Genomic DNA, 55,566 nt, shown 5'->3' on the forward strand with positions numbered 1-55,566 from the left:
AATCATTACTACGATATTGCAATAAGTAATCATCAAAATGGCTTCCAATTTTTCTTGGTTAGTCCATTTTTCTTTTTCAGATTGTTGCAATAAAGTTGTAATCAGATTGTCTTTTGTCTGATTCAAAGCTCGGTTAATGGCACTTGCGCGTTTGCTAAATTCAGTTTCCGAAAATTGAGATTTTATTTGTACCAAAAACTCGCTTGCTCTATCTCTGAAATAAGCCAAAAGCTCTTGCTTATTATCTTTTATATTCTTGTCTATATTCATTCTACGTCCTTTTAATAGATAAATTTGATAAGTCCTTTCGGTGATTTTTCATCAAACCAAAGCCAAATATCAAAGCGATAAGTTCCCTTTTCCCAATAATAAAAATCTTGTTCAATTTCATCGCTGTTGTTTATTGAAATATTATTAAACTCGCTCCACATTTTATTTAATTCAGTTAATGTCATTTTTTCTTGTTGCCTTTAAAATATTCAACTTTATCTTCTGCTACTTTTAGCGTATCAATATCGGCTTCCTCTTCCATTATTCTATATGCAAATTGGTCGCTAAGTAATTCTTTAATCAATAGTTTTTCGTCTATTTTAAAAAACTCTGCAATGTGCTTTATTTGCTCTTTTGTTGGTTGTCGTTCGTTACGTTCAATTTTTCCAAGTAATGAAGTGTCAATGCCGATATGGCTTGCTACTTCTCGCAAAGAAAGCGATGCTTGCTCTCTTAAAGTTCTTAATCGTTCGCCTATGGTTGTAATACTTTTTTCCATTGTCGTCATTTAGGACGTGTTTTGTCCAAAAATAAGTAAATAAAATTGATAGGACTAATTTTGTCCACGAATTTTACTAACAAGATGTGAGGTGTTGATGGTTTTGATATGGCAATATAATTTCCCATTTTTTGAAGTGCTAAAATAATATATTACAACCTTCTCCCTTTCTTCTTTTTCTTCATCTTTTTAGCGAACTGCTCTTCTTTGTAATCCACGCCCTGTGCATCGGGTAACAGGCTGAACAATCCCAAATCAGAGCCTTGCGAATGTTCCTGCGAGATAAACTCAAAAAGGTCTTTCGTTTGCAAATCGTCTATTAAATTCATTTTTGAAACAGGGCTTTCCTGTATCTTTGGTTCGGGTTTGTTTCCGTTGTTCCACCAATCGTTGAATACATTTGCCGACAGTTTTTTGTCTAATTGTGAGCCATTCCAAACGGTTCGGTTTTCGTGGTCGATGAATGTAATACCGTAAATCCGTCCGCTTTCGTTCCTGCGGACAACCGTATTGATACCCTGCTAGGTAAGTTGATTTTTAAATTCCGTTTCGCTGTTTGTGGTATGTATAGCCAATTCAACGGTGTTCTTTAGAACAGACTTCGCAGGATTGGCTTTCATCTTCTCTTTGGACTGCTCGAAGTGTTTTTGCAGTTGCGCTACGCCTGCATCTTTGCCGAAAAGCGATGCTTTGAAAGGGTTACTTACTTTGTTGCCGTTCTCGTCCAATGCCACATATACTAATCCGTTTACGGTCTGTCCGTTCCGTTCGCCCTTGACTTCCTCCGCTGTAATATTGAAAAGTGACAATAAAGCATTGTAACTACCCATAGTAGAATAGTTATTTTGATGTCAAAACGGCTTGGATAGTTAACCATATTATCGAATTGAAAATGATTATCATTGAATTTTTCCGTGTAGTTAGAGATTTTGAAGTCTTAATAATCCAACAGAATAAAAAAAATGTTACAACCGTCGTAATTCCGAAAGTCAAAGAAATGTATATAGGTAAGTTTTCTAACATAATTTTCAAATAAAACTGCAAGGTATAAATGTTTCCCTTTTTGTGATGCTTCTCATGAGACAAGAAATTATTTGAAAGGTCTAAAAAAATGGCGTTATAATACAGTATTTGGCATCTGTACGCCAAATACCGCCATTGAAAGCAATATTACAATGACCTATGTGAATAGCTACTATTTTCGAGGTTTAAATGATGAAGATATGGAAATAACGGTTTTAGACATTCAGATTTTGACAGCATTGCACAGAGAGGTAAAGGAAGTTTCCGTATTGATTAAGGAAATCACTACACCCTACAAAGCACTGCAAAAGGCAATGAAATGGCTCGACCATCAGGAAGCCTGCCAATTGCTCAATATCAGCAAAAGAACGTTGCAGACGTATAGGACAAAAGGCATTCTTGGAGCAACGCAAATCAATCAGAAAACGTATTTCAGATTATCCGAAGTGGAGTTACTTATGCAGGGAGAGTGACCACTAAAAAAGCAAAATAAATGAGACAGGTTGGAAATTCTAACGAAGATATGCTTGCCCTGCTCGAAGCTGTGGTAGGCATCAAAAATGAACTCCTGTACATCAGAGAATATTTCCACCCATTACTAAAAGGGAAAATCTATCTATCAGGCGAACAGGTTTGTGAAATACTACACATCAGCAAACTGACTTTGCAACAGTACAGGGATGACGGACTGCTACCTTTTATCAAACTCGAACGGAAAATCCTTTTCCGAGAAAGCGATATTATCAAGGTATTGGAAGATAACTACCAGCGTTAGCTAACTGCGAAAACTGTAACCATATCAGTCAATTAAAAAAACAGCCCACTGCTTTAAGCGGTGGGCTATGTTGTTTTTAAGGAATTGTGATATAATGTTACAGGCTTGCCACAAAAGAGCGTTCCATACCCTTAAATTTATGCGATACCTTTTTGTATATCTTTTCCGACTTTCTCGTTGAGTATCTTGGCGTAAATCTGTGTGGTGGCAATGTTTTTATGCCCTAACATTTTACTCAAACTCTCCAACGGGACACCCTCACTTAAAAATAGCGTGGCAAAGGTATGACGTGCTAAATGAAAAGTTACTTTCTTTTTCTTTAAGGCAGTCAATCAGTTGAGATATTACCTTTAGTCTATCATTACAGGAACCGTTAGAGGACATAGGAAATACCTTGCCGTCCTTTGACAATCCTGCATACTTCTCGATAATCATTTTCGGAATATCCAAGAGCATCACGTTTGAAGATATAGCGGTTTTTTTCCTTCGAACGATAATCCACTCGTTACTACCAAAGAAATCCTGAATATTACTGTTTTTCAATCCTTTTATATCTGAATAGGACAATCCTGTAAAGCAACTGAAAACAAATAGGTCTTTTATCATTTCGTCTTTCTTTTTCTCACAGTTGAACATTACAAGCTGTTCCAACTCGTTCCGTAACAGATAACCACGGTCTTTATCCTTTTTGGTATTCTTGTACTCGCTGAACGGATTAAAGGCAAGATGCTTTCTGCTCATTGCCAATCGGCAAAGCGTGGTAAATCCAATCATATATAGCCAAATAGTGTTGTGTGTCAAACTTTGGTCGTCACGCAGGTAATAATTAAAGTCCTGCACAAAATAAGATGTAAGGTCGTTGAATGATAAGTCAGAATATCCGTATTTTGTCAGTACAAAATTTCGCAGGTGCTTTAAAAGTGTTTTGTATTTGGTGCGAGTTCCGTTTACCCGAAGTCCGCTGTTCACTTTTTTCTCATAGTCAGAAAGGAACTGTTCGTAAAATTTAAAAAAAAAGTCAGTTCTCCGCTTTCCATACCTAGGAAAGCATTTTTAAGTTTCGCACCGTTTACCGCTCCCTCGTTCTTTAGGATTTTGGAATAGCATTCCTCAATGCCCAAACGGATTTTATCAAGCTTGCCGTTTACCTCGTGGGCTTCTCGGCTTTTGCCTAAAACCCTGCCGTACTTCAAATCCCAATTTGTTGCGGAAATATCCAACTTGGTACTGAATGCAGACTGTTTGCCGTTTACGGTAATCCTGCACATAAACGTAACCTTTCCGTTTTTCTTCGGGGCATTCTTTTTAAGGTAGAACAATACCTTAAACGTTGATTTTTTTGTCGTTTCCATACTCACAATTTTTAATGATAAAATTAAACTTATGTGAGCTACGGAACAATATGGAAAACTATGCATAATACTGAAATACAGTATTTTAAAGGTGTTGTTTGTGTTTTCAAAAGTAACGTTTTAGTAGCCTTACTTTTGCCAAACCTCGCTTTTTACTGCTTTTTACCTCATTGCCAAAAAATCATAAAACGGCTGTAAAGTCTTTATTTACAACCGCTTTGCCTGTTTTTAATCTTTGATGTATTTTTACTAAAAATTTATTTTAAAACGTGATGTGCTAATATTTTCTGAACCTCATAAACATTAACTGATTTGTTAAATTGTTTCACAATGCTTGGGTTTAGTTCGCTAGAAACCCAGATTTTTAATTCAGCATCAAGGTCAAAAGTCCCTGCTGTTTCAACACTAAAGCGTGTGATGCTTTTGTATGAAATTGATTTGTATTCGGTTTTGCTACCAGTTAAGCCTTGTTTGTCAACCAGAATTAAGCGTTTAGTCGTAAAGATAAAAGTATCACGAATAAGTTTGAAACCCATTTCGATTTCTTCGCTGTCAGTTAAAAGCAATCCGTAATTTTTAACTAAATCCTCTTGACTTACTGATCCTGCATTACCAAGTATTGCTGAAAATATTCCCATAATTTATTATTTGTTTTGATGATTCAAAATGCGATTTTACCCAGTAAAGATACATTTTTTTATAAAAGTCTTGCTCTGGATTATTGAGTAAGAATCAATTTTTTTGAAAACAAAAAAACATAAAAAAAAAGCAGAACCTAAATTCTGCTTTTGATTATTTATTCTGCTTTTATTGTGATTGGCAGATTATATGCGGTACGAACAGGTTTTGAATTAATCATTCCTGGAGTCCACTTAGTTCTTAAAGATTTTAAAACTCTAATAGCTTCTTTCCCTAATCCATATCCTGGATCATTTTTCACTAGAATATCGGTCATGCTTCCATCTCTTTCGATTACAAAAGATACATAAATACGAACTGTTCTTTCGCTGTCTAATTCTGGGCGATTAAAATTATTTCCTACATAGGTGTAGAATTTATTTATTCCTCCCGGAAATTCTGGTAGCTTGTCTAGGGCACCTGTTGTTACAAGTTCGTTGCCATTACCAGGCGTTTTTACAATTTCCGTTCCGCTTCCACTTCCGCCAGTTGTTAAAACATTAGTTGCTGTTCCAGTACTTCCTTCAGTTGGAGTTACTACCACAGCATTCTCTGTGTTTTTAGCAATTTCTGGAGTAGCTTGACTTGCTTCTACAATTGTAGGGTTAACAAGTTGGCTTTTTTCAATAACCGTTTCTGTAGGTTGTTGTGATTTTACTTCAGGCATTGCTACTGATTTTTCTGTCACCACATACGGGATGTCGGTTAATTTGATTTCTACCGCCGGAGTATCGGGTTGACTTGGCGCGACATTAGAGTGATTCAGCTTGCTAATTAACATTGTAATAGATACAATCGCCGTGATTAGTAATAATCCCATGAAAAGAGCTTTGATAGAGTTTCTAGAACTCTCATGTCGTAACTGATACGCGCCATACTCTTTGTTTCTGTTTTCGAATACAAGGTCAATCCATTTGTTTTCGTAGATGCTTGATGTTGACATAATTCATGGTTTTAAAGGTTAAGTAGCAGTTTAAATCATAAGCAAAAATAGTTTACCTAATTAACGTTAATAATAAGAGCTTTGTTGTGTGGAATTTTTATTTATTTAAGGGTAAATGTGTAGATTTTTCATCCTTTGATTAAAGATAGTAAATTATCTTTTGTTTTTAATCACTTCTGCTAATAATTTTTTAGCACGAAGTAATTTTATTTTTACATTGCTTAGAGGCTCGTTGATTTTGAGTGCAATTTCTTGGTAACTCATTTCTTGAAAATAGCGTAGTTGAATTACTTCCTGATAATGTGGTTTTAATTCTTTGATGCAATGTAATAGTCGGGATAAATTTTGTTCAGTAATCAATTCATCCTCTACAGACGGAGTTGTGTCGGCTATATTGTAAGCTTGTTGGTTTTCTTGATCAGTAATTTCTATAAAAAGATTAGCTTTCTTTTTACGCAATAGATCAATGTGGACATTTTTTGCAATTGCAATGAGCCAAGTATTGAATTGAAATTCGGGATTATAAGTTTTTATTTTATCAAAAGCTTTAGAGAAAGTTTCGATAGTGATGTCCTCGGCAATGGTTTCGTTTTCGGTGCGTTTAAGCATGAAGCTATATACTTCGTTCCAATAATGGTCCAACAAAAAAGTGAAGGCGATTTGATCTCCATTTTTTGCTTTCTCTATTTTAGAATTTATTTCCAATGTACCGGTTTTGAAAAAAGATTAGTTATAAAGATATTAATTTGAGTGAATATAAGGACAATTTCTACAATAGGAAACCAAATTTTCAAATCATTCTCTTTTAACTTTCCAGCAGAAAACCCTATAACTATCCATACAGCGATGTATCTCACTAGGAACAAGCTTAAAACAATGATCCATTGAAACTGGAAAGACAATAAAATAATAGCCAATAGGAAGAATAGCAATTGAGAGCAATGAAAAATACCTAATTGTATTTTGTCAAAAACTTTGTAATAAGCAGCAGTTGCTACATGCTTTCTTTTTTTAATAAACCAATCTTTATATTTTTCTTTTGGTTTTGAATAGGTGAAGCTCTCAGGAGAATAAGCAATAGTTGTGTTATTACCATTGGCAGCTTGGTTTATAAATAAATCATCATCTCCTGATCGAACTTGAATGTGACTGATAAAACCATTTACATTAAAGAATTCTTCTTTTTTATAGGCTAAATTTCGACCAACTCCCATATAAGGGAATCCTACTTTTGCCCATGAAAAGTATTGGATTGAAGTAAGTAAATTTTCAAAACGAATGATTTTGTTTAAAAATGATTTCTCTATTTTATCATAAGCGCTATATCCTAAAACTATTGTTTTGTTCATTGTAAATTGAGAGCTCATTGCAGAAATCCAATTTTTAGAAGTAGGATAACAATCGGCATCAGTAAATAATAAATATTCCTTTTTGGCTGCTTTTATTCCTAATGTCAAGGCATATTTTTTATTTCCCCAAAAGGCTTCGTTGTTTTTTACTTTAACTAAGCGGATAAGATCGGGATATTGGCTTTCGAAATTTTCAAAAATATCTAAAGTTTCATCACTTGAGGCATCGTCTATTAAGACAATTTCGAAATCAGGATAATCTTGTTCTATTAATAACGGAATGTATTTAATTGCATTCTCGGCTTCGTTTTTTGCGCAGACAATAACTGAAATAGGAATTCTCTTTGTAGTGATATTCTGTGTTTTAGCAAATGAGAATTTACTAAATACACCCAAATAATAAGAAAGCTGTATTACAACGATAGCAATAAAAAAGTATAAAATAATTGTAAGCATCTGATTTTAATGTCTTTTGATTTTGAATCTTGCGAGTGCAAATGTAATTATCAATTCTCGATTTTCAACCTTTAAATTGTAATTACTTTCGGCATTTTGCCATTTCTTTTGCAACCGCAATAGACTGAGGGTTTTCTGTTTTTTCTAAGGCTGTGATTATGTTTTTGTAGTTAACATCGTCTCGGTTTTGGGACATTTTTTTAGTTGCCTGAATTTCATCTATTTCAATTTCGAAAGCGATTATACCATGTGCTTGTCGCATTGTTTTTTTAGATAAATCTTCTATGCGAATTGGTTTTTCAGAACCAGCTTCGTATTTGTCAACTAATTTTTTCAATGATTCAATTGCAGCCTCATGATCTATAATTTTTACTCGACCATATATGTGTACAGCACTATAATTCCAAGTAGGTACATTTTCATGATCGTACCAAGATGATGAAATGTAACTATGTGCTCCCGAAAAAACGGCTAAGATTTGATCGTTTTGAACAAAACCTTCTCCTTGAGGGTTTAATTTTGAGATATGACCACATAGTACTTCTTTACCATCTTGTCTTGTTTCTATCTCTAACGGAATATGAGTTGCCCATAATTTTCCGTTTGTTTGATTGATCAATATTCCGAAACTATTTTCTTTAAGGAAAGAACGTATTGCTTCGGGGTCTTCATTTTTAAATATACTTGGTGTGTGCATTGTGTTGTGTGTGTTTTAAAACAGTTGGCTTGTGTGTTAATTACATATTTGCCATAGTTTTGTATTATGGTTTAGCTTGTTTTTTATGAAATTGTGATCTTTCCAGATTTTTAATCTGGTTTTTAAATGATAATTTAGGATAGCTAATTTTTTTATCTTCAGTCTTAAAAAAAAGAATAGTATGTTCAATTTTTCCGAGGACATTTATAATTTTTGTTTTCCCCATTGTTGCCAAAACGTTCCTGTGAGTTTAAACATAATTCATTTAGTATCGGAATTACATTTTGGTCATCTGGATTTGCTGTTCTGATAGAATGAGTTTGGCTCATTTTTATTGCTTTAAATCACATTAACTTCTGCTTCTATGTGTATTCCAAATTTTTCAAAAACAGTCTTTTGAATCTCTTTTGAGATTGCTAGTATTTCTTGTCCAGTTGCGTTTCCATAATTAACAAGTACTAAAGCTTGATTCTTATGAATTCCAGCGTCACCAAAACGTTTTCCTTTAAAGCCAGCTTGCTCAATAAGCCAGCCTGCAGGAACTTTTACTTCAGTTTCAGAAACATCGTAATATTTCATTTCTGGAAATTTTTGATGGATTTTTTCAAAATCTGATTTTAATAGAATTGGATTTTTGAAAAAACTACCACTATTTCCTAATTCTTTAGGATCTGGTAATTTACTTTGTCTTATTGCAATTACAGCATTGCTAACGTCTTTTAAAGTTGGGTTAGTGATGTTGTTTTTGGCTAATTCAGCAGTAATATCTCCATAAGATGTATTGATCTTGTGATTGCGCTTCGTTAGTTTGTAAGTTACCGATGTTATTATGTATTGGTCTTTTACTTCATGCTTAAAGATGCTTTCTCGGTATCCAAAATTGCATTCAGCGTGGTTAAAAGTTCTTATTTCTTGAGTTTCAATATTCATAGCATCACAAGAAACAAAGGTGTCTTTTATTTCCGTTCCATATGCGCCAATATTTTGTACAGGAGTAGTTCCTACATTGCCAGGAATGAGCGACATGTTTTCTAGTCCTCCAAAATCTTGTTCGATTGTCCAGAGTACAAAATCATGCCATGTTTCGCCAGCTTGACTTTCGACCCATACGTAATCGTCATTTTCTTTGATTATCTTTTTTCCTTTTAAATCAATATGAATGACTAAGGCGTCAATGTCTTTGGTTAAAAGCATATTACTTCCGCCTCCAAGTATGAATTTTTTTTGATTTTTATTTTCTTCCAATACCTTTTTTAATTCAGTAATTGAATGTACGGCAACGAATTGTTTTGCTTTGGCTTCGATGCCAAATGTATTGTGATTTTTTAAAGAAAATTGAGATAGAATTTCCATAAATGCGAAACTTTTTTGTAGAATTAATCGAGAGTTCAAAAGTAAGGATTTTAATCTATCTTGTATTGACTTTGGAGTAAATATAGGATTGATTTTTTCATGAGTTTAAAAGCAAGGGGAGTAACGTTAATTTGTAATTAGTGAAGTTTTTAAACCAAGGACTAAGAGCTTGTTGATGAAGTCTGATTTTTAGGTGTTTTGAGAATTTATTAGTTCATGGTATTTATCCGCAATAATTTTCATGTTGGTAGCGTAGTTTGCGTTTTCTTCAATAAATTTTCTATTATGAATTATTGCTAGATTTCTGGATTTTATGTTCTCAAATGACCAAATAAGTTCTTCTGCAAGTTTCTGGTGGTTGTCCATCGGGATTAGTAGTCCATTGTTGCGATGTAGTATCCAGCTTTGATTTCCGGGAATGTCAGATACAATAGGGTAGCAGTTGCAGGCCATTGCTTCAAATAATGAGGCAGAAACCCCTTCGGTACTTGGCATGCTGATGTAAAAGTTGGCTTGTTGTAATAATTGAGGCAAGGCTGTATTTGCAATTCGGCCAGTAAAGAACACTTTGTTTTGAATGCCTAAGTTTATAGCAAGTTTTTTTAGGTGTTCTGATTGAGTTCCGTTTCCAACGATAGTTAAGTTAAAATCAATGTTTTTTTTATCTAAAATTGAAAATGCTTTTAGGATGCAATCATGTCTGTATTCTGATTCTAACGAACGAGTGACAATGGCTTCTATTTTAGGAGTATTGTTAATAGAAGCAGTGAAAAGGGATAGATCGATTCCTTTAGGCATGACCATGACTTTATTCATGTCTACATCAATGGCTTTCATGGATATTGTCATTACAGGGCCCCAAGCATGTATTAAATGTGCTTTTTGGAAAGCGTATTTCTGGATTGTCTTTTTTAATGGTAGTAGTGCCGATTTTTCTGGCCACAAATCGGTTCGTCCTTGTTGTGCGATTGCAATTGTGTTTACGCCCGATAGTGCTGCAAGAAACCCATAGCTGGTTGTTCTTTCGGCAATAACCATGTCTGGTTTTTCTAATCGGATGATTTTTTTTATTGAAAAAGATGCGAATATAAATTCGGCTATTCGCTTAAAGCGGTTGAGTTTGGTATTGTTTGGTGTTTTGAGTTCCCAAGTGCAAATTTCAAAATCACCAAACTCCTCTAAGCCTTTCATCCATGTTATAGCATCGGCTCGATAGGATTCTCCAAGAAAAAGTATTTTCCTTTTTGTTTTATTTTTTATTTCAGCCACAGATTGAATTATTTGGATTTAGTTATTAATCAGAATTAATTTTTCAATCTGTGGCGAAATCTAAAAAAGTTTTAGAATTCATCGGTTGTCAAAGCGCGATTGATAAATTCATTTAATGGTTTTAGTGCAATAAGTTTTTGACTCATTTTTGAGGCAAAATCTTTCTGTGTTACTTCTTTTATGTCGAATTTTTGCGTTGCAGTAAAGCTTTTTAGTTTTAAAAACTCAATTGCAGGATGGTCTTTCTCGTATCCTCGTGGTGGATTTTTTAGTGAGTTCGTTTCGGTTACATCTAAGCTTCCGAATTCCTTTTCGAAATTTTTATCAGCTACAATAGCTTCTAGGTCATCATAGAAAAAAGCAATTTCTTTACGGACTTTCTTTAAGTCTTCGGCTTCTGGCGAATATAATCCGCCTGCTATAAAGCTAGCTCCTTTTTCGATGTGAACATAATAACCTGATCGGTTTTGACCTTTTACTCCTGTAGAAAGCCAAACGCCAAGATGTGCCTTGTACGGTGATTTGTCTTTAGAGAAGCGAATGTCTCGGTTAATTCTGAAAGTGCAATTTTTCACTTCCAATAACTCCAATGAGGCATCCATAGGTTTCATTGCATCCAGAAAATCGGCAACTAGTTGGTGATAATCTTTTTTAAAGATTTCATAACGTTTCTTGTTTTCTAAAAACCAATCTCTGTTGTTATTGGTTTTTAAATCATCTAAAAACTGTAAACTTTCTTTGGTAAGCATATTTTTAGTTTTACTATAGTTGTTTCTTTAAGTCAGCTTCGCTAATAAATCCTGTGTTTTTCCATTTTACCTCTTTGTTCTCATATAGTAATAGCGTCGGAAGTTGGTCGATTTTCATGTCTTTTACCAAGGTCTTGTTTTGGTCAACATCAATACGAATGATAGTTACTTTGTCAGCTAGTTCTTTTTGCATCTTGATAAGATACGGAGTCATTTGTTTGCACGGACCACACCATTCTGCATAAAAATCTACTAAAACTTTTTTATCTGTATTTAATAAAGCCATGTATTCTTGGCTTGTCATTCCTTGTGCTTTAGTATTTGGGTTTGTATTTGAGAATCCTTGTGCGTTCCATCTCATGATTCCACCGTCTAGCTCGTAAATGGTTGTGAAGCCTAGTGCTTCTAGTTTTTTAGCTGCTTTTTTGCTTCTTCCACCACTTAAACAATATACAAAAATAGGTTTTGATTTGTCGAAGGCCGCTGCTTTTGTAGCAAAGTCGTCACCGTTCCAATTTATATTTACTGCATTTTCGATATGTTGTGAGGTAAATTCTTCAGGAGTTCTTACGTCTAAAACCTGAGGATTTTGAGTAGTATTTAATTTTTCAGCAAAAGCAGTTGGTTCAATAGTTTTGATATTTTCAGATTGACCGTTGCAAGAGGCAAATATAAAGGCGATTATAATAATTAATGTTTGTGGAAATTTCATAGTATTTAAATTTAATGTATTGCTAATTTAAGTTTTTTTTAATTTAGGAAAAGTCATAAACTCATAAATTAAATATTTTGTAGCTCTGGTGTGTTGATTTTACAATAGTTTCTGTTCGATCCGGGTGGGTGTCTGAGATGAAAAGTTGTCCGAAAGTATCATCGTTAACCATTTCGATAATTTTAGCTACGCGACTTTCGTCTAATTTGTCAAAAATATCATCAAATAGCAAAATTGGTTTTACACCAGATTGCTTTTTTAAGAATTCGAATTGTGCCAATTTTAAGGCTATCAAGAAAGACTTTTGTTGTCCTTGAGATCCGAATTTTTTAATAGGATGGTTGTCAATTTCGAATGATAAATCGTCTTTATGAATTCCGACGCTTGTATAATGTAAAGCGCGGTCCTTATTTATGTTTTCTTGTAATAATGGCAGCAGGTCTTTTTCGAACAAATGGCTCTCATAGACTAATTGAACTGTTTCTTCAGATCCTGTAATTGCATGATGATGCGTGTTGAAAATCGGAATAAAAGCCTCGATGAATTGTTTTCTCTTTTCAAAAATAGACTTTCCATATCCATCTAGTTGCTCATTATATATAGATAAGGTGTCGTTGTCGAAAACGTGATTCAATGCAAAGTATTTAAGTAAAGCATTACGCTGACTAAGTACTTTTTGATATTGGATAAGTTGTTGTAGATAATGAGAGTCTAATTGCGAGATCACAGTATCCATGAACTTACGGCGAGTTTCGCTTCCTTCAATGATTAAATCTCTGTCGGCTGGCGAAATTATTACTAAAGGGATGAATCCTACGTGGTCGGAAAATTTGTCGTAAGCTTTGCCGTTTCTTTTAAGAATTTTTTTCTGCCCTTTTTTTAAACTACAAACAATTTGTTCGTTTCGTTCATTTTTTTCTATCTCGGCATCTATTACAAAAAACTCTTCTCCATGCTTGATGTTCTGCACAGCCAAAGGGTTGAAATAGCTTTTTCCATAAGCTAAGTGGTAAATAGCATCGAGTACATTTGTTTTTCCGATACCGTTTTTTCCGACGAAACAATTTATCTTTTTGTCAAATTCGAAGCTGGCTTCTGAAAAATTTTTATAATTGAATAGAGAAATCTTTTTTAAATACATTTTTAAGCTGCTGAAGTAAAGTTTGTTATTGTTTTATCGTAACAATTTTTAAGCGCGTGCAAATTATTGAAAAATATCGATATAAACCGTTTTTTGGGGCTTGTCTGTAAATTATTTTGATTTTGGCACGCGAAAAAGTGCCGTTTTCTGGGCTTTTTCTTTAAAATTAATTTAAAATTGATTTTTTTCATGTAAGTTTCAATAAAAATTTTATTTTTGCCGTTCACTAAATTAATTTTAAATGGCTACTTACAATAAAAGAGGATATAAAGCACCAAAAGAAAAAGAAGTTAAAGATGAAGTTGTTAATGAAGAACAACAAGTAATTCTTGACGGGAAAAACAGTAAAACTGCTGAGGTATTTTCTAAATTAGATGAAACTGCTTCTAAAACTGAAGACTGGGTTGCTAGAAACCAAAAAATTATTATTGGATTAGTTGCTGCTATTGCTGTAGGAACAATAGGTTATTTGGCTTACCAAAGATTTATTGCTTTGCCAAAGCAAGACGAAGCTGCTAATGAAATGTTTGTTGCTCAACAGAATTTTGAAAAAGCAACTAACGGTGTAGCTAGTGATTCTTTGTATAAATTAGCATTGAATGGTTCAGAAGGTAAATTTGGATTTTTAAAAATCGCAGATGAATATTCTGGAACAGATGCTGGAAATTTAGCAAACTATTATGCTGGTATAGCATATTTAAATACAGGTAAATATGATGAGGCTATCTCTTATTTAGGTAAATTTAAGTCTAAAGATTTGATTTTAGGCGCTTTGGCAAAAGGTGCAATAGGTGATGCTTATTCTCAAAAAAACCAACAAAAAGAAGCTTTAGACTATTATGTAAAAGCTGCTGAGTCTAATAAAAATGATTTTACTACGCCACGTTTCTTGCTTAAGGCTGGAAAAACAGCTTTGGCTTTAGGTCAAAAAGCAGATGCGCTTAAATATTTTACAGAAATTAAAGAAAGCTATGAGGCAACTCCAGAAGCTGCTTCTGTAGATGTTTTGATTGGTTTAGCACAATAAATAATTTGTAGAGTTAGAAATTTACATTTAAGATTTGTATTTTAGCAGTCTTAAATTGAAATTCTAAAAATCTTAAATACTAAAGATGGCTACCGAAAATAAAAATTTATCAGATTACGATAAAAACACTGTCCCAAATGCGAAAAATTTTCGATTTGGGATTGTTGTTTCAGAGTGGAATGAAACCATTACAGAAGGTCTTTATAATGGTGCTTTTGAGGCATTATTAGAGAATCAAGTTCCTGCTCAACAAATTATTCGATGGAATGTTCCTGGGAGTTTTGAGTTGATATACGGAGCAAAAAAAATGTTACAAACTCAAAATGTTGACGCAGTAATTGTTATTGGATGCGTAATTCAAGGACAAACTAAACATTTTGATTTTGTATGCGAAGGTGTAACGCAAGGAATTAAAGATTTGAATGTTCAAACTGATATTCCAGTTATTTTTTGTGTATTAACAGATAATAATATACAACAATCTATTGACAGAAGTGGTGGTATTCACGGTAACAAAGGTACCGAAGCTGCAATTGCGGCAATAAAAATGGCATACATCCGTCAGCAAGCATCTTTAAATCAGTTTCAAGACCAACAATTGTTGTCAGCTGGGGCGCTTCAAATAGAAGACAAGCCTTTGGAGCTAGAAAAATAAAAAATACATTTGTATGAATTTTAGAACCTATACTGTGTAAAAATAGTATAGGTTTTTTGTTTTTTTTATGATTCATTAAGTCATAAAAGACAGTAGAAATTCATTAAATTTGTAAATTTTGGTTATAAACCAAAAGCCTTAATCATAAACCCAAATTTTTTTAATGTCGAGTATTATACAATTACTTCCTGATCATGTTGCCAATCAAATTGCTGCTGGAGAAGTAGTTCAAAGACCTGCTTCGGTGGTGAAAGAACTTTTAGAAAACGCAGTCGATGCCAAAGCAACTGATATTAAATTAATCATCAAAGATGCAGGAAAGTCATTGGTACAAGTAATCGATAATGGTTCTGGGATGAGTGTTACCGATGCGCGTTTGTGTTTTGAGCGTCACGCTACTTCCAAAATACGTCAGGCCGAGGATTTATTTTCATTACACACCAAGGGGTTTCGTGGTGAAGCGTTAGCCTCTATTGCGGCGATTGCTCATATGGAAATGAAAACGAAACAAGACCAAGAAGAACTAGGGACACATATTGTTATTGAAGGTAGTAAGTTTGTTTCACAAGAAGTTGCGGTTTTACCTGTAGGTACTTCATTTGCGGTTAAAAACCTTTTTTTTAATATTCCTGCTCGTAGAAATTTTTTAAAGTCTGATACGGTAGAGTTTCGACATGTTATGGACGAGTTTCAGCGTGTAGCTTTGGCGCATGCTAATATTCATTTTACTTTTTATCATAATGGAAGTGAAATGTTTAATTTACCGCCTTCTAGTTTCAGACAACGGGTAGTTGGAATTTTTGCAGGTAAAACAAATGAAAAATTAGTCCCTGTTAATGAAGAAACTGAAATTGTTGCCATAAAAGGGTTTGTAAGCAAACCTGAATTTGCTAAAAAAAGTAGGGGAGAGCAGTTTTTCTTTGTAAACGATCGATTTATTAGAAGTAATTATCTGCATCATGCGGTTATGGCTGCTTACGATGGAATTTTAAAAGATGGAGCGCAACCAAGTTATTTCTTGTACTTGTCGGTGCCACCTAATACGATTGATATTAATATTCATCCCACAAAAACCGAAATTAAGTTTGATGATGAACAAGCTTTATATGCTATTTTAAGAGCGTCTATAAAACACAGTTTAGGGCAATTTAATGTAGCTCCTGTTTTAGATTTTGATCGTGATGCTAATTTAGATACGCCTTACCACTATAAAGATTTAGAAGGAGAAACGCCAACAATTCAGGTTGATGGTACTTTTAATCCTTTTACAGATGACAAAACAAATAAACATTATTCTAATTTAGGTTCTGGATCTAGTTTTAGCTCAGGTTCGAGTTATATTTCGGGTTCAGGTAGTTCGGGTTCTAATTCGTTTTCTAGTTATAAAAAACCAGAAGCAACATCTAGTTGGGAGAGTTTATACGTTGGCTTAAAACAGGATACGGAAGAAATAGGAATGATGTCTTTTGAGAATGAAGAGGTAACTTCTTCTTTGTTTAATGATGATGAGATTGAACAAACGGTTCATAAAACCTATCAAATTCATAAAAAATATATTGTCTCTCCTATAAAATCGGGGATGGTGATTGTAGATCAACAACGTGCTCATCAACGTATTTTATACGAGCAGTTTTTGCATAATATGACCGTTAATCAGGCTTCGAGCCAGCAATTGTTGTTTCCTCTTAATTTGTTTTATTCGTCTACAGATTTAGAGATTATCAAAGAATTACAATTATCACTGGTTAATACTGGTTTTGTTTTTGAGTCCTCAGCCGAAGATCATATTGTAATTTCTGGTATACCCGTTAACAGTACCGAAAGTGAAGTATCATTGGTTATAGAGCAATTATTGAGTGATTTGCAAGACGGAATTCCAGAAAGTAGTTTTTCGCAAAATGATACAATTGCTAAATCGATGGCAAAAAGTATGGCTGTAAAAACAGGTTCGTACTTAACCGAAAAAGAACAAGATAATTTAGTAAACGGACTCTTTGCTTGTAAAGATCCAAATATTTCTCCATTTCAAAAACCAACTTTCATCACCATGCGTGTGGAAGATATAGATAAAAAGTTTGCCTTATGATGAATATGACTCCATTAGTAAAACAATTATTGATAATTAATATTATCTTTTTTCTTGGCTCACAATTAGTGCCAGTTTCTTATGAGTATTTCTCACTCTATTTTCCGGAGAGTTATCAGTTTAAAATTTGGCAACCAATTACGCATATGTTTATGCACGGAGGATTTATGCATATTGCATTTAATATGTTTGCATTAGTTTCTTTCGGTTCTGCATTAGAGCATTTTTGGGGTGGGAAAAAGTTTCTATTCTTTTATATTTCATGTGGGCTTGGTGCGGCTTTATTGCAATTAGGATTTAATTATTTTCAAATACAGAATGCTTTGGAGGCAGCCTCTAATTTAGGTTTGTCAGATAATGCAATTCATCAAATACTAAACGTGAATTTCTCTGATGGTACTAGTTACCGTGGAGATTTATTCATGGAAGGAATCAAACCAGTTTTAGAGAAAGCGGGGAAAATTAATTTATTAAATGAAGTTAATTTCAAAAGTTTATTCGATGCTTCTATAATTAACCAGACTCCAATGGTTGGGGCTTCTGGAGCAATTTATGGGCTTTTGGTTGCTTTTGCTTTTATGTTTCCTAATGCTGAGTTGGCGCTTATGTTTATCCCAGTGCCTATTAAAGCAAAATATTTTGTTCCAGGAATTATCGCGGTCGATTTATTTTTAGGTTTTCAAGGAAATTCATTATTTGGAAGCGGCGGTACAGGAGTTGCGCATTTCGCGCACGTTGGTGGAGCACTAGTTGGATATTTAATGATGTGGTATTGGAAAAAGACACAGTTTAATAATAATCGTTGGAATTAATTTTTTAGCTTTATTACTTGAATTTTAAACAGAAAGCACATATGAATATTTTAGATGATTTAAAGTTACAATACAAATTAGGAGGAATCGCTCAGCGAGTAATCTATTGGAATATTGCCTGTTTTCTAATTTCATTGGTGTTTTTTTACCAGTTCTCAATAGGGCAATTTGCTTTTCCGAGTTGGTTGGCATTGTCATCTAATCCAGCAGATTTTTTATTCAAGCCTTGGACATTTCTTACTTATGCTTTTTTCCATGATGGATTTTTGCATTTGTTGTTTAATATGTTGGTCTTGAATTTTGCAAGTTCTTTGTTTTTGACTTTTTTTACTGAAAAGCAATATTTAGGATTGTATGTTTTAAGTGCAATCTTTGCAGGTGTAGTTTTTGCGCTTAGCTTTTATTTTCTAGATCTTAGTTCTTCAGTAGTTGGAGCTTCGGGCGCTATTATGGCGATTTTAGTAGCTACAACAACGTATCAGCCATTAATGACTGTGCGTTTGTTACTTATTGGTAATGTCAAATTATGGCACATTACGCTTGTTATTTTGGTATTAGATCTAATGCAGTTTCGATTAGGCAATATGGGAGGGCATATTTCTCATCTTGCGGGAGCATTATTTGGGTTTGCTTTTATTAAATTATTGCAAAGTGGCTATGATCCTAGTAAAATTGTAACTCGTGTTTTGGATTTTTTTACTAATCTTTTTAAAAAATCACCATCGACCCCTTTTAAGAAAGTTCATAAAAATTACAACAATGTCCCTGTCCAAAGAACGACTTCTAAAATTATAACTAAAGACAAGACGCAACAGCAAATAGACGAGATTTTAGATAAAATCAGTCAGTCTGGTTATGATTGTTTAACAAAAGAAGAAAAAGAATTTTTATTTAAAGCAGGTAAATAAAAACACTAACTAAAAGGGGATGAAAAATCTTTCATGGTTTAATAAAATAATGTTCTTTTTGAATATAGTACTTACTGTATTGACATTTAGCGCGTATATTTTACCTTTTTTAGCTCCTAAGATTTTTCCTCTTTTGTCGGTATTGACTTTGTTCATGCCTTTGTTTTTTGTTTTCAATGCATTGTTCTTCTTCTATTGGGCAATTCAGTTTAAGAAACGAATGATTCTATCTGGATTGGTTCTTTTAATGGGAATTACTTTTATAAATAAATTCTATAAATTTTCTGCCAAAGAATATGTCGAGAGTGAAAAGGATTTTACAGTAATGAGTTATAATGTGCGACTGTTTAATGTCTTTAAATGGATTGATAGGGAAGATGTTTCTCTAGATATAAAAGCTTTTATAGATGAGAAAAATCCAGATATTCTATGTATTCAAGAGTTTTCAAACTCGGCACACATAGATCTAAAAGTATATCCGCACCGATATATCTTTATGGAAGGAAATAAGATTAAAACGGGTCAAGCCATTTTTTCTAAGTTTCCTATATTATATCAAGGTAATATTGTTTTTCCTAACTCAAATAACAATGTAATCTATGCAGATATAAAACGAGGTAAAGATATTATAAGAGTTTATAATATGCATTTACAGTCAATAAAAATTTCACCAGATGTTAATGAGATTTCGGATAATATAGATGGAATCAATCAACAAAAATCGCAACTTATTCTTTCTAGAATCAGTAAGGCATTTAAGCAACAACAAGAGCAGGCAGAAATATTTAGAGAGAATAAAAAAGAATGTACCTATCCTGTTATAATATGTGGGGATATGAATAATAGCCCTTTCTCGTACGTATATCGTAATATTAAGGGGAAACTAAAGGATAGTTTTGAAGAGGCTGGTGAAGGATTTGGAGCTACTTATAAGTTCCGTTATTATCCTGCTAGAATCGATTATATCTTTGCTGATAATACGATGAAAGTAAAGAAATTTGAGAGTTTTTCAGATTTTGAAAACTCAGATCATTATCCAGTTATAGCAACTCTTTCTATGGAATAATACAGGAAATTATATTTTCTGATTCTTTAAATATTCCATTGCATATTTACCTTCATTAAAAATTAAATCCAATACACTTAGATTATTAATAAAGCCATGTTTGTCATCGAAAACCTGAACATAAGTTTCGAATGTGTTACTGTCTTTTTTTCCGTTTGCTAAGGCTCTAAAGTCAGAAATAGTACTATCTGCATCATGAAAGTATTCTGAGGTCTTAGTGTACTCTAATTTCATTCGCAAGCATTTAGTAACAATGTCCAAAGCTTCAAAATTTAAGTCCATTAAAAATTGGTGTTTTTTCTCAAAGAAAGGACGAATGTCATCTTCAAAAAATTCAAAAAATGGAGAGTTTCTGTAAGCAGCTTCTAATGATTTGAAATGTTGCTTTTGCCAATCAAATTCATTTTCTATTTGAATCTCTTTGGTTTTTTGATGGGCATCCTTCGAATGTTTTACAGGTATGTTTAATAACTGTATTCCATTTGGGCTATAAATATAAGCACGGTTTCTGTTGGTTTGTTTTTGGAAATTATCTTCTATTTCAAACGTAATGCTTTCAGATTGTGCCATTACTGAAAAATGGCTAATTGAAGGAAAGTAGGTAGGAAGTAGTAATGATTCCATTTGTGTAGGTGTTTGTTTAATTATAGTTTAATCGATTAATGCCTTGTTTTGAAATTAAAACAAAGTAGTAATGAGGTAGCGAATAAGTGTTTTTTAGTTATGCTTTTTTCTCTTTTCTTTTTTTCCAAAAGTATTCGCCAACAAAGTAGGCTACCAAGAGAAGTAAGAAATGTTTAAAGTAAGATTGTGGTTGGCCTTCGCCGTCAACAGTAGTAAATACTCTATCCCAACGAACTTTATTAATCCCTTTGCCGTGAGTATCCCAGCTCATCCATATAAAAACCGGTTTTCCTATTACGTGATCAAATGGAACAAACCCCCAATATCTAGCATCGATAGAGTTGTTTCTGTTGTCACCCATCATCCAATAGTAATTTTGCTTGAATGTATAAGTTGTAGCAGGTTTGCCATTGATTAAAATTTGATTTCCTTTAACGACTAAATCATTCCCTTCATATTCTGTAATAAGACGTTTGTAAAGCGGTAAAACATTTAAATTTATGTTGATTGTCTTTCCTTCTTGAGGAATGTATATTGGACCCAAAAAAGCACTGTTCCAATTGTAGTTCTTATTGTGTGGGAATATCTTAGAATCTCTATCCCCTTTATTTTCTTTTCTTAACTCAAGACTTTCTATATACGGATTGTTCTTTGCTTTGGCAACAGCTTCAGGAGTTGCTTGTAAGTAATAAGTGTCTGTTTTAGAATCGTAACCTAAATCGTCTGTTATGTCGTATTGTCTTAAAAGATTAGCGACCTCTTCGTATGTTGAGAACTTAACTTTGAACTTTACGTTGTATGCAAACTGTAATTTAACTCTTTCTGTAGATTTAGTCTCTTTTCCGTTAATGAAAACAATTCCGTTTCTAATTTCTAAAGAATCTCCAGGAACTCCAACGCATCTTTTTACTAAGTTGGTTTTTTTGTCAATTGGTTTGTAATAATTTCTGTCTGGAGAAAAATTATTCATATCCAAAAGTGTGTCGGCTGGTTGGTTAAAAACCACAATATCATTGCGTTTTATTTCTTGAAAACCAGGTAATCTTAAGTAAGGTAATTGAAACTTGTTTAAAAGTGAAGTCTCCTTTTTTGTAATATTGTCGCTGAATAAATAAGATTTCTTTTTGAAGAAAGGGATTGTATCGTGAACCATTGGCAATGCAACCGTTGTCATTGGTATTCTTGCGCCATAGTTTATTTTGCTTACAAATAGAAAGTCACCAACAAGTAATGATTTTTCTAATGATGAACTTGGGATCGTAAAAGGTTGAATAATGTATGTATGAACCAAAGTTGCAACAATAATGGCAAAAAGTAGCGAGCTAAATGTATCTGCAGTTTTATTTTCGGCTTTTAAATTTCTATTAGCATTGTATTCTAGTTTTTGTGTATAGTTTACATAGTAAATGTAGAAACCAAAAGTAACAAGACCTAGAACAGTGTCTAAAGTAGTTTTCTTTCCAAAAGTTCGGAGCGTTTCAATCCAAACAACTGGAAACATAATTAAATTGATAATCGGGATAAAAAGTAATAGTGTCCACCATGTTGGTCGACCTATGATTTTCATTAATACAATGGCATTGTAAACAGGAATTGCAGCTTCCCAGCTTTTTCTTCCAGCTGCTTCATATAATTTCCATGTTCCTATAAAATGAATTACTTGGATAATTAAGAAGTATACAAACCAGGTATATAATGTCATATTGATTTTTTTAAGTCAAGATTATTTATTTAAAAACGGAATATTATAGATTCTTTTTTTCTTTTCTTTTTTTCCAGAAATACTCTCCGATGAAAAAGGCTGCTAGAGCGAATAGGAAATATTTAAAGTACGATTGTGGTTGACCTTCGCCATTTACAGTAGTGAAAACTCTGTCCCAACGAACTTTGTTTATTCCTTTTCCATTAGTATCCCAGCTCATCCAAATGAATACTGGTTTTCCAACAATATGATTTTCTGGTACATAACCCCAGTAGCGACTGTCTTCTGAGTTGTGGCGGTTGTCTCCCATCATCCAGTAATAATCTTGCTTAAACGTATATGTTGTTGCAATTTTACCATTGATGTATATATCAGAACCTTTTACTTCTAAATTGTTTCCTTCGTATTCTTTTATAATTGCTTTGTAAAAAGGCAATGATTGGGTTGTTAATGCAACCGTTTTTCCTTTTTGAGGAATGTATATTGGGCCAAAATTATCTGCATTCCAATTGTCTAATTGTGGAAAAATCCCAGGATCTACCCCTTTTGCAATTTCTCTTTTTACATTAGTAATTCCAGGAACGTGTCTTAATCTTTCTGCGCTAGCTTCAGTTAAAGCTCTAAAATAAAGGGTGTCTCTTTTTACATCATCTTTGAAACCAGCACCATCAGTAATGTCTAATTCTCTTAATAAAGATTCAAAATCGATAGGTGTTTTTCCGTCTAAAGCGACTGCATAAGAGTATTGTGGTTTTGCTCTTTCTGGTAAAACCAGAACTTTATCGTTAATGTAAACGATTCCGTCTTTAATGGATAAGCTATCTCCAGGGATACCAACACATCTTTTTACGTAATTTGATTTTTTATCAATAGGCTTATCGGCTCTTCTTCCAGAAGTATCAAAAAACTTATAAACGGTATCCATTGGCCAGTTAAAGACAACAATATCTGCTCTTTTTATTTGTTCAAAAGCAGGTAGTCTAAAATAAGGTAATTGCGGCCACTTTAGATATGATTTATGTTTCGTCATTGGTATAGAGTCATGAACCATTGGTAAAGCAACGGTAGTCATAGGAACTCTAGGACCGTAGTTTAATTTACTTACAAATAAAAAGTCACCAATAAGTAATGATTTCTCTAATGACGAAGTCGGAATTGTGTAAGGTTGTACGATATAGGTATGTACCAAAGTAGCTACAATTATAGCGAAAAGTAGTGAGCTAACTGTATCTCCTGCTTTACTTTCTGGTGCTAAACTTCTATTTGGATTATGAACTAATTTTTGAGTGTAGTTTACATAATAGATATAAAAACCAAAAGTAACAAGGCCTAAGATGGTATCTAGAGTAGAATTTTTTCCAAAAGCTCTTAAGGTTTCAATCCATATTACAGGAAACATAATCAAGTTAATGATTGGGATAAAAAGCAATATTGTCCACCAAGTTGGTCGGCCAATAATTTTCATTAGTACGATAGCATTATATACAGGAATTGCAGCTTCCCAACTTTTTCTGCCAGCAGCTTCGTATAATTTCCAAGTTCCTATAAAGTGAATAACTTGAATTGCTAAGAAGAATACAAACCATGAATATAGTGTCATACTATTTTATTTTTAAGTTTAAAATATAGATTTCCGATAACCGAATTATATATTTTTAATATTTTTTATTTAAAATTCCAATACATCTTTCATTGAAAAGATACCTTGCTTTCCAGCTAACCATTCTGCAGCCATTACAGCTCCAAGCGCAAAACCTTCGCGATTGTGTGCTGTGTGTTTTATTTCGATACTATCAATGTCAGAGTTATAAGTTACAGTATGTGTACCTGGAACAGTTCCAATTCTTTTAGCTTCGATATGAATTTCTGTCGATTTAGCTTCGTCTAGAGTCCAGTTGGTGTAGTTGCTGTTTTCAATCACACCTTTGGCTAATGAAATAGCTGTTCCACTTGGAGCATCTAGCTTTTGTGTATGATGAATTTCTTCCATATCTACTTTGTAATTATCGAATTTAGCCATTATTTTAGCCAAGTGTTCGTTAAGTTCAAAGAAGATATTTACGCCTAAGCTAAAATTCGAACTAGAAATGAAACCTCCTTTTTTTTCATTACAAAGAGCAATCATTTCATCATAATGTTCTAACCAGCCAGTTGTTCCAGATACTACAGGAACATTGTTGTTAAAACAAGCAGAGATGTTTGCAACTGCAGCTGAAGGAACGCTAAAATCGATGGCTACATTGGCAGTTTCAAGTCCTTCGTATGTGTTGAATTGATCTTTTTTCAAAACAATTTCATGACCTCTTTCTAAAGCAATTCTTTCGATTACTTGCCCCATTTTCCCGTATCCTAAAAGCGCAATTTTCATTTGTAAATGTGTGTTATGTTTTAAAAATGCAGTTTATATGTGCAGTATTTTAAAAGTGGTAATTAAAAGTTAGTCCAACGTTTGGTCTTAATGTTACATCGTCGGGGTAAATTTGTGGACGTAATGATAGTCTTTCGTTAACATTAAATTGAATCAATGCGGCGTCAACATTGGCATCTATTATGTTTAAAACATAAAAGCCCAAGGTTACTAGGGCAGATAAATCTCGATTACGTTGATAGAATTTTTGACCTGCAATAAGTCTGCTATCGTCTAAATATTGAAACTCGTCATTATTGTAGCCTTCCAGTCTTCGTTTGTAGGCATCTCTATATTGATGGTATTTTTTATTGTTATCAATATAGAAATATAAACTTGTTCCGATAGCTCCATAAACAAGGGGGATTTTCCAATATTTTTTATTGTATGCTTGTCCTAAACCTGGTAAAATAGCCGAGTAAAAAGCGGCCTTCGCAGGAGTAAGTGGGTCTATGTCAACTGATTTAAGAGTGTCTTTTGCAATCAAGGGAGCTTCTTCTTTTTTTGACTGAGCAAAAACAGTTGTGCTTCCTAAAAGAAAAAATAATAGACCTATGGAAATTACTTTATTCACTAGTGTTTATTAATTTGATGATTCTAGCAAAGTCTTCTTCTGAGTGGAATGGAATTGTGATTTTTCCTTTTCCATTTCCAGCAACCTTTATGTCAACTTTAGCTCCAAAATAATTTGTAAAGGTGCTTTTTTGATCTTCTTCAATGTCAAATGAAGAAGTTGGTTTTCCAGCTGGTTTCGGTTTTAAACTTTCGTGGTAACTTTTTACCAAAGCCTCCGTTTCACGTACAGATAAATTACGACTAACGATTTTTTGATAAATATCGGTTTGAACATCTAAATCTTCGATGTTTATAATTGCACGACCATGTCCCATACTGATGAAACCATCACGAATACCAGTTTGGATAATTGGATCTAGTTTTAAAAGACGTAAGTAATTTGCAATTGTAGAACGTTTTTTACCAACACGATCACTCATTTGTTCTTGAGTTAACTGAATTTCATCAATCAAACGTTGGTAAGAAAGAGCAATTTCTATCGGGTCTAAGTCGTGACGTTGAATGTTTTCAACCAATGCCATTACTAATGACTCGTTGTCATTTGCAATTCGAATGTATGCAGGTACAGTATTTAAGCCAACTAAGGTTGAAGCACGCAAACGACGCTCTCCAGAGATTAATTGGTATTTATTGAAATCTAATTTTCGAACAGTTATAGGCTGAATCACACCAAGTTCTTTGATAGAAGTGGCTAGCTCGCGTAACGATTCTTCATTAAAATTGCTTCGTGGTTGAAATGGATTTATTTCGATAGCACCAATTTCAAGCTCTATGATATTTCCAACAACCTTATCAGCATTTTTATCGTCTACGGATTTTATATCGTTTTCCGGATCTTTTAATAATGCAGACAATCCTCTTCCTAAGGCTTGTTTTTTAATTGCTTTTGTCATAAAAACTATTTACTGTTTTTCTTTATAATTTCTTGAGCCAAGTTGATATAATTAACTGCTCCTTTACTTGTTGCGTCATAGTTTATAATGCTTTCGCCAAAACTTGGAGCTTCACTTAATTTTACATTTCGCTGAATAACGGTATCAAAAACCATGTCGTTAAAGTGTTTTTGAACCTCTTCAACAACTTGATTTGATAAACGTAATCTTGAATCATACATGGTTAGTAATAATCCTTCGATATCTAAATCTGGGTTGTGAATCTTTTGGATGCTTTTAATCGTGTTTAGTAATTTTCCTAGACCTTCCAATGCAAAATATTCACATTGAATTGGAATAACTACAGAGTCAGCTGCTGTTAAAGCATTAAGAGTTAAAAGCCCTAATGAAGGTGCGCAATCGATGATGATATAATCGTACTCTTCTTTAACACTTTCTAATGCTTTTTTTAGCATGTATTCTCTGTTTTCTTTATCGACCAATTCGATTTCGATAGCAACAAGGTCAATGTGAGCCGGAATCACATCTACGTTTGGAGCCGTACATTGAACAATAGCTTCTTTTGGCGTGTGACTGTGTTCCAGTATTTGATAGGTTCCAATCTCAACAACTTCTACGTCAATACCAAGTCCTGATGTAGCATTAGCTTGAGGGTCAGCGTCTATTAGTAATACTTTTTTTTCTAAAACACCTAATGAGGCTGCAAGATTTACAGATGTTGTAGTCTTTCCAACGCCTCCTTTTTGATTAGCAATCGCAATGATTTTGCCCATTTATTTTCTGAATTTTGAACCGTAAAAATACGATTATTTATGGTTTTTGAAAATCTATTTTGTTAACATTTGTTAAACCTTGATTAATTGTCGTTTGACAGTAGGCTATTTCTGAAATAGCTATAATTTTTAAAAGATAATTTCAATTTATTTGTTTCTTGTTTTGTTTTTCTATTTTTCTGTTATTCGAAGCAATAGCATGTTAGAGTGGTTTGAATGTCAATTGTTTGTTCTGGAATAACTACTGTGATATAATTGGTATATCGTAATTGGAGCTAATTTCAGATTTGTCAATTGGTGTCTATTGTAATTTGTGTTTCTATGATTTCTTCTGGTGTTTTTTAAACCAGAAGTTTGTATTCTCTTAATAGATTATGTTTCTTAGTAATAGAAAGAGGAGGGGTTTTCTATTGGTTTTTATTATTGGGCAACTTTCTTTCTTAGTTTAAATGTAGCTTTCGTTAATAAGCATGTGGGATTGAACTAGGACGTTAAATATTAATCGCAAAAGGGAATTTCATTCGAAAATAAATAAAAAATTACGAGCGGTAAATATAATAACATTTTAATTCTATTAAAGTATTTTTGATTGTTTTTATCTTTATGAAACGAAATAGTTTTTAGTTTGGAGTGGATTTTGTTATTTGAATTTTAATTTTTTTCAAGTTGTAAAGTGTTTTAATTTTTTTCATGCGATTAGAATGTTCTTTTACAATATAGTTTGATGAAAAAACACCTACCTAATAATGGTTGTACGGAATTATTATATAAACTGATATGACAAAAAAATTAGCTCGATTAGGACATCCCGTTTTTCTAGTTTCATTGATTATTCTTTTTTTTAATGATTTGATATTTAAGGATGTTTTTCATAATTACCTTACGGGTAAATTATCTGATTTTTCGGGTTTGTTTGCTTTCTCTTTTTTTTGGGGTACCCTTTTCATTGAAAGGTCAAGAGCGATTCATCTAGGAGTTACTTTGTTTTTTATTTTTTGGAAAAGTTCTTTTTCAGAAGTATTTATTGATTTTTTCGGACTCTATAGAGTTGTTGATTTTTCTGATAATGTAGCTCTTGTGAGTATTTTGCTTTCCTATAAGTTATTGCAAAAAGTGAGTGTACCTGTAAGATTGCATCCTGTTATTTTGCGATTTGTTTTTCTTCTTTCGTGCTTTTCTTTTATTGCAACTACCCAGCGTCCTTCGTATAGAGAGTATAGGATAGATGATGATTTTTTGAATTTGAATTTGAAAAATGAATCGGGTAGTAAAATAGTGGTTTTAATCGATTTTAAGTATTCTGAAAGAGAATTGGCTATTTATAAGAAACGACAAATTGAGTTAAAAATAAAAAGAATAAAGAAACAATTGGCGATGAATTCGGGAGGTAGTCAGCAATTTAAATTTGAAGCTTCAGATTCTTTGCGGGTTGTTGAAGGTGTAAATGAAAACTGGGTATTTCGTTTAAAGACAAGTGATTTTTTACCACTTGTTCTTGATGTCGACGCAATACAATTTGTTAAGTTGCCATTAGATTATAAAGACACTTTGATTGGTTTTCCGAGTAATTTTAAAATTTCGATTTTAGATAGTAATTGGAAGGTTCTAAAGACTTATGATAAGAAAGCTTTTTTTGAAAAAATAAATAATGATTTCGAGAAACCATATAATGAGTATTCAAGGCCAGAGAGTTTTAATTTTATTTTTGGAAAAACAATCGTGCCAGTACTGCTTGCTAATTGTTATGGAAGATGGGAATCAGAAGAGAATATAGATTTAAGTAAAATTGAAATTAATTCTCGTTATTGTATAAACAATGTAAATGGGGATGTTTATGATTGCAAGTATAGTAATGATTCTATTTTTGTACATACTCCAAATAAGATATATGTAGGAGCTATTAAAAATAGCACCGCTAAGAAACTTGAAATTTGCTGGGATGGTAAAAGAGTTGTTGCATATAAAAAATCTTCAAAGCCACCGATTTTAGGTGGTAATTGATTGTTTGTATGTTTTCTAAGATTTTTATTTTATTTTGGCTAATATTGTTTTTAGTAGGTATTTTTAAATTAATTTGTATTTTTACGCATGAAAAGACTTACTTGTTATTAGACTAACTAGTTGCTTTGTTTTACGCCAAGCGCTTCAGCAAGAGTTGTGTGATAGATTAAAGACAGACCAATCCTGTCGTTTTCAACATGGCTGATATTAGGAAACGTCCAAATCGTTGTCAATATCAAGCTCTGCTTGAGTCCCCCTTGTCTTCGTCAATTTTCTTAAAATTATCTCAAAAATTTTGTAAACATTTTTTGTCTTTGTTTTTGATAGGCAAAATTATGAGTTCTAATGGCAAAAATTGCAGTACGTACGTCCAGCTTAGTGATAAAATGAGTCATAATGATGTTTTTAGAATTTACAAGCAAATAAAGATTTTGTTTATTTTTTTTACACGTTAAGCAATCGCAAGCTTGTCACTCTGAGGAACGAAGTGTCTTCACAAGAAACCAACACAAAGTATTTATAGGTTGTCGAGCCACAAGCAGAGACTCTTCGTTCCTCAGAGTGACAAGATTGGGCAAGTTATTTTTGAATAAGCGCAACTTTTTAACCTGATCCCCGATAAGTATAAAAAAAAGCTAGCATGAAAAATACATATCATATCGTTACAATTTTACTTATTACATCGCTCTTGAGTTGCCAAAGTAAAAGTGAATCAAAAAAAAACCTGGAAAAGGAAAGGATTGCAGATAGACCTGAATGCGAAGTTATTTACAACAAGTATATTGAAAAAGCATCTAAGATGGAAAATGATAGTGCAATATACTTTCTAAATAAAAGTATAAACTGTGACCCAGCTAATGATGGTTATAAATTTAGCAAAGCACAATTTTTCGTTGATAAGCAGGAGTACCAGGAGGCGCTTAATCAGTTAAATGAAATTAAAGCAGATTCAATTGATCCGACACTGAGGCTTTTTAGTAGTGTGTTAAAGTTAAAACTTAATAGTGATGATGCAGATAAAGACTTAAGTGACGTCTATAGTAAAATAGCAAAAATTAAGAAGCCAAATTCAAGTAATGTTTTTTATAAGTTGGCATTGGATAATTATTTTAAAGGTAAAGATTATGCGCTTGAACAGCTTAAATTCTGCAAAAAAATATATACAACAGATTATGACAAACAAAATTTAGATGTACTGGAAAGTTATATTAATACAGATAATAAAAGAAATGTTCTTTTTAAAATTTTTAATATTCGATAGTGTAATTTCGTACTGATCAGATTATCAGGTTATTTTGAGCTATTTTTGTAAGAGATTTTAAAATTTAGGCCAAAAAAAAAGTCTTTTCAAGATGATGAAAAGACTTTTGTCGGGGTGGCAGGATTCGAACCTGCGGCCTCCTGCTCCCAAAGCAGGCGCGATAACCGGGCTACGCTACACCCCGTAATCGGGTGCAAAGATAGACAAATATTTGAGTTGTCAAACTATTTTTGAAAATAAATTTTATTTATTTTGATATAAATATTTAGGATTCATTTAAGACGCTAATTTTTAGAATAAAGTATACATTTGTATTTCAGAAAAAAACAAAATTATGTCAGATACAATCGAAAAAATTAAATGCCTAATTATAGGTTCTGGGCCAGCAGGTTATACCGCTGCTATATATGCCGCCAGAGCTAATATGAATCCAGTTTTATACCAAGGAATGCAACCTGGAGGACAATTAACAACTACAAATGAAGTAGAAAATTTCCCAGGATACGTTGATGGAGTTACAGGACCAGAAATGATGATTCAATTGCAAAAGCAAGCAGAACGTTTTGGTGCAGATATCCGTGATGGTTGGGCAACTAAAGTTGATTTCTCGGGAGATATACATAAAGTATGGATTAATGATACTATCGAATTGCATTGCGAAACAGTAATTATTTCTACTGGAGCATCTGCTAAATACCTAGGATTACCATCAGAACAACATTATTTAAAAATGGGAGGTGGAGTTTCTGCTTGTGCTGTTTGCGACGGATTCTTTTACAGAAACCAAGAAGTTGTGATTGTTGGAGCAGGGGATTCAGCTTGTGAAGAAGCGCATTACTTATCTAAACTTTGTAAAAAAGTAACTATGTTGGTAAGAAGCGAAAAATTTAGAGCTTCTAAAATTATGGAAGATCGTGTTCGTAAAACTGAAAACATCGAGATTTTAATGAACCACGATACTGTAGAAGTTATAGGAGACGAGCAAGTAGTTACTGCTGTAAAAGCAAAAAACAAAACTACAGGCGAAATTTTTGATATTCCAGCAACTGGATTCTTCGTAGCAATTGGACATAAACCAAACACAGATATCTTTAAAGACTATATCACGCTTGATGAAACAGGATATATAATTAATACTCCAGGAACATCTAATACTAATGTTGCAGGCGTGTTTGTAGCAGGAGATGCAGCAGACCACGTATATCGCCAAGCAATTACTGCCGCAGGTACAGGATGTATGGCTGCTTTAGATGCTGAAAGATATTTAGCTTCAAAAGACTAAAACTAAAGTTTCAAATTTTATTTGTCACTTTTGATATAAATAAAATGTCCCAATCGTAAGATTGGGACATTTTTGCTTTTGTAACGTTTTGACTTAACTAAGGAAGTATTTTAACCTATTGGTGTAATTACTTCATCAATTCGCTTCGCTTAGGTTGTAATTATTTCGATCTTTTAATCAATTTAGCCTCTCCAGAAAAACGAGTCAAATCAATTTTAGGATTTCCTAAAAGCTGTACTTCGGCTTTATCTCCAGCGGCGATACTAACAGATGTTTCGGCAAGTATGCTTCCAGTCGAATAACTTTCGGCTGTGACATTAGCATTCTTTACAGTGAATTTATTTCCTATAAATGAAGAATTATTATCTAATCTAAAAATTCCATTTGTAGCAGTGCCTTCAATAGCTGCATTTGCTTTTTGATACAAATCACATTTAAAATCTGTTGCCACCACTAATGCTTTTAAACCTGCATTTTTGCTTAATTGTACACTTCCGTTTTCTGATTTTAAATTCAACTCTGTTTTCGATTTATCATCTGCTATCAAAGCAAATTTCTTAGCGTTTACATTCAAGAATAATTTGGAGTAATCAACAGAATTAAAAGTGATGTCATCCAGTTGAAGTTCTTGAATCCCATTTACTACAGTAGTGTTTTTTGCAATAACCTTAGTTAAATCCTTAGTGTAAGTAACTCTTACAATTAGTTTTTTAAAGATACTAGCTTCTTTAGATGTGTAAATACGCAACGCTTGCCCGTTTAAATCCATTCCAATAATCTCATGAAGATTATCATCAGCTTCAATTTTTATTTCGTTTTTTTCTCCACGTTCCAAGTAAACCTCAAGATTATCATTAACTTCAAGACTATTGAATTCACCTATTTCTTTGGTTGCGATGGTTACCGTTTTCGATCCTTTTATCTTTTCCTTTTTTTGTGCAAAAGTTGTCATTGTGGCAACTAAAAGTAGAAGCACTAGCGTGTATTTTTTCATTAAATTTAGTTTTTTACAAATATAAAAAAATCATCCACTTGCGATGGATGATTAATGTAATTTTAAGGACTATTTAGGATTACTCTTGTTCGATGCTTCCTCCAGAACTCGATTTTTTCTCGATAGATTTTGGAATCGAGTTGTAAATAATATCTCCTCCGCTACTTGCTTTTGCTTTTAAACTCACAATAGGATGAACAGCTATTGAAGCACCGCTTGAAGCTTGTGCATCAATTTCATTTGCCAACATTCTTTTTGCATCGATATCACTTCCGCTAGAAGCAGATACATTTAGAGTTAATGCTTTTCCTTCAATGGCTATATTACTGGCGCTACTAGTTTCGCAGGTAACAGCGTCAGATTCTACATTTACATTAATTTCTGCTGCACTTGATGCGTCTAGGCTGATATCTTCTCCTCTTAAAATGTTGATGCTTTTTACAGTTGAAGCGCTAGAAGCTTTTATGTTATTAATGACTGGCATTTTTACAATTACTTTTTTAGATTTAATATTTCTAAAAGAATTATAGCTGCATTTTATAACCAAAGTATTTCCTTCAATCTTAGTTGTTATTTTGTTTATCAAATTATCATCTGCTTCCACAGTAACTTCAGTTTTATCCGATTGTTCGATTACAAGATCAATGGCATTACTAACAGATACATTTTCAAAAGTTCCTTCAATATTTCGTTTTTCAGTACTAACGTTTCCGCTTCCTTCTATCGATTTTAAACTGTTCGAAAAGTTACAAGAAGCAAACAATAAAGCTGTTATGGCAACAACTATAAACTTGGTAACACAAATAATTATCTTGATCATGACTAGTTCGTTTTAATTATAACTCCGTTTTTATCTATAGTCAATTGTCCTGAAGTTTTTTTTCCGTTCAGAACTTCTTTTCCATTTATTTTAACCGAAACTTCATTTATAGTATCGTTTATGTCGATATTTTGATTTGCATCTACATCATCATATTCATTTTCAGATGCAGGGCAGTTCAAACATATAACTTTTGAAGTACCTACTTTATAAATATAATTGTCAGCACTAAAATGTAAATTAAAGAAATCATTATCAGATTCATCATAGTCTTCTACCGATGCATCTGGTTTTAATAATTGACCTTCAGGTAAGTATAAGTATATTTTCACCTCTTGATCTCTGAATTTGTTTATAATATCAGTTAAAAGATAGTTGTCAAGTAATAATTGATTTCCTTTTATTTCAAATTTATAGTTAATTTTTTCAGCTCTTTGTTTAGCATCCATAAATGACTTTCCCCTAGCATTTTTTTCAATTTGAATGTATGCCGTTTTTTCGTCAGTACGCAAAACATGTAAACTAATATTGGTAGAATATATCAATTGGTTGTTAGCAGAGTCTTGTACAAATTCGAAATCATCACGATGGTTAAGGTCTTTTGTGTAGTAATCATTGTATTTAAACTTCACAAAAAGAGTATCTGTAGTTTTTATGTTTAAAGGATATTTTTGTACCGTTTTGTTTTCATACGAAACCTCAGTAGCTTGTTTAATTCCAATACTTATAGCCAAAGCCATAGCAATAATCCAAACAGCAAGCAAAGTATATTTTGCAACATTACCGATAGATTTCATGTTTGGAGCCAATAATTTAAAACCTAAAAGAGTCATAAAGAAAAACGGAATTCCAACAGCAAAGAACATTAATAAGCCAAACATCCAGATAGGATAATCAGTAAAGTTACCTGCATCTACAAAGTTTTGCCAAGGAAATTCAATAAAAAGATTGGTGCCTAGAGTAAAAACTCCGATTAGTAAAAACATCAATGTAGTTATTCCAGAGATGATTAAAATAATCCCTAAGAACTTAGCAAAAACTTTAAAAATGGTCATGATAAAGTCGCTAAAGCCACTTCCTATTCTTTCAGCACCCGACTTTACTTGGTTTCCCATTTTGTCATAATCGGCATTTTTGAATTTATCAGATAAAGATTCAATTTCTTCACGTACCTTTTTCTCGATATTCGAAATAGTAACAGGCTCACCAGTCATTTCTAGTTTTTCCGAAGTTGTTACAGCCTCGGGAGTTACAATCCATAAAACGATATAAGCTACGATACCAGTTCCAAATCCAGCAAAAACAAATATCAAGAACATAATTTTTAGCCATACTGCATCTATTCCAAAATAATGTCCTAAACCAGTAGCCACACCACCAATCATACCTTTTTCTTTATCACGGTATAATTTTTTGGTTCTTCTAGTTCCAGAATCGCTAAATGATTGATTAGATGAATTAGCTTCTTCCTCTAGAATGTAGTCTTCTGGTTGTCCCATTACTGCAATAACCTCGTCTACATCTTTTATACCTACAACGTGTTTTTCACTTTTTTGTTTTTCGGTTAATAATTCCGAAACACGCATTTCAATGTCTTTAATAATTTCATCTTTACCAGAAGAGTTACCCAAAGAACGTTTTATAGCGTCAAAATAGCGCGTCAGTTTCAAGTATGCATCTTCATCTATATGAAAGAACATGCCTCCTAAGTTAATATTTACTGTTTTGTTCATGACTATTGTTTTTGATTGGTGATTAGTGTTACAGCATCCGAAAGTTCATTCCAAGTGCCATTTAGTTCGTTTAAAAATGTTTGACCTATTTCGGTTAATCCATAATATTTTCGTGGTGGTCCCGAAGTTGATTCTTCCCAACGATAATTAAGTAAACCGTCATTTTTCAATCTGGTTAATAATGGATAAATAGTTCCTTCTACTACCAGTAATTTTGCGTTTTTCAAAGTGTCTAATATCTCCGATGTATAAGCATCTTTTTCTTTCAGTACAGATAAGATACAAAACTCAAGAACACCTTTGCGCATCTGTGCTTTTGTGTTTTCAATGTTCATAATTTCATTTTGTTTTGTTTAGATTGAGCAATTCGTTTTTTGATTGATGATTGATGATTTTTTTTGAAGCTAATTCCTGCTCTCCGTTTTATCTTTTACTGGTTAAAGAAACCAGCAAAAGGATGTCACTTCTATCAGGGCTAGGCTCCTATTGTTGTATATAACTTTTAACTTTTTTCTTGTATTCCTAAGCAGAGTCAAAGAATCTTTGTTAGTATTACTTGATAAAAGGAATCGTAAGAGGATATTTGTATAATTCTCCGTTAGAAGCTTTTATTGAAGCATAAATAACCAAAAAGAACTCAACTACTTTTAGCATTCCAAAAATTAAAACTGCTAAAACGCCAACACTTAATATTCCGATATTGTCGCCAAGATTGAAATTATTCATTGTAAAATCATTGTCATTAATAACTACATCCATCGGAATGTTCTTGAAGATTACAAAAACAAAGATTGGAATAGCAATCAAAGCCAGAATCAAAGTGTATAACAATAAACTCAACTGAAAGTTTAAAGCTTGTTTACCATGATGATTTACAAATTCTGATTTGTCTTTTTTATTCGACCAGATTAAAACCGGGAAAATATAATTCCCAAACGGAATAAAATATTGAGTTAATGTACTCAAATGAGTAAACGTAGCCGTGTTTCTTTCTGAAGGTGTTTCCATGATTAGTGGTGTTGTTGTTTCCATGATTAAAAGTATATAGTAATTTCTTATGCAAATATATATCTAAAAGACAGTATCTTGTTTTGCATAGTACTAATTATTAACAAAATTTTAACAAGTTTAAAATTTTGATTCACTCAAAAAAGCATTGAAAATCAGCGGGAGTAACTGTATTTATTGGCAATCTTTCAAAGTCAAAACAATTTATTGTGCGTGCATAGTTTTTTTGTATTTTTACATAAAAAAATAAAACTAATGGCAATTTCAGTTTCTAAACTCAACAAATTTGTATTATTCAAATTACCATCGGCCTTTATTTGTGGCGTACGTGTAAAAGAAATCGACGACAATAAATGCGTTGTAACGGTAAAGCACCGTTGGATGAATCAGAATCCTTTCAATTCAATGTATTTTGCGGTTCAAGCAATGGCAGCCGAACTTACAACAGGCGCATTGGTAATTGCTGGAATTCAAAAAAGCGGACGCAAAATTTCTATGCTTGTCGCAAATAATAAAGGAAACTTCACCAAAAAAGCAACCGGACGTATTACATTCGTATGTAATGATGGGCATTTAATAGCTGAAGCCATACAAAGAACAATCGAAACTGGCGAGGGGCAAACCTTTTGGATGAAATCCATAGGAACCAATGAAGAGGGAATTCAAGTATCCGAAATGGATTTTGAGTGGAGTATTCGTGTGAAATAGATTCGTCAAATAATAGATATAAAAAAAGCTTCAGTTTCCTGAAGCTTTTTTTATGGATTTTAAAGTGGACTATTTTTTAGAGCAACATTTTTTTGCATCTTTTTTAGCCATGTCTTTATCACATTTTTTTCCATCGGCTTTGCATTTAGCTTTACATTTTTCCTTTTCCGCTTTGGTCATCGTTTTAGATGTAGCTTCTTTTTTAGCAGTTGGATTAGCTTCTTGTGCACTTACCCCAATAGAGAATAAGGCAATAGTTAGAACAGTGATTACTTTTGTCATTTTTTTTTTTTTTTTGAATGTTGATGATTTCATTTCTAGATAGTTCTAAAATGATTAGCCAAATATAATAGGATTTTGTGCTTGTAAGAATAAGCGTAATGTTAATGTTTTTGTAAAAAAAAAAGTCTTTTTTTTAGGCACAGTTTTCAGTATCCAGTCGCAGTATTCAGTTTTCAGTTTTCTCTCAATCTTGTCTTTCTGACGAAGGAAGAATCTCTGCAAGAAACTAACGCAAAGTATTCCTAGATTGTCGAGCTACTAAGTACGATTCTTCGTTTCTCAAAATAAACTACTGAAAGTATGTTGGGCTAAACTTCGCGTTTCCTTTTGTGAAACTTTGCGTAATAATTTTTAGTTATTGGTGTTTTAATTCGCACCAAGTGTTTACATCTTCAGGATTAAATTCTGGACAGTTATCAACATTGCTTTTAGGGAAAACAAGAACATCATTATTGGTGTTACTTAAATTGTAGTAATAATTGGCAAAGTCTTTTCCATATCTCCATGCGTCACTAGAACCATCATTACGCACAGTTTCACTAAAAGTAAAGATCGAAGATTGCTTTGGAATAAAGTATTCTCTCTCAATAAGAAGAGAATATAGATTCCCGAAAACAGGCGTAAAGAATAAAGTAGTAATAAATGCAAGCAGAGTAATGCGAAAAATATTCCTTTTACCTACTACGCTTCTTTTAGTAGTGTCCATATCTAGTTATTCGTTCTTCTTGTAGAATTGATCTCTCTTTTATTTCTGATAAATGCTTTTTGGATAAAAAGCTTTAAATCCATTGTAAACTGCTTGATGCATTATAGTTGAGTGTATTTCGTTTTGGATATAATCATAATAAATTTTAGTGTTCTTTTCGTCATTTTGCTTCAGCGTTTCACTTAAAGATACAGCAACATCATACATAGTTTTATCTTCCTCTTTGTCGCAAGCAGCAACATATACTTGAACAGGTTTGTTGTTCTTTGCTTTCAGTAAGTTAGGTGCTTCGGTAAGCAAGGATTGGTCTCCCCACCACAAACTAGGAGCAATAATTATGTAGCTATCAAATAAATTGCGGTGTTTTAATAAAATTTCAGTTGCTAATAATCCAGCTAAAGATTCACCAATAACGGTTTTGTGATTGTTTGTATTGAACTTTTTATCAATATAAGGTTGTAATTCTTTTTCGAGAAAAGCAATGTATTTATCAGATCCACCGTATTGAGGAAAGTTTTCTTTTTTGAATCCTATTTTTTCAACAAAATCGATGTTAGGAACGCTAAAAGTAAAATCACGTCTTCGGTTCGTGTTTTCAATTCCAACCACAATAGATTTTGGGAATCGGGCAATCCATTCTTCAGTATTAAAACGAACGATTCCAGTAATATGGATAAAGTCTTCTTCAACACCACCATCAAGAATATAGATAACGGGATAATTTAAAGTGTCTTTTTTGTTGTATCCCTGAGGTAAGTATATGTTTATTGTTCTTGTTTCACCCAATTCAGTCGATTTTAGCTTATCGGTAATTCCAAGAACGATTGGTTGATTCTCAGTTGCAGTTTTCTTTTTTTTGGTTTGGGCAAAATTTGAAACAGCAAATGTTAAGAAGATAAAGAGGTAGAATGTATTTTTCATATGATTGGTATTTGAGAATAGCCGAACAGTGTATTATTCTATATTTCGGATTATTATTATATATTTTTCTATTTGGCGGCGATGTCTTAAAACATGTACAATAGCATGTTCCATGATTTGTTCGATATCATAGATTTGCCCCCAAGAAGTGGTTAGTTTTTTAGTATTATCAGATTCTTCAAGTTCATTGTCTTTTATATTTTTAAAAGTATCAATCATAAAAACAAATGAATCGTTTAAATGGCTGTTATAATCCTGAATGGTAGTGTGAAATATTTCATCTTTAAATTCAATTGATTCCCCTTTGGAGCGTCGGATATAAATACAATATGCATAACCAGAGCAAACAATATGCGATAAAATAGTCTGAATTGATCTGCAACTATCATCAGTTGTTTGGTTGTCAACAATCTTTATAAGTTCGGTATCCGAGATATCCGAAATAGTTTGTTGTAAATCTCTGATGGTTCCCTCATACACATCAAGTAATGCACCAACAGCTCCTAGTCTATACGTATTTATCATGCCGTTGAATTTTTACTTAGAAATATGCCAAAGGCTCATTTTGCGTCTGGTTACGAATCCTAGTTTTTCGTATAGTTTAATGGCACCAATATTACTTTCGACTACGTGCAAATAGGGTATTTTGTTTTGATCAAAAATAGTATTTACAGCATGAGCAATTAATTGTTTGGCGTATCCTTTTCCAGTATGGTCAGGATGCGTAACGATTGCACTTACTTCGGTAAAATCATTCATTTTCATGCGTTCGCCAGTAACTGCAATCAGTTTATTGTCCTTAAATATTCCAAAATAATTGCCTAACAGAGCCGTTTTTCTTTTAAAATAACCAGGCTGTACCAAACTAACCAATTCGAATAAAGCATCGATATGTTCACTTGTAGTAAGCGGAACAAAAGTTTCTGTAATTTCAATATCCAGTCGGTTATTAAGAACCATTTGCAGGCATATCAATTCTTTTTTCAATTCTAATTGATTTGAAAGCAACGGTTTTTCGCCAACAATAAAAAAGTTATCTGCGAATTCAGAATAAGCATCAATAGATTTTTGGATATTCTCAGTAGTTATAAATCCTCCAAAAGGACAATAATCAGGATGATAAAATTTGATGTTATTGTAATCTACTGCAAATTCTTGGTGCGTTTCAGAAAGCGAATACCAAGCTGGATTGTCTAGTTTTGTATAATCGGTATTCATATGTTTGATAGTGCCAGAATTACCTTCGAGCATTTATTATTGTGATTGGTATCAGAAATGAAATATGCCTAAAAGAAGTTTTACCTCTTTGTAAAAGCAATCTTGAGACCAAGTAAGATGAAAACAATTCCAGTCATTTTGTTCAATCTACTTTCGGCATTTTTATTTTTATTAAAAAGAGTTGCAACATTACTTCCCATTAATGCCAAAAACGAACACCATATTAAGGCAATCATAAAGATAATGAATCCTAGTATTAAGTAAGGAGTAGGATTGTTTATTTCTGAGGATTTTATAAATTGGGGTAAAAATGCCAAGAAGAAAATGGCTATTTTAGGATTTAGAACATCGCTTAAAAGAGCAGTTAGAAATATTTTCTTGTTTGCTGTATTTTTAACTTCAATAGATTTTATTTCAGCTTGGTTCGTTTTTGCAGTAAGCGATTTGTAACCAAGATAAAATAAATAGACAGCTCCTAGATATTTAACAAGGCTAAAAGCAAAAGCTGATTTTGCTAGTATAAGCGAAAGTCCAAATGCAGCAGCAATAGTATGAATGACAAGTCCCAAGCTAACTCCGACAGCTGCGTATAATCCTGCTTTTTTACCCAAAGAAATACTTCTTGTTAATACCATGATAGTATCAATTCCTGGTGTAATAATAACAATTATTGCGGCGATTATAAATGTTCCTAAACTGTCTATTCCTGTCATGACTATCATTTTTTAGTATTTACTTCAATTTGTTTTGGGTAATTATTCTTAACACATAGAAACATAGATTCTGTAAACTCAGAAAGAGACGTTTCACTTATTCAGAATCCACATAGTAGACCATGTGAAAGAAATACATTTCTTTTTGATTCTTTTTTGCAAAGAAAACTGATGTTTCTATGTGTTAAATGTTTTTAGAATTACGCTTAAGGGTTGATTTAAGTTTTAAGCATTAGCTAAAATATGATTTATTTATCAGGGAATCAATTTTTTTATTAAATCAAGATCAATTGGTTTTTCATTAGAGATAGGTACAAAATAGGCTAATTGCCATTGTTGGGTTTTCTGTGCTTGTTTACTAGTTGTCGTATCCCAAGGAGGATATACACGTATAGCACGTTTGCCTTCTTTCTTATCATCAGATAAAATTCCTTTTTGATGCAATACTGATTTAGGGAAAATGAACTGTCCAAAATTAGAATCGTTTCGAGTACTCACAATAAATAAATCAATGTTGTCTGTAATTTCAAAAGGTGCAATAGGCCCTTTTTCGCTTCTTTTCCATAACGTAACAAACTGACCCACTTTCGTTGGAGTAATTTTAGCTACTCGATATATCGTTGATTGGTTGTTTATTTGAAAAGTATAAGCGCCATAATCGGCACTTTCGGCTTCAGGGATTGGTTGCGTACATTCCAGAGCGCAAGTATCGTACAGTTGTTCTTTTGCTTCAAGCAAATCTTTATGAATAGAATTTGACCAAGTTGAGGTTGTCATTATTATATTTTTATTTTTTATTAATCTTCAAAATCCAATCGATGCATGGAGTTATCCACTGAACTGTGCTGGTGGGATTATCGATTCCGAAACCATGACCTCCATTGGCATAAAAAAAAGATTCGACAGGAACTTTGTTTTGTTGTAAAGCAGCAATAAATACAAGTGAGTTTTGCACTTTTACGTCAGCATCATCTACAGCATGTGTAATAAATGTTGGGGCAGTATTTGGTGTAACATGCAATTCATTCGAGTATTCTTTTATTTTCTCAGGAGATGCATTTTCGCCTAGTAAACTATTTCTAGAGCCAAGATGAGTTAAAGAATCTGTCATACTAATAACAGGATAAGTTAGAATCATAAAATCGGGACGCAAACTAGTTTTGTGCGGATTGTCTATGTACGATTTTGAATAATGAGTACCTGCAGTAGCAGCCAAATGGCCACCTGCGGAACTACCTTGAATTCCAATTTTATTAGGATTGATTCCCCATTGCTTGGCATTTTCTCTCACCAATTCAATAGCACGCTGTGCATCTTGCAAAGGAACAATTGTTTGGTTTTCGACGTATTTTGCATCTGGCAAACGGTATTTTAAAACAAATCCTGCAATACCACTTTCGTTTAGTCTTTTTGCAATAGCATACCCCTCATGATCAATTGCTACTCCCGAATAGCCTCCGCCTGAGCAAATAATTACAGCAATACCAGTAGCTTTACTTTTTTCGGGAAGAAAAACAGTAAGATCTGGAGAAGCCACTCTTGTAATTACAGTGATCTTTTTATTTCCAGCGTTATAAACAATAGCAGTATCTTTTACTCCAGTAATTTCTTTGGAGTTGGGTACTTTGCCATTATATAAAGAAATGATTTTTTGGGCGTATGGAGAACTAGACATTCCAATAAGTAAATAAAGCGTTAGCAATAATCGTTTCATAAAATTGTAAATAGAAGTTGAAATATAAGAAAAATATAAAAAACAGCGTTTACATTATCCGTCTATTCTCAGTAGAAGCTAATTCGTATTCTTCAGACTTATGTAGTTTTCTAAGATTATCGATTAAATAATCTATTTGAGCAAGTCCGATTTCTTTATATTTTTTTACATGTTCTTCACTCAGTTTTATTTCTCTTTGTACATCGGCAAAACCACCCAAAAAGCACCAAAGAAAATAATCATTTCCTTTTTTCTCAAAGATATAATCCCAATCTTTCCAATAAATTAGTTTGCCAGTTAGCTTTTTAATATTCAAATAAACAGGTTCAATTTTAAAATGCTCGTATTTAGAACAAGAATATCTATGAGAGGTTATTGATTCGTTTGTTAGGCATTTCTCAATTTCCTCAATTTGTGTCTGATTAAGATTGAATTCTTGAGTAAGCTCTTCTACAAGTTTCTTGTCATTAATAAAAGCAGTACAACTAATGAATTCATCAAGCTTTTCAGCCCATTCTACAGAGGTAAAATTTTCTCGAGTTATGAGGTTTGTTCTGTGAGCTTCAATTTTAAATAGCATTTTTTGGGAATTTTGTATTAAACAAAAATAGAAATTAAAACTGAACTCACTAAAGTTATTCCCTCATGGAATGGCACTAATTCGCCTAGATTACTGAATATCCAAATTAAATCTCTCTAAAAGACGCAAGTTCAAGTCTTGAGAATTTTGCGTTTTTGACCCTGTTTTCTGAAGGATCAAAAGAATAGTTTTTTGCAGTACGAAAATCAGCTTTTTCAAGAATGCTCTGTACAAAAGTAGCATTAGCTAAATCGCAGTTCTTGAAAACTGCCTGTGTTAAATCGGTCTCTGAGAAATCTACATCTTTTAGTGAGCAATCGAAGAAGTTTGTTTTCTTTAATTTTTTCTGTAAAAAAGTCGAATAATCTAGAATGCAACCTTGAAAATTCATCGAGAATAAGAAACTATTGCAGGCGCTAAAGTCTAATCCCATTAATTTACAATCAGTAAACTTACTATTTTTTAATCCTGTGTTTCGTAATGTCGCCAAAGAGAAATTACAGTTTTTAAAAGTACAATCTATAAAATCATTATTGCTTAAATCACTTTTTGAAAAGTTACAGTTTATAAAGTCGCAATTGAAAAATTCAAAATCAGCTAATCTCTTTTCAGAGTAGTCAATGTTTTCAAAAGTCTTGCCTTGATGAAGTTGTGTATCCATAATAAATTTGGTGATGAAAAATTTAGTGTTGCAAATGCAGTATTTATTCCAATTCGGTACAATCGAAAACGTTGTTGCTTAATAGCATTTCTACTATTTCATTTTGACTATCAATCCTTAAGATGTTATCACAATCTTCAAGGTCAAAATTCCATTTGGCGTCAGATAATATATCGTTAAGATAGACAGTAGCCGATTTTAATTTCAATTCAGAATTTACCGAAGTTTTGAAAACGTAAATCATTATTTGCTTTTTTTAGTTTGCAAATGTCAATAATAAAGCAGTAATCCTATTAGGATTCAATAAGCAAGAGTTAGGATTTTTCAATCATCTTTCGGTACTCGATAGGAGTAATGCCTTCGTGTTTTTTAAAGATACGGCTAAAGTAGGATTGATCATAATGACCTACCTGCATGGCAATTTCATTAATGGTAAGATTGGTTTGGTACAATAAGTATTTGGCTTCTAGAAGAATTGTTTCATCAATCCATTTGGTAGGTGATTTTCCTGTAACCGATTTTATAGATTTATTTAAATGGTTCGGAGTTACACTGAGCATCGAAGCATAATAGCTTACTTGGTGCTGTGTTTTTATATGTAAATAAATAAGTTCTTTAAACTTAGTTGTAAGTGTAGTTGCAGCGGTTAGGGTTTTATTGGTTTTTATAGCATTCTTATTAATTTCGAAAAGTAAAGTAATAAGGTAAGATTGTATGATCTCTAGGTTTGCACTTCCAGTTTCACTGTATTCAATAAGCAGGCGATTTAATAAATTTGATATAAATCCAGCTTCTCGTTTTTGAAAAGTTATTGAAGGATTCCCCCAAATTTTCAAAAAATCAAATTCATTTATCATCTCACGATTGCCATATTTTCCAATTAAAATGTCTTGGTGAAACTGACAAATAATGCCAGTTATATTTTTACTCATAAAATCGATAGCGTAAATCTGTCCAGCAGGAACGACCACCATTTCGTTTGCTTTAGTAGTATATTCTTCTGATCCAACTTTTAACTTATGAATTCCAGAAGTAATAAAAAGAACCGTATGACAAATATGTTTGGATGGAGGTATAGGAAATTTTAGTTGGTTTACGTCTTCAATTCTCAAACAAAAAAAATGTTCAGAATTTGATTTGAAAAGATGTTCTATAGTGTTTTCAGATTCAAGAAATGTATCCCGAAAGTCTTTTCCACTGTAGGTTCTTATAGTTTCATCTTTTCCCATCTTCATCTGCTCTTGTTTGGTATTCGTAGTAAAATTTATGGAATGGAAATTAAAAGATAAAATGAAACTTTATAAAGTTATCGCTTTCTTCTTTGTGTTACTCTTCTATATTCTTCGGTGTTATTGATGTACTTTTTTGCTTTGTTTATTTTAAAATAAAAGAAACAAATTAAGATACTTGCGATGCAAAGAACTAACATTAAAAGATCAAATAGGTCATAAAATGTGTCAATAGTTTCACCATTTATTGATAGTATTTTTGAATTAGTGTTGCCAACATATAATTTTTTAAATGTAATGATATCACCAATCTTTACATTATAATTGATTCTTTCGTACGGAGTCAGAAAAAGCTTCTCATTCTTGCTATCAATTTTAAATTCAAAAGCATTGAGGTTGCCACCACCATTTTTTGGATAGTTGTTTAATAAATTAACTTTCGTGATTTTTCCACTTATAATTTCTTTATTGAATAACTGTTTTAAATTATCGAAGGTTGTTAGGCCAGCAACGGTAATTATTACTAAAGCAAAGAGGGATGCAATAGAAACAGCAATATAATTCTTTAGCATTTTAGCGTTATATATTATTTCTCAATTTCAATTCCAAAGCTATTCGTAGGGAATATTACCCAGCGATTATCTACTTTCATTGCTTTGTTAACTTTTAGGCTATGTATTTTGTTGTCGTTTAATTCAATTATAATCTTTAAATCATAGGTGTCAGAATCGACCATTACTTTATTTCTAATAGTTTTTACTTTTTTTGATCCAATCAAAGTTGCTTCTGTTTTTATAGATTTTATTTGGTTCCAATCAAATAAACGATGTGCTTCTGAGAAGAATTTATTGATTTGCTTAATATCATCGGGTTTTTTCTGAGTTCCTTTTCTTATGATTAGGTTCATTAAATCTTGGCTAGATTTTAGTTTCGAAGATTCCTCAGGAGTTATTTTTGCGCTTGCAAAACCATAGGAAGCATTTTCTTTAGGAGAGATAAATAAAGAATACAATCCTTCTGAATCTTTATTTTTGATATTGTTTGTAATTTCTTCAGCAAATTCATCGATTGTTTCTGGTTCCTTATTGCAAGAAACTAATGAGATAAGACCAAAAAGAAATAGAAGTTTTGTGAATTTTATATTTTTCATTTTATGTTTTTATTTTTTAAAAGCACTTAGGTATTTTACTTGACATCAATTTTGAGAAGAGAATATAAATTCAAGTCAATAAATTGATCATAAAGTAATTCTCCTTGGCGAAGAACTCCTTCGTGGGTAAAGTTAAGTTTTTCTGGGATTGTTTTGCTTTTTAAGTTTTCAGTTCCGCATTTTATTTCAATTCGGTTAAGCTGTAAATCTGAAAATGCAAAGTCGATAATTGCTTTACAAGATTGGGTTATGATTCCTTTTCCTTGTAGATTTTCGGCAAGCCAATAACCAATTTCCCCAATTTTATTCTGACCATCAATTTTATAAATACCAATTCTTCCAACTACTTTTTCGTTGGTAATAATAACAAAAGCAAATTCATTTCCATCTAGGTTTCGTTGCATAGTTCCTTTTACAAAATTGGTTGCAAATTCAACTGTTTGCATTCTATCAACAAAAGGCAACCATTCTCTTAAATGAATTCGGTTGGCATCAACAAGATCAAAGATTGGTTGGGCATGATTCTCGGTTATTAATTCCAGTTTTATGTTTTGGTCAATGTTGATGGTCATATTGAATTAGCTTATGTCGGTTAGTTTAGAAGTTTCATTATTAGAAAATTCAAAGATTGATTTTCCTCTTCTTGATATGATTTAGTTTTTATTATGAAATGCATTAGCGGTACTTAGATTGTTTTACTGCTTTCCTTTAGCTAATGTATAACTATTTATCAATATTTTTTACTTGACTATTTTCATTTCAACCACGGAAAAGCTTTGTTATTTACTCGGTATCTCATTAAAAAAGCACAGCCTTACTATTGCTAACAATAATAAGGCTGTTAAATTTGATAATCTTACAACGTATTTTTATTTTGCTCCTGGAGGGCAATTTTCTCTTATATATTTCATGAAGGTATTTGCAAGATGTTTTTCTGTTCCTTCGCCTTCATTTATACTGTGTGAACGATTAGGATAAATCATTAAGTCGAACATTTTGTCGTATTTGACTAATTCGTTAATTAAAACCTCGGCGTTTTTATAATGTACATTATCATCGCCTGTTCCGTGAATGTATAATAAATTTCCTTGTAGATTCTTGGCATGCGTTACTGGCGATGCTTTAGTATAAGTAGCTTCATTTTCGCTTGGTAGCCCCATATATCTTTCGGTGTAAATATTGTCGTAAAAATGTTGATCGGTAACGGCAGCAACAGCAATTCCAGTTTTGTAAATCTCAGGATGCTGAAACATTAAATTTAAAGTAACAGCACCACCACCGCTCCATCCGTGAATGGCGACTCTGTCATTATCGATAAATTTCCATTTTAATACCTCTTTAGCAGCCATTGCTTGGTCACGAGTATTTATGATTCCGATATTCTTATAAATAGATTTTCTCCATTTGGTACCTTTCATTACAGGAGTCCCTCGGTTATCCATTGCTATTCCGATGTATCCTTCAGGGATTAAATAAGCGATATACGGATAAAAATACGGTTCGTCATTTGCAACAGAAGCCATTGGTTCACCATAGACATAAAAGAATACAGGGTATTTTTTATTAGGATCAAAATTTAATGGTTTGGCTATTATTCCATCTATTTCTACACCTTCAACAGTAGTAACTTTAAATTTCTCTAACGAATAATCGCGTTCTGGAGCTACAAATGTATCGGGTGTTAAAGGCAATATTTTTTTATGACTAGGTAATGCTACCAAACGAGTATTATAGTCACGATTAATATTTGAATTAGTATGTCTAGCATATTTAGCATCTGTCGAAAAACGATATTCATTTGTTCCTTCAAATTCTTTAGGAGTAATGCGCTTTGTTTTCTTAGTTGCTAAATTAGTTTCATACAAATAGCGTTGTGTCGCATCTGTAGGGCTAGCAATATAATAGATAGAATTTGTTTCCTTATTGTATGCTTTATAATAGGCGTCGAATTTTTCGGTAGTAATCAATTCTTTCTTTTTTCCATCAGCACTAATTTTATATACATGCATCCAGCCATCGGCATCCGAACTCCATAAAAAAGCTTTTCCGTTATCTACAAACTGACAAGGGAAAACATCATATTCACCCGAAGAGATATCAAAAACGTCAATCCATGAATCTGATTTTTCTTGGTAGATTAAATTAGCTACTCCAGATTTAGAATCACATTTATAAATAGAAGCTTGATTTTGAAGTCTGTTTAATTGAACTACCATTACGCTTTGATTGTTAACCCATTCCATTCTAACCAAGTAATTATTATCAGGCTCACCAGGAATATTCAACCAATTTGTTTTTAATGATGATACATCGATTACACCAATTTTTACCGAAGATGGTTTTTCGCCAGCTTTAGGATATTCAACAGGAACAGTAAAAGGATAAAGGGCATCGGTATTGTTTATCATTAAATGGAATTTCGTATTTGATGCATCTACACGCCAAAACGAAATGCTCTTTCCATCAGGACTCCATCTAAAACCATCTCGAGCTGCTAATTCTTCTTCGTAAACCCAATCAAAAGTTCCGTTGATGATTTTATCCGTTCCATCAGTTGTTAATGGAGTAATCTTTCCAGAAGCTAAATTTTCTAGGTAAATGTTATGTTGAGAAACGTAGGCTACATTTTCGTTATCATTAGAAAATTTCGCAAACATTAAAGATGATTTTTCCAAACCAGTACCCAGTAGTTTCCCTTTACCAGTAGCGAGATCAAAATACCAATAATCACCCTTGGTATTGGCTCTCCAAACTCTTTTAGAATTGGTGAAAACAAGAACTTTGGTTTTGTTTTCGTTCCAAACTAACTTCTCTATTTTTCCAGTAAAACCAGATTCATTTAATTGTTCTAGGGTTAAAATAGTAGTGCTTTGGTTTAATTTGTCGACATCGTAAATTACCACATTGCCTTTAGTATTTACCCAAAAGGAGTGCGATTTAGGTAGCCAATTTAAGCGGTTAATATCAATATCTTCTTGGGCAAAAATGCTTGAGCAGATTAACAATAAGAGTAAGAAATAGTTTTTCATTCTGTTTTGTAAGTTTAGATTAATTATAGCGCGATAAAATTAATGATTTATTATTTTCAATAAATAAATTTTATCGTTTGCAAAGTATAATAAATGGTCCACACTTTTAATAAATCTCTTAAAGTTGTTTAGGTATAATAATTTTATTGAAATACCTTGAATTATTTAAACGTAAAACAAATATTTCTCATTAATGTTTTGTAAATCAAATGATAGCTATTTTTTTTATTGGCATGAATGTTATAAAATATTAAATTTGATATTCATAAAAGACAATTTTACGGTAAGGTTAATAAAAAATAAAAATAGCATGAAAGTAATTGCCGAAACGGAACGATTAATTTTAAGAGAATTAGAATATACAGATGAGAATGATTTGTTTGAGATGGATTCTGATCCCGAAGTTCATTTATACATTGAGAACAATCCTGTAAAAGCAATATCAGAAATTACGAAAGTGATTGAGATGCTTAAAAAACAATATCAGGAAAACGGAATTGCACGTTGGGCTGTAGTTGATAAACAAACAAACGAATGTGTAGGCTGGTCAGGATTGAAATATTTTAAGGAATCATTAAACAAGCACAACAATTTTTATGAGCTTGGTTATAGGTTTAAGAGAAAACATTGGGGAAAAGGTTTTGCGACAGAAGCTGCCATTGCGATTTTAAACTATGGATTTACAAATTTAAAAGTCGATTCGGTATTTGCAATTACAGATCCTAACAACTCAAACTCAAAAAAAGTCTTGACCAAGCTAGGTTTTGACTTCCAAGAAACATTCGACTATGAGGGAGACATGACAGATTGGTTTGAATTAAAAAAAACAAATTGGGAGAATAGAAAAACGGTTATTAATGAATGACTTTGTGGTGTTAAAGGTATAATTAAGTAAAGATTTCCAAAGTTTTCTTATTCTTAAATTTACCCTGCCAAGCATTATTGCGTATTCCTATTAAGTGGCAAGTGCTGTCCGTTTTATCAAGTTTTAGGTTATGATTATGTTGAATTTATTGATTGTAGAAGATATGAGTTAGTATTCTAGAAATTTATATTGGGTAATAGTTTTAATTTTAATAAAAAAAAACACCTTTAGTTGATTCTAAAGATGTTTTAGGGAATGTTTATAAAACTTAGTTATATAAAAAAAATGACAATTAGTTGATGTTAACAATTGTATTTTTAATTATTTGTCTTAATCACAATTTATTTATGTCTTTTGATTTCTATGCATAAATTTATAAACTAGAGGAATAATGATGTAAAGCCAAACTAGTGTTGAAAGGCCAAGAAATATATCTCCTACTCTTTTATGTCCTGATAACTTGATTAATGTGCCTATGATTAATCCTATGATTGCTATGAATAGTATCTTTTTGTTATTCTTTTTCATTGATATGTTTAATATTATGGATTAAATCTAACTTTTGGTTCTTCAGGATGAAAAGTAATTGGTAATTCATTTATAGGTCTATCTGGTACATCTAGTTTCATTGTGGTTACACCGCAATAAGCAACAGATGTTAAAGCGGGTAATGGGTTTGAATACCAAGAAGCACAGCCGATAAATCCATCACAAATACTATCATAAGCTCTATCGAAACAATCTCTAAATTTATTTCTTCCTGATAAGGTTATTTCTTGCGAAAGAACACCATTCACAAAAGTTTTTTGTACAGTGTATTCTTGCGCAGTTATTATAATGTCACCTGTGCCAGTATTTTGATTTACATTATTTTCAATAATTGTTCCTTTACTAAAATCAATATTGTTATCATTTATATTATGACTTGTTACTATAATTACAATTGATTTAGTTGGGTTATTTGCAAAGGGAATAAAATAGGAAGTGATGTTATCTTTCCAATTTATTTCTGTTACTTTTTTCAAATCAAGTTCTTCTAATTTATTTGATTTGTTTGTAAGCTTTAAATTATCAGAATCTTTAAATATTGATACATTTGATTTATCAACATTTAAATTTATATTCTCAAAGTTATATTTTTTTTGTAAAAGAAGACTTTCTTTCTTTGTATTTGAATCTGTGCTTTGAGCGACGATGCTTTCCTCTTTTGAACAAGAGATTGTTGAAAATAAAATTGCTATCAGGCTTAAAAGTAAAATTTTAATTTTTGTCATTTTAATGTTTTGATTTAATAATAATTATTACTGGGTTTTTCTTTAGCTCACCAAGCAATTACAGTTGCTTGGTGAACTCACTCAAATAGCTTCTTCATTTTTAAAGTATTGATTAAATTTCTATAATTTACTAAATAAAGTTATTCGTAAATCTTATTGTAATGATCTATTTTTTTCTGTAGTAAAACGATTCATTATTACAGAAATTCCTTAAAAAAAAACAAAAGTATGCAATTTTATTCTTACAAGCAAATTTCAAACATTATTATTATCTAATCGTGATTAATATAAAATGATATCAAATCAAAATAAAGTTTCTTAGATAGAAGGATGGCTGAGTACTTATGTAAGAAAAGAAAATAGTTTTAAAGTTGATATATTTATCTCTTGTTTTATTTTAATACTTTGATTCTTGATCTTTTCAATTGAGACTTTTGACTTATTAAGACTTACAATATATGTTGGTTGATGAGAATTTTATCATTCACAATGTCATAGAATAAGATTTATGACTAAATAATAAACCCTTAAACAGTTTTTGCTTAAGGGTTCGGTTTGGTAAGTAGGCAGAGTAGTTTTTCTGCTATATTTTAATCTATGATTTATTTCTCTTCTTCTAAATTGTCAATAGCAGAAATCTGATCAAGAATGTTCGTTTGGTTAGGTGAAACGTAGTTTTTCATCTCGATGGCATTTTCTTTCTTAAAAAGAAGGTCTAATGCATTGTATAGTCTTAATAAAACATCTTTGTCTTCTTTTTCAATCTCCAAAGCAGTGTTGAAATTAAAAACATAATTATTCGAATTTCGTACTTCTACTTTTATCGTTTTCGATGTGATTTTAAATTTAACTATATCCATGTTTTTCTGTATTGCTTTTTGACGTTGCAAAGTTATTGTAATTATAATTAATTATATAAAATAGCTCCCTATAAAATTTAGAATTTGAATTGTATTTTTTTTGAATGAATACGAAACTTGTGGAGTAGCAAGAGTTTTTTTGTTTGAAATTTTTTAAGCACAATCTTGTCCTTCTGAGGAACGAAGAATCTCTGCAAGAAACTAACCCAAAGTTTTTTTAGATTGACGTGTTACTAGTTGCGATTACTTTGTTTATTCGCTATCGCTCGGGCCTTCTTTTCTCAGAAGGACAAGTTTGAGGTAATGTAGGATGCTAAAAACGGTTTTGATATTACCTAAATTAAAAGAATTCTTATTTAATGTAATGATAGAATACTAGCACCGAAAAGTGTGTTTTAACATTTTTAAATTTAGTAATTTTATTTTTTGTCGTATTATTGCTACGTATTTTTATTAATGTAAAAGAATTGTATTATTTTTTTAAAGTTATATTTTAGTCTTCTGAATTTATAATAAGCTTTTCTTAGCGTTTTTAAAGAGAGTTTGTTGTTGTTTTTAATGAAGTTTCTTGAGAAAAACATAAACCCATATATGGTGAAAATATAAACAAGGTTCACATTAAAAAGATGATTCACAATGGTAAAATATTTTCTAGTTTTAATTTTAGTTTTTAATAGTAATGTTTCGCCTTTGTTTGGGCAGGAACAAAAGGAGAGTAAAGTAAAAGATAATTTAAAATACGAACCACTAGACCCATTGCGTCCTGCGAAAGCAGCCTTCTATTCAGCAGTTATACCTGGTCTAGGACAAATTTATAATAATAGTTATTGGAAACTACCTCTAGTTTATGGAGCAATTGGTACGAGTTTGTATTTTTATATAGATAGTCAAAAGAAATATAATACTTATAGAGATGAATATCAGAGCAGGCTTGAAGGTTATAAACGGGATAAAGACTATTTAAGCAGGTTAAGCGATAATCAATTAATTGTAGCTCAAAAGCAATTTCGTAGAAATAGGGATTTGTCAGCCTTATTTGTAGTAGGGTTTTATGTTTTAAATATTATAGATGCAAATGTAGATGCCTCGTTGTCTCAATTTAATGTAAATGACTCCTTGTCTTTTAAGCCAATAATTGAAAAAACGAATGGGATTTTGAGCGCAGATTTAGGTTTTAAATGTGTCTATAGTTTTTAGTTGAAGTATTTAATATTTAAAACATATTATTCACTAAGTATGCTTCTTTAATTTTAATGAGATAAGTTTTGGACGAAAGCTTGAAATGCAGATTTCAAAACCAGCTTTTTTTCTAAGTTTTTGCATTATTCAAGTGTTCACTTTCTGCTTTTTCTTAAACAGCACATCAAATTCCGTCTTGGATAGTTGAATAACAGAGCCATTTTATGCTCAAATTTCTTCAAAGTTCATGCTTCAATTGTTTAATTTTAGAGTTTGAGCAAATGATTTTCGAAATATAATTCCAATAAAAAACCCTTAAACAATTGTTGTTTAAGGGTTTGTTTTGGTAGCGAGACCGAGATTTGAACTCGGGACCTCAGGGTTATGAATCCTGCGCTCTAACCAACTGAGCTATCTCGCCATTTGGCAGTAAGAGTATGTCTCTCGTTGCGGGTGCAAATATATGACTTAATTTAGAATTTGCAAGCATAAAATGAAGAAAAAAAAATATTTTTAAAAAATTGTTTTTTACGGAGATATATTCTTATATTTCAGAAAAATTAAATCTGGCACATGGATCTAAAAGTACGTTACGAAATCGAGTTTCCTATAAATTCATCTCCGCAGTTGTTATATCAATATATATCTACGCCATCAGGACTATCTGAATGGTTTGCTGATAATGTAAACTCGCGTGGAGAGTTTTTTACTTTCATTTGGAATGATTCTCAGGAAAAAGCACGTTTAGCATCCAAGAAAACGGGCGAAAAAGTTAAGTTCAGATGGGTTGACGATAGCAGCAAAGACACAGAGTATTTCTTTGAATTGCATATTCTCGTAGACGAAATAACAAAAGATGTTTCGCTTATGGTAGTCGACTTTGCAGAAAAAGATGAAATTGGCGAAGCCAAGCAGTTATGGGAAAATCAAATTTCCGATCTTAAACATCTTATCGGGTCTGTTTAGTAAAAGTCTATTTTATAACTTATATTTGCCCTGAACAAAATTCAGGGTTTTTTTATATGATTAATTTTAACGGAAATATAGTAGCACAAGACGACAATTTACTAATTCAAAATCGCGCTTTTTTATATGGAGATGGTGTTTTTGAAACCTTTAAAGTAGTAAATAATAAAGTTCTTTTTATTGAAGATCACTATTTTAGACTTATGTCTTCAATGCGAGTAGTTCGAATGGAGATTCCAATGAACTTTACAATGGAATATCTAGAAGAGCAAATACTTTCGTTGCTTAATTATAATTCAATTTCTGACTCTGCAAGAGTAAGAATTACAGTATATCGTAATGATGGCGGGTATTATTTACCACAAAATAATACGGTTTCATTCTTAATTCATGCAATAGCTTTAGAAAACAAATCTTATGAAGTAAATGAAAATCAGTATGAAGTCGATTTATACAAGGATTTTTATGTAACCAAGCAATTGTTGTCATCGATAAAAACGACTAATAAAATCATAAATGTTACTGGAAGTGTTTTTGCAAACGAAAACGGATTGGATAATTGTATTTTATTAAACGATAGTAAGAATGTTGTTGAAGCGTTACAAGGGAATTTGTTTATGTTATTGGGTAACAAGTTGATAACACCACCAGTGTCAGAAGGATGTTTGAATGGAGTAATGCGTAAGCAAATATTGGCCTTGGCAAAAAAACTAAACGACATAGAAGTTATAGAAGAACCAATATCGCCGTTTGATTTACAAAAAGCCGACGAATTGTTTCTTACTAATGTGATAAAAGGTATTCAGCCAATAACTAAATACCGTAAAAAAGAATTTACAACTAAATTATCTGTTATATTGACGCAAAAACTTAATGAAAGTCTAGCATAATATTAGTTGAGGTAGGGGTTTTCGGGTGCATTTGACCAAATAAGATAATCTCCTCCTAGTTCGATAATTTGTTGTTTCCAAAAATGAGTTGGTGATTTTCCGATAATTTTATTTTTATAATTATTATCTGCTATAATCCAGGAATTATTCTGCATTTCTGTTTCTAATTGATGTTCGTCCCAACCGGTATAGCCCAAAAAGAAACGTATGTTGTTCTTGTTGATTGCGCCACTGTTGATGAGGTCTTTTGTGGACTCAAAATCTCCTCCCCAGTATATTCCATTCGAAATTTCGATGCTGTTCGGAATTAAATCGGGTATATTGTGGATAAAATAAAGATTATCCTGTTCTACAGGACCACCATTATAGATCCTGAATGTGGCTTGGATTTCGGGAATTAAGTCATTAATAGTGTATTTTAGTGGCTTATTTATGATGAAACCTATCGAGCCTTCTTCGTTGTGATCTGCTAATAAGATCACTGATCTATTAAATGATAAGTCTCCAATTATAGAAGGCTCAGCAATAAGTAGGTGTCCTTTTTTTAATTTTTCTGAAATCATATCGTTACAATTTTTATTAAATTTAAGAATAAATTTTTTAAAATCGTAAATAAAATCGTCAAAGAGCAAAAAAAAACCCTCCATAAGGAAGGTTTTAATTATATTAAAAGCGTATGTAACTTGTTATTAGTTAACTGCACTTTCTAGTTCAGCTCCTGCTTTGA

Annotated in this window: 63 protein-coding genes, 2 tRNA genes and 1 pseudogene (2 of these 66 only partly in view); 16 read left to right on the forward strand and 50 right to left on the reverse strand. The window is 32.3% G+C overall.

Translation table 11 applies throughout. The features are described 5' to 3' along the window. The 5 genes from QWY99_RS03280 to QWY99_RS03300 all read right to left on the reverse strand — a co-directional run. Positions 1 to 270, reverse strand: the beginning of a protein-coding gene (locus QWY99_RS03280; protein WP_290261331.1) for a hypothetical protein. The gene continues 645 nt to the left of window position 1, outside the view; the window shows 270 of its 915 coding nt (coding positions 1-270); the start codon lies at positions 268 to 270; its stop codon lies off the left edge, out of view. Between the two features lie 11 nt (positions 271 to 281). Continuing rightward, positions 282 to 455 carry a hypothetical protein gene (locus QWY99_RS03285; RefSeq protein ID WP_290261333.1) on the reverse strand — a complete coding sequence of 58 codons (174 nt, stop codon included), beginning with the start codon at positions 453 to 455 and terminating at the stop codon, positions 282 to 284. Continuing rightward, a complete protein-coding gene (locus QWY99_RS03290; protein WP_290261335.1) occupies positions 452 to 769 on the reverse strand; it encodes a helix-turn-helix domain-containing protein in 318 nt (105 codons plus the stop codon). Before QWY99_RS03290 ends, QWY99_RS03285 begins: the two co-directional genes overlap by 4 nt. 152 nt (positions 770 to 921) lie before the next feature. After that, positions 922 to 1,098, reverse strand: a complete 177-nt coding sequence (locus tag QWY99_RS03295) for a hypothetical protein (protein ID WP_290261336.1) — start codon at positions 1,096 to 1,098, stop codon at positions 922 to 924. A 192-nt stretch (positions 1,099 to 1,290) separates the two neighbouring features. Next, entirely contained in the window at positions 1,291 to 1,599 is a 309-nt protein-coding gene (locus QWY99_RS03300) for a hypothetical protein (protein ID WP_290261339.1), read from the reverse strand. A gap of 345 nt (positions 1,600 to 1,944) precedes the next feature. Here QWY99_RS03300 and QWY99_RS03305 point away from each other — a divergent pair, with 345 nt between their 5' ends. Together QWY99_RS03305 and QWY99_RS03310 are read left to right on the forward strand one after the other, a co-directional pair. Continuing rightward, positions 1,945 to 2,265, forward strand: a complete 321-nt coding sequence (locus QWY99_RS03305; protein WP_290265323.1) for a helix-turn-helix domain-containing protein — start codon at positions 1,945 to 1,947, stop codon at positions 2,263 to 2,265. Positions 2,266 to 2,285: 20 nt separating this feature from the next. Continuing rightward, complete coding sequence (locus tag QWY99_RS03310; protein ID WP_290261341.1) at positions 2,286 to 2,567, forward strand: helix-turn-helix domain-containing protein; 282 nt, start codon at positions 2,286 to 2,288, stop codon at positions 2,565 to 2,567. A gap of 97 nt (positions 2,568 to 2,664) precedes the next feature. On the opposite strand, the pseudogene QWY99_RS03315 reads toward QWY99_RS03310, so the two are convergent. From QWY99_RS03315 to recF, 11 genes and pseudogenes are all read right to left on the reverse strand, one after another. After that, positions 2,665 to 3,919: pseudogene (locus tag QWY99_RS03315) on the reverse strand (site-specific integrase). A 257-nt stretch (positions 3,920 to 4,176) separates the two neighbouring features. Further along, a complete protein-coding gene (locus tag QWY99_RS03320; RefSeq protein ID WP_290261344.1) occupies positions 4,177 to 4,557 on the reverse strand; it encodes a PH domain-containing protein in 381 nt (126 codons plus the stop codon). Between the two features lie 158 nt (positions 4,558 to 4,715). Next, entirely contained in the window at positions 4,716 to 5,540 is an 825-nt protein-coding gene (locus QWY99_RS03325) for an energy transducer TonB (RefSeq protein ID WP_290261347.1), read from the reverse strand. A gap of 153 nt (positions 5,541 to 5,693) precedes the next feature. Further along, positions 5,694 to 6,245, reverse strand: coding sequence for an RNA polymerase sigma factor (locus QWY99_RS03330; RefSeq protein ID WP_129539666.1), 552 nt, complete (start codon positions 6,243 to 6,245; stop codon positions 5,694 to 5,696). Next, positions 6,236 to 7,345: a glycosyltransferase gene (locus QWY99_RS03335; RefSeq protein WP_290261351.1), complete on the reverse strand. Its 1,110-nt coding sequence runs from the start codon at positions 7,343 to 7,345 to the stop codon at positions 6,236 to 6,238. The genes QWY99_RS03330 and QWY99_RS03335 overlap by 10 nt, the downstream gene beginning before the upstream one ends. 82 nt (positions 7,346 to 7,427) lie before the next feature. After that, complete coding sequence (locus QWY99_RS03340; RefSeq protein WP_290261353.1) at positions 7,428 to 8,042, reverse strand: FMN-binding negative transcriptional regulator; 615 nt, start codon at positions 8,040 to 8,042, stop codon at positions 7,428 to 7,430. 339 nt (positions 8,043 to 8,381) lie between these two features. Then, the gene (gene murB, locus QWY99_RS03345; RefSeq protein WP_290261356.1) at positions 8,382 to 9,395 is read right to left on the reverse strand and encodes a UDP-N-acetylmuramate dehydrogenase; all 1,014 of its coding nucleotides are present in this window, start codon (positions 9,393 to 9,395) and stop codon (positions 8,382 to 8,384) included. 189 nt (positions 9,396 to 9,584) lie between these two features. After that, on the reverse strand, positions 9,585 to 10,586 hold the full coding sequence (locus QWY99_RS03350) for a glycosyltransferase (RefSeq protein ID WP_290265327.1): 1,002 nt from the start codon (positions 10,584 to 10,586) through the stop codon (positions 9,585 to 9,587). Positions 10,587 to 10,735: 149 nt separating this feature from the next. After that, the gene (locus QWY99_RS03355) at positions 10,736 to 11,413 is read right to left on the reverse strand and encodes a DUF2461 domain-containing protein (RefSeq protein ID WP_290261358.1); all 678 of its coding nucleotides are present in this window, start codon (positions 11,411 to 11,413) and stop codon (positions 10,736 to 10,738) included. Positions 11,414 to 11,426: 13 nt separating this feature from the next. After that, positions 11,427 to 12,125: a thioredoxin domain-containing protein gene (locus tag QWY99_RS03360; protein ID WP_290261360.1), complete on the reverse strand. Its 699-nt coding sequence runs from the start codon at positions 12,123 to 12,125 to the stop codon at positions 11,427 to 11,429. Between the two features lie 61 nt (positions 12,126 to 12,186). Beyond that, positions 12,187 to 13,266, reverse strand: a complete 1,080-nt coding sequence (gene recF, locus QWY99_RS03365) for a DNA replication/repair protein RecF (RefSeq protein ID WP_290261361.1) — start codon at positions 13,264 to 13,266, stop codon at positions 12,187 to 12,189. A 241-nt stretch (positions 13,267 to 13,507) separates the two neighbouring features. Here recF and QWY99_RS03370 point away from each other — a divergent pair, with 241 nt between their 5' ends. The 6 genes from QWY99_RS03370 to QWY99_RS03395 all read left to right on the forward strand — a co-directional run bounded on the left by QWY99_RS03370 (position 13,508) and on the right by QWY99_RS03395 (position 19,820). Further along, positions 13,508 to 14,293 carry a tetratricopeptide repeat protein gene (locus QWY99_RS03370; protein WP_290261364.1) on the forward strand — a complete coding sequence of 262 codons (786 nt, stop codon included), beginning with the start codon at positions 13,508 to 13,510 and terminating at the stop codon, positions 14,291 to 14,293. 85 nt (positions 14,294 to 14,378) lie between these two features. Continuing rightward, entirely contained in the window at positions 14,379 to 14,948 is a 570-nt protein-coding gene (gene ribH / locus QWY99_RS03375) for a 6,7-dimethyl-8-ribityllumazine synthase (protein WP_290261366.1), read from the forward strand. A 163-nt stretch (positions 14,949 to 15,111) separates the two neighbouring features. Continuing rightward, on the forward strand, positions 15,112 to 17,034 hold the full coding sequence (mutL, locus tag QWY99_RS03380; RefSeq protein ID WP_290261368.1) for a DNA mismatch repair endonuclease MutL: 1,923 nt from the start codon (positions 15,112 to 15,114) through the stop codon (positions 17,032 to 17,034). Further along, a complete protein-coding gene (locus QWY99_RS03385; RefSeq protein WP_290261370.1) occupies positions 17,031 to 17,846 on the forward strand; it encodes a rhomboid family intramembrane serine protease in 816 nt (271 codons plus the stop codon). Before mutL ends, QWY99_RS03385 begins: the two co-directional genes overlap by 4 nt. Positions 17,847 to 17,887: 41 nt before the next feature. Beyond that, a complete protein-coding gene (locus tag QWY99_RS03390; RefSeq protein ID WP_290261372.1) occupies positions 17,888 to 18,754 on the forward strand; it encodes a rhomboid family protein in 867 nt (288 codons plus the stop codon). A 19-nt stretch (positions 18,755 to 18,773) separates the two neighbouring features. Further along, positions 18,774 to 19,820 (forward strand): endonuclease/exonuclease/phosphatase family protein, encoded by a 1,047-nt coding sequence (locus QWY99_RS03395; protein ID WP_290261374.1) that lies wholly within the window; start codon positions 18,774 to 18,776, stop codon positions 19,818 to 19,820. A 9-nt stretch (positions 19,821 to 19,829) separates the two neighbouring features. Here the strand turns inward: QWY99_RS03395 and QWY99_RS03400 are convergent, their stop codons facing one another. From QWY99_RS03400 to QWY99_RS03430, 7 genes are all read right to left on the reverse strand, one after another. Then, positions 19,830 to 20,444 (reverse strand): WbqC family protein, encoded by a 615-nt coding sequence (locus tag QWY99_RS03400; protein ID WP_290261376.1) that lies wholly within the window; start codon positions 20,442 to 20,444, stop codon positions 19,830 to 19,832. A 97-nt stretch (positions 20,445 to 20,541) separates the two neighbouring features. Continuing rightward, on the reverse strand, positions 20,542 to 22,146 hold the full coding sequence (lepB, locus tag QWY99_RS03405) for a signal peptidase I (RefSeq protein WP_290261378.1): 1,605 nt from the start codon (positions 22,144 to 22,146) through the stop codon (positions 20,542 to 20,544). A 43-nt stretch (positions 22,147 to 22,189) separates the two neighbouring features. Next, positions 22,190 to 23,746, reverse strand: coding sequence for a signal peptidase I (gene lepB / locus QWY99_RS03410; RefSeq protein ID WP_290261380.1), 1,557 nt, complete (start codon positions 23,744 to 23,746; stop codon positions 22,190 to 22,192). 69 nt (positions 23,747 to 23,815) lie between these two features. Continuing rightward, a complete protein-coding gene (gene dapB, locus QWY99_RS03415) occupies positions 23,816 to 24,514 on the reverse strand; it encodes a 4-hydroxy-tetrahydrodipicolinate reductase (protein ID WP_290261382.1) in 699 nt (232 codons plus the stop codon). Positions 24,515 to 24,563: 49 nt separating this feature from the next. Next, complete coding sequence (locus QWY99_RS03420; RefSeq protein ID WP_290261384.1) at positions 24,564 to 25,127, reverse strand: DUF5683 domain-containing protein; 564 nt, start codon at positions 25,125 to 25,127, stop codon at positions 24,564 to 24,566. Further along, positions 25,120 to 26,022 (reverse strand): ParB/RepB/Spo0J family partition protein, encoded by a 903-nt coding sequence (locus tag QWY99_RS03425; RefSeq protein ID WP_290261386.1) that lies wholly within the window; start codon positions 26,020 to 26,022, stop codon positions 25,120 to 25,122. The genes QWY99_RS03420 and QWY99_RS03425 overlap by 8 nt, the downstream gene beginning before the upstream one ends. A gap of 5 nt (positions 26,023 to 26,027) precedes the next feature. After that, a complete protein-coding gene (locus QWY99_RS03430; RefSeq protein ID WP_290261388.1) occupies positions 26,028 to 26,795 on the reverse strand; it encodes a ParA family protein in 768 nt (255 codons plus the stop codon). 777 nt (positions 26,796 to 27,572) lie between these two features. On the opposite strand from QWY99_RS03430, the gene QWY99_RS03435 reads away from it, so the two are divergent. Together QWY99_RS03435 and QWY99_RS03440 are read left to right on the forward strand one after the other, a co-directional pair. Next, positions 27,573 to 28,796, forward strand: a complete 1,224-nt coding sequence (locus QWY99_RS03435) for a hypothetical protein (RefSeq protein ID WP_290261390.1) — start codon at positions 27,573 to 27,575, stop codon at positions 28,794 to 28,796. Between the two features lie 640 nt (positions 28,797 to 29,436). After that, positions 29,437 to 30,057: a hypothetical protein gene (locus tag QWY99_RS03440; RefSeq protein WP_290261392.1), complete on the forward strand. Its 621-nt coding sequence runs from the start codon at positions 29,437 to 29,439 to the stop codon at positions 30,055 to 30,057. A 109-nt stretch (positions 30,058 to 30,166) separates the two neighbouring features. On the opposite strand, the gene QWY99_RS03445 is transcribed toward QWY99_RS03440, so the two are convergent. Continuing rightward, positions 30,167 to 30,241: transfer RNA gene (locus QWY99_RS03445), tRNA-Pro, on the reverse strand. Positions 30,242 to 30,391: 150 nt separating this feature from the next. On the opposite strand from QWY99_RS03445, the gene trxB reads away from it, so the two are divergent. Continuing rightward, the gene (trxB, locus tag QWY99_RS03450) at positions 30,392 to 31,339 is read left to right on the forward strand and encodes a thioredoxin-disulfide reductase (protein WP_290261394.1); all 948 of its coding nucleotides are present in this window, start codon (positions 30,392 to 30,394) and stop codon (positions 31,337 to 31,339) included. A 160-nt stretch (positions 31,340 to 31,499) separates the two neighbouring features. Here trxB and QWY99_RS03455 read toward each other — a convergent pair whose 3' ends face one another. The 5 genes from QWY99_RS03455 to QWY99_RS03475 all read right to left on the reverse strand — a co-directional run bounded on the left by QWY99_RS03455 (position 31,500) and on the right by QWY99_RS03475 (position 35,918). Next, positions 31,500 to 32,333, reverse strand: coding sequence for a GIN domain-containing protein (locus QWY99_RS03455; protein ID WP_290261396.1), 834 nt, complete (start codon positions 32,331 to 32,333; stop codon positions 31,500 to 31,502). Between the two features lie 79 nt (positions 32,334 to 32,412). Continuing rightward, entirely contained in the window at positions 32,413 to 33,153 is a 741-nt protein-coding gene (locus QWY99_RS03460) for a head GIN domain-containing protein (RefSeq protein ID WP_290261398.1), read from the reverse strand. A gap of 2 nt (positions 33,154 to 33,155) precedes the next feature. Continuing rightward, positions 33,156 to 34,886 carry a PspC domain-containing protein gene (locus QWY99_RS03465; RefSeq protein ID WP_290261400.1) on the reverse strand — a complete coding sequence of 577 codons (1,731 nt, stop codon included), beginning with the start codon at positions 34,884 to 34,886 and terminating at the stop codon, positions 33,156 to 33,158. Positions 34,887 to 34,888: 2 nt separating this feature from the next. Next, a complete protein-coding gene (locus tag QWY99_RS03470) occupies positions 34,889 to 35,221 on the reverse strand; it encodes a PadR family transcriptional regulator (RefSeq protein WP_039112343.1) in 333 nt (110 codons plus the stop codon). 217 nt (positions 35,222 to 35,438) lie between these two features. Continuing rightward, on the reverse strand, positions 35,439 to 35,918 hold the full coding sequence (locus QWY99_RS03475) for a DUF4870 domain-containing protein (protein WP_290261407.1): 480 nt from the start codon (positions 35,916 to 35,918) through the stop codon (positions 35,439 to 35,441). Between the two features lie 231 nt (positions 35,919 to 36,149). Between QWY99_RS03475 and QWY99_RS03480 the strand changes: the two genes are divergently transcribed. After that, complete coding sequence (locus QWY99_RS03480) at positions 36,150 to 36,602, forward strand: DUF4442 domain-containing protein (RefSeq protein WP_290261409.1); 453 nt, start codon at positions 36,150 to 36,152, stop codon at positions 36,600 to 36,602. 69 nt (positions 36,603 to 36,671) lie between these two features. Here the strand turns inward: QWY99_RS03480 and QWY99_RS03485 are convergent, their stop codons facing one another. The 16 genes from QWY99_RS03485 to QWY99_RS03560 form a co-directional block, all read right to left on the reverse strand. Then, complete coding sequence (locus QWY99_RS03485) at positions 36,672 to 36,884, reverse strand: hypothetical protein (protein WP_290261411.1); 213 nt, start codon at positions 36,882 to 36,884, stop codon at positions 36,672 to 36,674. 355 nt (positions 36,885 to 37,239) lie between these two features. Beyond that, the gene (locus QWY99_RS03490; RefSeq protein ID WP_290261414.1) at positions 37,240 to 37,590 is read right to left on the reverse strand and encodes a hypothetical protein; all 351 of its coding nucleotides are present in this window, start codon (positions 37,588 to 37,590) and stop codon (positions 37,240 to 37,242) included. Positions 37,591 to 37,629: 39 nt separating this feature from the next. Next, complete coding sequence (locus QWY99_RS03495; RefSeq protein ID WP_290261416.1) at positions 37,630 to 38,511, reverse strand: alpha/beta hydrolase; 882 nt, start codon at positions 38,509 to 38,511, stop codon at positions 37,630 to 37,632. A 33-nt stretch (positions 38,512 to 38,544) separates the two neighbouring features. Next, the gene (locus tag QWY99_RS03500; protein ID WP_290261418.1) at positions 38,545 to 39,036 is read right to left on the reverse strand and encodes a DinB family protein; all 492 of its coding nucleotides are present in this window, start codon (positions 39,034 to 39,036) and stop codon (positions 38,545 to 38,547) included. 12 nt (positions 39,037 to 39,048) lie between these two features. Beyond that, entirely contained in the window at positions 39,049 to 39,729 is a 681-nt protein-coding gene (locus QWY99_RS03505) for a GNAT family N-acetyltransferase (RefSeq protein WP_290261420.1), read from the reverse strand. Positions 39,730 to 39,809: 80 nt separating this feature from the next. Next, complete coding sequence (locus QWY99_RS03510) at positions 39,810 to 40,442, reverse strand: LysE family translocator (protein ID WP_290261422.1); 633 nt, start codon at positions 40,440 to 40,442, stop codon at positions 39,810 to 39,812. Positions 40,443 to 40,697: 255 nt separating this feature from the next. Further along, a complete protein-coding gene (locus QWY99_RS03515) occupies positions 40,698 to 41,219 on the reverse strand; it encodes a MepB family protein (RefSeq protein ID WP_290261424.1) in 522 nt (173 codons plus the stop codon). A gap of 10 nt (positions 41,220 to 41,229) precedes the next feature. Then, complete coding sequence (locus tag QWY99_RS03520) at positions 41,230 to 42,156, reverse strand: alpha/beta hydrolase (RefSeq protein WP_290261427.1); 927 nt, start codon at positions 42,154 to 42,156, stop codon at positions 41,230 to 41,232. A 49-nt stretch (positions 42,157 to 42,205) separates the two neighbouring features. Beyond that, positions 42,206 to 42,736, reverse strand: a complete 531-nt coding sequence (locus QWY99_RS03525; RefSeq protein WP_290261429.1) for a hypothetical protein — start codon at positions 42,734 to 42,736, stop codon at positions 42,206 to 42,208. Between the two features lie 106 nt (positions 42,737 to 42,842). After that, a complete protein-coding gene (locus QWY99_RS03530) occupies positions 42,843 to 43,397 on the reverse strand; it encodes a pentapeptide repeat-containing protein (RefSeq protein WP_290261431.1) in 555 nt (184 codons plus the stop codon). A 43-nt stretch (positions 43,398 to 43,440) separates the two neighbouring features. Next, positions 43,441 to 43,641: a hypothetical protein gene (locus QWY99_RS03535; RefSeq protein WP_290261433.1), complete on the reverse strand. Its 201-nt coding sequence runs from the start codon at positions 43,639 to 43,641 to the stop codon at positions 43,441 to 43,443. Between the two features lie 70 nt (positions 43,642 to 43,711). Further along, on the reverse strand, positions 43,712 to 44,632 hold the full coding sequence (locus tag QWY99_RS03540; protein ID WP_290261435.1) for a helix-turn-helix domain-containing protein: 921 nt from the start codon (positions 44,630 to 44,632) through the stop codon (positions 43,712 to 43,714). Between the two features lie 71 nt (positions 44,633 to 44,703). Then, positions 44,704 to 45,198 carry a hypothetical protein gene (locus QWY99_RS03545; RefSeq protein WP_290261437.1) on the reverse strand — a complete coding sequence of 165 codons (495 nt, stop codon included), beginning with the start codon at positions 45,196 to 45,198 and terminating at the stop codon, positions 44,704 to 44,706. 14 nt (positions 45,199 to 45,212) lie between these two features. After that, positions 45,213 to 45,776 carry a hypothetical protein gene (locus QWY99_RS03550; RefSeq protein WP_290261439.1) on the reverse strand — a complete coding sequence of 188 codons (564 nt, stop codon included), beginning with the start codon at positions 45,774 to 45,776 and terminating at the stop codon, positions 45,213 to 45,215. Between the two features lie 35 nt (positions 45,777 to 45,811). Then, positions 45,812 to 46,348, reverse strand: a complete 537-nt coding sequence (locus QWY99_RS03555; protein WP_290261442.1) for a GNAT family N-acetyltransferase — start codon at positions 46,346 to 46,348, stop codon at positions 45,812 to 45,814. 297 nt (positions 46,349 to 46,645) lie between these two features. After that, positions 46,646 to 48,805 carry a S9 family peptidase gene (locus QWY99_RS03560; protein ID WP_290261445.1) on the reverse strand — a complete coding sequence of 720 codons (2,160 nt, stop codon included), beginning with the start codon at positions 48,803 to 48,805 and terminating at the stop codon, positions 46,646 to 46,648. Positions 48,806 to 49,115: 310 nt separating this feature from the next. Between QWY99_RS03560 and QWY99_RS03565 the strand changes: the two genes are divergently transcribed. Then, positions 49,116 to 49,670 carry a GNAT family N-acetyltransferase gene (locus tag QWY99_RS03565; RefSeq protein WP_290261448.1) on the forward strand — a complete coding sequence of 185 codons (555 nt, stop codon included), beginning with the start codon at positions 49,116 to 49,118 and terminating at the stop codon, positions 49,668 to 49,670. A 542-nt stretch (positions 49,671 to 50,212) separates the two neighbouring features. Here the strand turns inward: QWY99_RS03565 and QWY99_RS03570 are convergent. Both QWY99_RS03570 and QWY99_RS03575 read right to left on the reverse strand, forming a co-directional pair. Then, entirely contained in the window at positions 50,213 to 50,944 is a 732-nt protein-coding gene (locus QWY99_RS03570; RefSeq protein ID WP_290261450.1) for a hypothetical protein, read from the reverse strand. A 602-nt stretch (positions 50,945 to 51,546) separates the two neighbouring features. Further along, complete coding sequence (locus QWY99_RS03575) at positions 51,547 to 51,804, reverse strand: hypothetical protein (protein WP_290261452.1); 258 nt, start codon at positions 51,802 to 51,804, stop codon at positions 51,547 to 51,549. 636 nt (positions 51,805 to 52,440) lie between these two features. On the opposite strand from QWY99_RS03575, the gene QWY99_RS03580 reads away from it, so the two are divergent. Beyond that, entirely contained in the window at positions 52,441 to 53,001 is a 561-nt protein-coding gene (locus QWY99_RS03580; protein WP_290261454.1) for a DUF5683 domain-containing protein, read from the forward strand. A 326-nt stretch (positions 53,002 to 53,327) separates the two neighbouring features. Here QWY99_RS03580 and QWY99_RS03585 read toward each other — a convergent pair. Beyond that, a tRNA-Met gene (locus tag QWY99_RS03585) sits at positions 53,328 to 53,404 on the reverse strand. Between the two features lie 152 nt (positions 53,405 to 53,556). Between QWY99_RS03585 and QWY99_RS03590 the strand changes: the two genes are divergently transcribed. Then, positions 53,557 to 53,949: an START-like domain-containing protein gene (locus QWY99_RS03590; RefSeq protein WP_290261456.1), complete on the forward strand. Its 393-nt coding sequence runs from the start codon at positions 53,557 to 53,559 to the stop codon at positions 53,947 to 53,949. A gap of 56 nt (positions 53,950 to 54,005) precedes the next feature. Then, complete coding sequence (locus QWY99_RS03595) at positions 54,006 to 54,839, forward strand: aminotransferase class IV (RefSeq protein WP_290261459.1); 834 nt, start codon at positions 54,006 to 54,008, stop codon at positions 54,837 to 54,839. Positions 54,840 to 54,841: 2 nt separating this feature from the next. On the opposite strand, the gene QWY99_RS03600 is transcribed toward QWY99_RS03595, so the two are convergent. Both QWY99_RS03600 and QWY99_RS03605 read right to left on the reverse strand, forming a co-directional pair. Then, complete coding sequence (locus QWY99_RS03600; RefSeq protein WP_129539610.1) at positions 54,842 to 55,402, reverse strand: YqgE/AlgH family protein; 561 nt, start codon at positions 55,400 to 55,402, stop codon at positions 54,842 to 54,844. 126 nt (positions 55,403 to 55,528) lie between these two features. Next, positions 55,529 to 55,566: the 3' end of an HU family DNA-binding protein gene (locus QWY99_RS03605; protein ID WP_129539609.1), read on the reverse strand. 235 nt of this gene lie beyond the right edge of the window; only the last 38 of its 273 coding nucleotides appear in the window; its start codon lies off the right edge, out of view; the stop codon is at positions 55,529 to 55,531.

Source organism: Flavobacterium branchiarum, assembly GCF_030409845.1.
GTDB lineage: Bacteria > Bacteroidota > Bacteroidia > Flavobacteriales > Flavobacteriaceae > Flavobacterium > Flavobacterium branchiarum.

What these genes read in the sequence shown, in the direction of transcription:
- QWY99_RS03285 (WP_290261333.1), bottom strand. Translation starts at nt 455, where the DNA reads ATGACATTAACTGAATTAAATAAAATGTGGAGCGAGTTTAATAATATT.
- QWY99_RS03290 (WP_290261335.1), bottom strand. Translation starts at nt 769, where the DNA reads ATGGAAAAAAGTATTACAACCATAGGCGAACGATTAAGAACTTTAAGA.
- QWY99_RS03295 (WP_290261336.1), bottom strand. Translation starts at nt 1,098, where the DNA reads ATGAATTTAATAGACGATTTGCAAACGAAAGACCTTTTTGAGTTTATC.
- QWY99_RS03300 (WP_290261339.1), bottom strand. Translation starts at nt 1,599, where the DNA reads ATGGGTAGTTACAATGCTTTATTGTCACTTTTCAATATTACAGCGGAG.
- QWY99_RS03305 (WP_290265323.1), top strand. Translation starts at nt 1,945, where the DNA reads ATGACCTATGTGAATAGCTACTATTTTCGAGGTTTAAATGATGAAGAT.
- QWY99_RS03310 (WP_290261341.1), top strand. Translation starts at nt 2,286, where the DNA reads ATGAGACAGGTTGGAAATTCTAACGAAGATATGCTTGCCCTGCTCGAA.
- QWY99_RS03320 (WP_290261344.1), bottom strand. Translation starts at nt 4,557, where the DNA reads ATGGGAATATTTTCAGCAATACTTGGTAATGCAGGATCAGTAAGTCAA.
- QWY99_RS03325 (WP_290261347.1), bottom strand. Translation starts at nt 5,540, where the DNA reads ATGTCAACATCAAGCATCTACGAAAACAAATGGATTGACCTTGTATTC.
- QWY99_RS03335 (WP_290261351.1), bottom strand. Translation starts at nt 7,345, where the DNA reads ATGCTTACAATTATTTTATACTTTTTTATTGCTATCGTTGTAATACAG.
- QWY99_RS03340 (WP_290261353.1), bottom strand. Translation starts at nt 8,042, where the DNA reads ATGCACACACCAAGTATATTTAAAAATGAAGACCCCGAAGCAATACGT.
- murB (WP_290261356.1), bottom strand. Translation starts at nt 9,395, where the DNA reads ATGGAAATTCTATCTCAATTTTCTTTAAAAAATCACAATACATTTGGC.
- QWY99_RS03350 (WP_290265327.1), bottom strand. Translation starts at nt 10,586, where the DNA reads ATGAAAGGCTTAGAGGAGTTTGGTGATTTTGAAATTTGCACTTGGGAA.
- QWY99_RS03355 (WP_290261358.1), bottom strand. Translation starts at nt 11,413, where the DNA reads ATGCTTACCAAAGAAAGTTTACAGTTTTTAGATGATTTAAAAACCAAT.
- QWY99_RS03360 (WP_290261360.1), bottom strand. Translation starts at nt 12,125, where the DNA reads ATGAAATTTCCACAAACATTAATTATTATAATCGCCTTTATATTTGCC.
- recF (WP_290261361.1), bottom strand. Translation starts at nt 13,266, where the DNA reads ATGTATTTAAAAAAGATTTCTCTATTCAATTATAAAAATTTTTCAGAA.
- QWY99_RS03370 (WP_290261364.1), top strand. Translation starts at nt 13,508, where the DNA reads ATGGCTACTTACAATAAAAGAGGATATAAAGCACCAAAAGAAAAAGAA.
- ribH (WP_290261366.1), top strand. Translation starts at nt 14,379, where the DNA reads ATGGCTACCGAAAATAAAAATTTATCAGATTACGATAAAAACACTGTC.
- mutL (WP_290261368.1), top strand. Translation starts at nt 15,112, where the DNA reads ATGTCGAGTATTATACAATTACTTCCTGATCATGTTGCCAATCAAATT.
- QWY99_RS03385 (WP_290261370.1), top strand. Translation starts at nt 17,031, where the DNA reads ATGATGAATATGACTCCATTAGTAAAACAATTATTGATAATTAATATT.
- QWY99_RS03390 (WP_290261372.1), top strand. Translation starts at nt 17,888, where the DNA reads ATGAATATTTTAGATGATTTAAAGTTACAATACAAATTAGGAGGAATC.
- QWY99_RS03395 (WP_290261374.1), top strand. Translation starts at nt 18,774, where the DNA reads ATGAAAAATCTTTCATGGTTTAATAAAATAATGTTCTTTTTGAATATA.
- QWY99_RS03400 (WP_290261376.1), bottom strand. Translation starts at nt 20,444, where the DNA reads ATGGAATCATTACTACTTCCTACCTACTTTCCTTCAATTAGCCATTTT.
- lepB (WP_290261378.1), bottom strand. Translation starts at nt 22,146, where the DNA reads ATGACATTATATACCTGGTTTGTATACTTCTTAATTATCCAAGTAATT.
- lepB (WP_290261380.1), bottom strand. Translation starts at nt 23,746, where the DNA reads ATGACACTATATTCATGGTTTGTATTCTTCTTAGCAATTCAAGTTATT.
- dapB (WP_290261382.1), bottom strand. Translation starts at nt 24,514, where the DNA reads ATGAAAATTGCGCTTTTAGGATACGGGAAAATGGGGCAAGTAATCGAA.
- QWY99_RS03425 (WP_290261386.1), bottom strand. Translation starts at nt 26,022, where the DNA reads ATGACAAAAGCAATTAAAAAACAAGCCTTAGGAAGAGGATTGTCTGCA.
- QWY99_RS03430 (WP_290261388.1), bottom strand. Translation starts at nt 26,795, where the DNA reads ATGGGCAAAATCATTGCGATTGCTAATCAAAAAGGAGGCGTTGGAAAG.
- QWY99_RS03435 (WP_290261390.1), top strand. Translation starts at nt 27,573, where the DNA reads ATGACAAAAAAATTAGCTCGATTAGGACATCCCGTTTTTCTAGTTTCA.
- QWY99_RS03440 (WP_290261392.1), top strand. Translation starts at nt 29,437, where the DNA reads ATGAAAAATACATATCATATCGTTACAATTTTACTTATTACATCGCTC.
- trxB (WP_290261394.1), top strand. Translation starts at nt 30,392, where the DNA reads ATGTCAGATACAATCGAAAAAATTAAATGCCTAATTATAGGTTCTGGG.
- QWY99_RS03455 (WP_290261396.1), bottom strand. Translation starts at nt 32,333, where the DNA reads ATGAAAAAATACACGCTAGTGCTTCTACTTTTAGTTGCCACAATGACA.
- QWY99_RS03460 (WP_290261398.1), bottom strand. Translation starts at nt 33,153, where the DNA reads ATGATCAAGATAATTATTTGTGTTACCAAGTTTATAGTTGTTGCCATA.
- QWY99_RS03465 (WP_290261400.1), bottom strand. Translation starts at nt 34,886, where the DNA reads ATGAACAAAACAGTAAATATTAACTTAGGAGGCATGTTCTTTCATATA.
- QWY99_RS03470 (WP_039112343.1), bottom strand. Translation starts at nt 35,221, where the DNA reads ATGAACATTGAAAACACAAAAGCACAGATGCGCAAAGGTGTTCTTGAG.
- QWY99_RS03475 (WP_290261407.1), bottom strand. Translation starts at nt 35,918, where the DNA reads ATGGAAACAACAACACCACTAATCATGGAAACACCTTCAGAAAGAAAC.
- QWY99_RS03480 (WP_290261409.1), top strand. Translation starts at nt 36,150, where the DNA reads ATGGCAATTTCAGTTTCTAAACTCAACAAATTTGTATTATTCAAATTA.
- QWY99_RS03485 (WP_290261411.1), bottom strand. Translation starts at nt 36,884, where the DNA reads ATGACAAAAGTAATCACTGTTCTAACTATTGCCTTATTCTCTATTGGG.
- QWY99_RS03490 (WP_290261414.1), bottom strand. Translation starts at nt 37,590, where the DNA reads ATGGACACTACTAAAAGAAGCGTAGTAGGTAAAAGGAATATTTTTCGC.
- QWY99_RS03495 (WP_290261416.1), bottom strand. Translation starts at nt 38,511, where the DNA reads ATGAAAAATACATTCTACCTCTTTATCTTCTTAACATTTGCTGTTTCA.
- QWY99_RS03500 (WP_290261418.1), bottom strand. Translation starts at nt 39,036, where the DNA reads ATGATAAATACGTATAGACTAGGAGCTGTTGGTGCATTACTTGATGTG.
- QWY99_RS03505 (WP_290261420.1), bottom strand. Translation starts at nt 39,729, where the DNA reads ATGAATACCGATTATACAAAACTAGACAATCCAGCTTGGTATTCGCTT.
- QWY99_RS03510 (WP_290261422.1), bottom strand. Translation starts at nt 40,442, where the DNA reads ATGACAGGAATAGACAGTTTAGGAACATTTATAATCGCCGCAATAATT.
- QWY99_RS03515 (WP_290261424.1), bottom strand. Translation starts at nt 41,219, where the DNA reads ATGACAACCTCAACTTGGTCAAATTCTATTCATAAAGATTTGCTTGAA.
- QWY99_RS03520 (WP_290261427.1), bottom strand. Translation starts at nt 42,156, where the DNA reads ATGAAACGATTATTGCTAACGCTTTATTTACTTATTGGAATGTCTAGT.
- QWY99_RS03525 (WP_290261429.1), bottom strand. Translation starts at nt 42,736, where the DNA reads ATGCTATTTAAAATTGAAGCTCACAGAACAAACCTCATAACTCGAGAA.
- QWY99_RS03530 (WP_290261431.1), bottom strand. Translation starts at nt 43,397, where the DNA reads ATGGATACACAACTTCATCAAGGCAAGACTTTTGAAAACATTGACTAC.
- QWY99_RS03535 (WP_290261433.1), bottom strand. Translation starts at nt 43,641, where the DNA reads ATGATTTACGTTTTCAAAACTTCGGTAAATTCTGAATTGAAATTAAAA.
- QWY99_RS03540 (WP_290261435.1), bottom strand. Translation starts at nt 44,632, where the DNA reads ATGAAGATGGGAAAAGATGAAACTATAAGAACCTACAGTGGAAAAGAC.
- QWY99_RS03545 (WP_290261437.1), bottom strand. Translation starts at nt 45,198, where the DNA reads ATGCTAAAGAATTATATTGCTGTTTCTATTGCATCCCTCTTTGCTTTA.
- QWY99_RS03550 (WP_290261439.1), bottom strand. Translation starts at nt 45,776, where the DNA reads ATGAAAAATATAAAATTCACAAAACTTCTATTTCTTTTTGGTCTTATC.
- QWY99_RS03555 (WP_290261442.1), bottom strand. Translation starts at nt 46,348, where the DNA reads ATGACCATCAACATTGACCAAAACATAAAACTGGAATTAATAACCGAG.
- QWY99_RS03560 (WP_290261445.1), bottom strand. Translation starts at nt 48,805, where the DNA reads ATGAAAAACTATTTCTTACTCTTATTGTTAATCTGCTCAAGCATTTTT.
- QWY99_RS03565 (WP_290261448.1), top strand. Translation starts at nt 49,116, where the DNA reads ATGAAAGTAATTGCCGAAACGGAACGATTAATTTTAAGAGAATTAGAA.
- QWY99_RS03570 (WP_290261450.1), bottom strand. Translation starts at nt 50,944, where the DNA reads ATGACAAAAATTAAAATTTTACTTTTAAGCCTGATAGCAATTTTATTT.
- QWY99_RS03575 (WP_290261452.1), bottom strand. Translation starts at nt 51,804, where the DNA reads ATGGATATAGTTAAATTTAAAATCACATCGAAAACGATAAAAGTAGAA.
- QWY99_RS03580 (WP_290261454.1), top strand. Translation starts at nt 52,441, where the DNA reads ATGGTAAAATATTTTCTAGTTTTAATTTTAGTTTTTAATAGTAATGTT.
- QWY99_RS03590 (WP_290261456.1), top strand. Translation starts at nt 53,557, where the DNA reads ATGGATCTAAAAGTACGTTACGAAATCGAGTTTCCTATAAATTCATCT.
- QWY99_RS03595 (WP_290261459.1), top strand. Translation starts at nt 54,006, where the DNA reads ATGATTAATTTTAACGGAAATATAGTAGCACAAGACGACAATTTACTA.
- QWY99_RS03600 (WP_129539610.1), bottom strand. Translation starts at nt 55,402, where the DNA reads ATGATTTCAGAAAAATTAAAAAAAGGACACCTACTTATTGCTGAGCCT.